Source organism: Marinobacter sp., assembly GCF_041687235.1.
Classification (GTDB): domain Bacteria; phylum Pseudomonadota; class Gammaproteobacteria; order Pseudomonadales; family Oleiphilaceae; genus Marinobacter.
Genome location: NZ_JAWLCH010000001.1, coordinates 1 through 57671, shown reverse-complemented (window position 1 = coordinate 57671; position 57671 = coordinate 1). Strand labels below are relative to the sequence as shown.

Here is a 57671-nt window from a genome sequence, read left to right as displayed (position 1 = left end):
ATGGCCGGGGATTTCGACCAGTTGCTGAGTGACCTGGAGTCGTCACTGGGCCAGAACTATGTGGACCACAGCGATTATTCCCTGGTGCCTGGCCAGTTCAAGTTCATCGAACCCTTCGAGATTGGCGAGGACACCCGATTTATCGGCGTGATCGCCTTTTACGCCTACCCCAACCTGTCCCAGTGGAAGAAGGTGGTAAAGGTGGATCCAATCGGCGGCCGCTACAACCTGCTGGTGAACCTGCGGGAGCGGGAAGTTCAACTCAAGCATTCGGATGACACCTGATGGCGGTAACCAATCGAGTCGTCTGGAGTGATGGCCTGTTCATCAAGCCCCAACACTTCCAGCAACAGCAGCGATATCTGGAACACCAGATCAATGAACGGGCGCTCGCGATTTCCGATTACCTCTATGGTTTCAGTGACCTGGAGCTGAATGCCGAATACCTGAGCTTCGGCCGGATAGGCCTGGTTCGGGCCTCCGGCCTGTTCCCCGACGGCACCCGTTTCAGCCTGCCCCAGGACGATGTGATGCCGGAGCCGATGGAAATCTCCGATGCTTCCGTGGCCAATCAGATTGTCTATCTTGCGCTGCCGCTCGGCAGTGACAGCCTGGCGGAAGTGGAATGGCCGGACGCCCCGGTGTCCGGCCGGTTTCGTGCCGATTCCCGGGAAATCCGGGATCTGCATTCGATCGACGGCGATGCCCATACCATTGATGTGGCGCGCGTTGCGCCCCGCCTGATGCTGGAGCGCGAAGATCGCAGCGCTTATGCTGCCCTGGCCATCGGCCGGATTATGGAAAAGCGCCCGGATGGCAGCCTGGTGATGGACCCGAATTTCATCCCTACCATGCTGAGTGTGCGGGCCGCGCCGAGACTGCAGCGATTTGTCGGGGAAATGGCGGGCCTGATGCGGGAGCGGGCACGCAATATCGCCGAACGTGTCGGTGCTCCCGGGCAAGGCGGCGTTGCGGATGTGGCGGACTTCATGTTGCTGCAGATGCTCAACCGGGCCCACCCCAGATTCATGCATCTGGCCCGCCTGCGGCAGTTGCATCCCGAACGACTGTTTGAAGCCCTGCTCGAGCTGTGTGGCGAGTTGGTGACCTTCACCGATGAAGGGCGCCTGCCGAGGGAGTACCCGCCCTACGATCATGATCTTCCGGAAGACTGTTTTACCCCGCTCATGCAGGTTCTGCGGCAGTCCCTGAGTACGGTACTGGAACCAAGAGCCCTGGCTATCCAGCTCCAGGAGCGCCAGTACGGACTGACCGTGGCCCCGGTTCAGGATGCCCAGTTGGTGAGGGATGCGGAATTCATTCTTGCGGTCAAGGCCGACATGCCGCTGGACGATCTGCGCAAGCAGTTCACCCAACAATGCAAGGTGGCCTCGGTGGAGAAAATACGGGATCTCATCAGCCTGCAACTGCCGGGAATTCCGCTCTCAGCGCTGCCGGTTGCACCCCGGCAGTTGCCGTACCACGCCGGCTTCGTGTACTTCCGCCTGGACGACCAGAGCCAGGCCTGGCAAATGCTCGACAACGCCAGCGGTTTCGCGTTCCACGTGGCCGGCAGTTTCCCGGGCATGGAAATGCAGTTCTGGGCAATCAGGAGTTAAATCATGACAGATGCACAGGTAATGGATTTACCCAATGGCAGCAGGAATTCCGGCAGCAGTGCATTCAGTGATCTGATGTTTGCCGACAGCGAGAAACCTTCCGAGGGCAACAGGGAAGGCTTGGTCGACGAGCAGTTCCAACTCAGAGGCTTGGAACATAACCGCCTGATTGATGCCGCCACACCCTTGCTTGGCCTGGTAATCCGCATACGCAGGCTGGCGCAGTATCGCGCGGTGGAAACCCTGTATCAGCAGGTCGTCGACGAGATCGCCGCGATTGACCGTGAATTGGTGGAGCAGGGGTACGACCGGCCGGTTGTTGTGGCCTACCGGTACGTACTTTGCGCCTTCATTGACGAAGCCGTGCTGGGGACCGATTGGGGCGCTCACAGTGTCTGGTCCCAGCATTCGCTGCTGTCCCGTTTCCACAATGAGACCTGGGGCGGGGAAAAGGTCTTTGCCATCCTCGCCCGGATGGAGCAGGAACCGGCCCGCTACCGCGACATGCTCTCGTTCATCTACCTGTGCCTCTGTCTCGGTTTTGAGGGCCGGTACAAGGTGATGGAAAACGGCCGGGATGAGTACGATCAGATCGTCCGGGGCCTCCACGATCAATTGAAAGCACTGCAGGGGGAGCAGGATCACGCGCCTCTGGCGGATGCCCGGATGAACGTGACACCAACCCGCAACCGGCTACGCAGCGGCTTGCCGGTCTGGGGGGTTGCGGGTCTGTTTGTGGCCGCGATGGCCGGGATCTATTCCCTGTACAACATGGCATTGAACGAGCGCATCACGGACGTATTGCGCGTATTGGATCAATTACCGAAATAAGGACATCACTGTGATTCGGGTAGAACTGCCGGCGCTGATCGGGCGCCTTAACGAAATATCACGTCAGGCTCTGGAGGCCTCTGCGGCCCTGTGTATCAGCCGCCAGGGCGCCGAGATTACACCAGCGCATCTGCTGTTCCAACTGCTGGAAACCCCGTTTTCCGATGTGCGCCAGATTCTGGAACACACCGGTATGGATCATCAGACGCTGCAGCCGGTGGTAGGCGATAGCCTGAGCGGCGAAGCGCAAAGCGCCGAGCCCTATCCGTCCTTCTCTCCGCTGTTGGTGGAGCTGATGCAGGATGCCTGGCTGCTGGCTTCCACCGAACTGGGGCACACCGAACTGCGCTCTGGCGCCGTCTTCCTGGCCTTGCTGATGAGTGCCGACCGTTACCTGATGCCCCGTGTCGCAAGGGAACTGGCGGGTATCAACCGCGAGCAGCTACGCAAGCAGTTTGAACGGTTCACCGACGGCTCGGTGGAGCGGCCGGAACTGAACGATCTGGACCCCGGACAACCGGTGGTGAGCGCGGATCTGGACCCACTTAAACGCTACGCCACCGATTTCACCAGACTGGCTCGGGAAGACAAGCTGGACCCGGTGGTGTGCCGGGATGCCGAAATCGACCAGATGATCGACATTCTTTGCCGCCGTCGCAAGAACAACCCCATTGTGGTGGGTGATGCCGGCGTGGGCAAAAGCGCAGTGGTGGAAGGCCTGGCCCTGCGCATCGTTAACGGTGATGTGCCGGATCGTCTTAAACAGGTGGAGCTCTGGACCCTGGATATGGGGGCCCTGCAGGCCGGTGCCTCGGTGAAAGGCGAGTTCGAAAAGCGCCTGAAAGGCGTGATCGAAGCGGTCAAAGGCTCCGCTACCCCTATCATCCTGTTCATCGACGAAGCCCACACCCTGATTGGCGCCGGCAACAGCGAAGGCGGCTCCGATGCCGCCAACCTGCTCAAACCGGCCCTGGCCCGGGGCGAGCTGCGCACCATCGCCGCGACCACCTGGCGCGAATACAAGAAATACTTCGAAAAAGACCCCGCCCTGAGCCGGCGTTTCCAGCCGGTGGCGCTGGATGAGCCCACACCCGGAGAAGCCGTCCACATCCTCCGTGGCCTGCGCACCGTCTATGAAAAAGCCCATCAGGTCCTGATCGCCGACAGTGCCCTGAAAGCCGCCGCCGACATGTCTGCCCGTTACCTTGCCGGCCGTCAGCTACCGGACAAAGCCATCGACGTACTGGACACCGCCTGTGCCCGGGTCAGCCTCAATCTCAGCACACCGCCACGCCGCCTGAGCCACGTCCGCAGCGAGCTGCATCAGCTCGCAATGGAGCAGCAACTGCTCAGCAGGGAACACACCCTTGGCCAGAGCGTGGATGCAGAACGTGAACAGGCCCTGGAGCAGCAGATTGCTGACCTGACCACCGAAGCCGAAGCCCTGGAACAGAGCTGGAACGAACAGCGCGAGCTGGTGGCCCGACTGGTGGAGATCCGGGAACAGTTGCTCACCGGCGAACCGCAGGCCGAAGCGGATATCTCTGAATTGACCGATGGGGATACAGAAGAACGCCCGGACCTGAAAAGCGAAGCCGCCGCCATTGAGCAGGAACTGGCCGGGCTCCAGGCCGATGAACCGCTGGTACACGCCCGCGTTGATGCCCGCCAGGTGGCTCAGGTTATCGCCGACTGGACCGGTATCCCGGTTAACCGCATGACCACCGACGAACTGGAAAAAATCACCCACCTGCCGGCGTATCTGCAGGAGCACATCAAGGGTCAGGACACCGCCATCGATTGCCTGCACCAGCACCTGCTCACCGCCCGAGCCGACCTTCGCCGGCCTGGCCGCCCCATGGGCGCGTTCCTACTGGTAGGTCCCAGCGGTGTTGGTAAAACTGAAACCGTGTTGCAACTGGCCGAGCTGCTCTACGGCGGTCGCCAGTTTCTCACCACCATCAACATGTCTGAATACCAGGAAAAACACACTGTTTCACGCCTGATCGGCTCACCGCCGGGTTATGTCGGCTTCGGGGAAGGCGGCATCCTGACCGAAGCCATCCGCCAGAAACCCTACTCTGTGGTGTTGCTCGACGAAGTCGAAAAAGCCCATCCGGAAGTTCTCAACCTGTTCTACCAGGCGTTCGACAAAGGCGAACTGGCTGACGGCGAAGGCCGACTCATTGACTGCAAAAATGTCGTCTTCTTCCTCACCTCCAACCTCGGATACCAGACCATCGTCAACCACGCCGAGTCCCCGGCCAGCCTGGACGAAGCCCTCTACCCGGAACTGGCCAGCTTCTTCAAGCCGGCCTTGCTGGCAAGAATGGAAGTGGTGCCCTACCTGCCCCTGGGCGAGGAAACCCTCAACCGCATCGTTGGCGACAAACTCCAGCGCCTGGCGGACCAGATCAAAACCCGTTATCACACCGAAGTGGAGCTTCAGGAAGGCCTGGTCGATGCCATCCGCAGCCGTGCGACAAGAAGCGAAAACGGCGCAAGGATGCTTGAGTCGATCATAGAGGGTGAGTTGTTGCCGCCGGTTTCATTGGCGTTGCTGGAGAAACTGGCTGCGAGGGAGCCGGTTACAAAGGTCACGTTGGGTGTTGAAGATGCCAAATTCAGGGGAATGGTGGTTTAGGGCCACTCTAAAGTAGCGCAGCGTGCGGTCGGCGCACACAAAAGCATAATAATCTTAGGGAAGAGAACCATGGGACGGATGCAGATGGAACTGCACACCGGCATCGACCTGGCGGTGGCCCTGATCCAGCAGGACAACCTGCCGGATCTGCTGAAAACCGCCACAACACAGTTGGAAAACGCCTTCGGCCTGACCCGCTGCTGGGCACTCGAACTCGACCTTAGTGGCCGGACCCTGCACTGCAACGGCCTGGCCGAACAGGGCGAATTCGACTGCGGCGACTTCAGCCACCCCTTTGCCCACGTGCTGCAAACCGGCAAAGCCCGCGAACTGAGCCGAGCCGCCAGCTACCGCCTGGACCATGCCGGTTTCCAGGCCCTGTTCGAAGCCAGCGACCGCCCCCGGTCCCTGTGGCTCGAGCCGCTCACCGGTGACGATGGCCGAACCCTCGGCATACTCGTTCTCTGCCGAGACGAATCTGACTGGGACGGCATCACCGGCCAGCCACTTTACTGTGGCCTACGGCAACTGCTGGTTCATCAATGGATTACCCAGCTTCAGAGCCGCGACCAGATCTGGCAACGCCGCCTGCTCAAGCGCTCCCTGGATCACCTGCACGACGCCGAAACTGTCCGTAACCACTGCGAACAGCTGGCCCGAACCCTCGTGGGCAACTCCGAGGCCATGATCAGGCTTCGGGCCCAGATCGTTCGGGCCGCCGGTAGTCAGCTATCCGTGCTGGTGCAGGGCGAAACCGGTTGTGGCAAGGATGTGGTCGCCCGCGGTATTCACGAAATGTCCGACCGGGCCGACGGGCCTATGGTCGTGGTCAACTGTGCCGCCATCCCGGATACCCTTCTGGAAAGCGAGCTTTTCGGCCATACCAGGGGCGCCTTTTCCGGTGCTGATCAGGATAAGCAAGGCCTTCTGGCCCAGGCCAATGGCGGAACCCTGTTCCTGGATGAAATCGGGGACATGCCCATGGCTTTGCAATCGAAGCTGCTCCGGGTGCTCGAAAGCCGCCAGTTCCGCCCATTGGGCGCCCGTGAGGAACAGCGTTCGGACTTTCGTCTGGTGGCGGCTACCCACCAGCCGCTGCAGGCAGGGATTGAAGATGGCCGTTTCCGGCGGGACCTGTTTTACCGACTGAGCCAGTTTCCGCTGCGGGTGACGCCCTTGCGAGAGCGCCCGGACGACCTTGAGGCCCTGAGTCGTCACTTTATCCGGCTATATACCGAACGTGAGGGTACTGGACCAATGGGTATTTCCAGCCACGCCCTGCATCTGTTGGCTGGATACGACTTCCCGGGCAACGTTCGGGAGTTGCGTAACATCATTGAACTGGCCTGCCTGCAAACCCCGGGCGGGGATGATATCCAGCCGGAAGTCCTCCGGCTCAATGATCTGTTTGAAGAGCCCCTTGGCTGGAACATGGCAACATTGGATGCCGGAGACCGCAACTCCATTGATTTGCCCGCTGTGGAAGAGATCCGGGATCTTAAAGCCGCGGCACAGGCCTTTGAAGCTGCGATTATTCGCGAGCGCTTGCGTCAATACGGTGGTAACCGTGCCCAGGCGGCGGAAAGCCTCGGGCTGCCAAAGCGGACCCTCGCCCATAAGTGTCTCAAGTACCAGGTGACAGATTGATGATTCCCCGAAAACTGCAATCTACCGGTCGCGTCCTTGTCGCACTGGCGCTGGTCTTCCTGATCTCCAACGCCTGCGCCGACCAACTTGAGGATGCCCGGCTCTGTACCGGTGAGCCCCAGCGACTTGAGCGGCTAGCCTGTTTTGATGAGGTTTTTGGCACGCCTGTGGCGGCGTCCGGGGACCAACCCACGGCCCCGGATGGCCGGCGATCCGAGCGGTGGCGACAGGCCTACGCCAGTGTTGACGATGCAGGCGCCGGCGTGTTTTTCCGGGATCCCGGAAGGGTCGCCGGTCAGCTGGTGACCATTCCGGCTTTGGGCGTTCAACCTCCCAGACCTCTGCTCGCGCTCCAGTGCCACAACAACATTACCGAACTCACCCTGATGCTGCCGGAGACGATGGACGAGGAGCGGGTTCGGTTGGGGTTTGGCAAGGGACAGACCATCTGGCGGGTACGGGACAGCGGTTTCGTGCTCAGCGGCGGCCGGGGCCTGCCGGCCATTCGTACCGTTAAGGCCATGATAGAGAGCAAAGAAGTGCGCATCGAATCGCCCAACAGTCGCATTGATGGCCTGCTGTTTGATCTCTCGGGTTACCGCCGGGCCATTGAACCGCTACGCGAGACCTGTGGCTGGTAGTCACAGGCGGAACACAGCAAGTCGGGACAGTACCATGCAGATCATTGAGCAACACCCTTACGTTGAACAGGTCGTCTCACCATTGCCCGGTGATTCGGGCGTGGGCGAGGCACTCGGCGACGATGCAACGCTGGAGTTCCTGGAAAACGAGATCATGAAGGTAGGCTCGCTGGCCCATACCGACATCGATTGGAGCAAGGTCGAAAGCGATGCCCTGACAGTTCTCTCGGACCGTAGCAAGGATCTGAAAGTACTGGGCTTTCTGCTGATAGCCCTGCAGCGTGGTGGCGACGGGGAACGGTTTGCACTGTCCCTGTACCTCTTGCATCGGGTTCTGGACGAGTGGTGGGAGCAGGCCTGGCCCTATCCCGGGGACAAAGGCGGGCGGGCCCGCAAAATGATGTTTACCCAGATGCTCCAGCGCGCCGGCAAGGGTGTCGATGCCCTGGCGTTCGATGGCAGTGTTGGCGACGGTCGAGCATTCTGCCTTGAACTTCTTTCCAGACTGATGGACCAGGCCGCTGGGCGGGAATTACCGGAGGAGCCACTGCAGGATCTCAAACGGGCGGTTGAAAAGCTGCCACGGGTCAATGATGCGACGGCAGCGCCCGAACCGCGTTCGCCGGCAGCGGCGGGCGGCCAGGATTCGGACGCCGAGACACCAGCGCAGAAGCCGACACAGGCAAAGCCATCCCTCGGCTCTCTCACGCTGGACCCGGGCGACGAACGGGCAACCCGGCAGAGTCTTCTGAAAGTCGCGGACATGCTCACCGAAACGGGTCCGGACCAGCCTCTGGGGTACCAGATTCGCCGCTACGCTATCTGGCAGAACATCACTGCGGTACCACCGACACGGGACGGAAAACGCACCGATCTTGCCGCAGTCAGTGCTGATCGTGTGGCCGATTATCGGGAAGCCCTGGAAAAATCCGCAGACCTCGGATTGTGGCAAAAAATCGAACAGAGCTTGTCGGTCAGTCCATTCTGGCTCGATGGACACTGGTTGAGTGCACGGGTAGCAGCAGTCCTGGGCCACCATGCCTGTGCAGAAGCCATCCGTGTATCCGTAAGGGAGTTTGTCGAGCGGCTTGCCCAGTTGTCGGAACTCACCTTCAACGATGGCACCCCGTTCCTCTCCCGGGACGCAGAAGAGTGGCTCTGGTCCGCGCCCGCGGCGGGTGGCTCCGCAGGCAGCGCCAATGCCTGGGAAGAGGTTTATGACAAGGCCCGGGAGCTGGTTGGACAAAAGGGGCTCTCTGTTGCGATGCAACTACTGGAGGACGGGCTGGCGGACGCCAGGGAGCCAAGAGACCGTTTCTATTGGCGCCTTGCCAGCGCCCGATTGATGAAAGACGCGGGCCTGAAATCACTGGCGGCGCAACAGGTTCAGGATCTTCAGGCACAGGTCCGTGGCCTGGCTCTCGAAGACTGGGAGCCCGGCCTGATCAGGCAGCTTGAGAAGCTGGGTTGAGCCCCGAATACACCAAGGAATCACAGCAGGAATGGACACCATGTGGAGAAAAGCTTTACTCATCGGTCGCTGGCTTCTGCCATATCTCAAAAATGCAGCCCCGGTCACCCTGGCCCTGGGGGTTATTGCCTTGCTGGTGGCCACCTGGTGGCTGGGGCCGCGGTGGGAAATGAACGGCGAGTTTCCTCTGGCGGCCTGGCAGATGCGGGCCCTGGTAACCCTGGGCGTTGTCCTTGTGGTCGCCATGGTGTGGGGCATGATACTGGCGCGCCGCCTGCGCAAGGTGAACGTCCGGCAGGCGGAAGAGCAGAAGGAACAGGAAGATCCGATTCTGCCCATGGAGCGCAAGCAGCAGCGACTGCTGGACCGTCAACTGGCGGCTCTGAAAAGCAATCTCCCGGGACGCAAAGGCATTTACCGGTTGCCATGGTATCTGGTGATGGGCCTTGAGGAGGCCGGCAAGACCAGTCTGATTCAGCGCTCCGGGCAGACCTACACGCTCACCAACGTAACCCGAAACAACCGGGTCGATCGCAACCCATTCGGCTTTGACTGGTGGATTGGCGATGAGGGTGTGCTGATCGATCCGGATGGTGAACTGCTGAGCCAAAGTCAAGGAGAGGGTGCCGGCGCTGAGATCCAGCAGCGCCTGTGGAATCATTTCATTGCCTGGCTTGAGCAACATCGCCCACAGCGGCCCCTGAACGGGGTGGTGCTCGCGGTTGATCTGGCCAGTCTCAGTGTGGCAGATCCCGGCCAGAGGCAGGATCAGGCCATCCTTTTGCGTACGCGTCTGCGGGAACTCATGGAACAGATAGGCTCTCGTTTGCCCGTGTATGTCACATTCACCAAGATGGATCTGCTCTACGGTTTTGGCCCGCTGGTGCGGACCCTGAGCAAGCAGGAGAAAGAACAGGCCCTTGGCTTTACCTTCAGTCTCGAAGGTCGACCGGATAACGACGACTGGTTGAACCAGTTTTCCGACCGATACACCGCCATGGTTGAGCGTCTCAGCGATCGCCTGCCAGAGGTTCTGGCCAACACCCGGGATGCCGAAGAACGGGCAGCAGCTTATTCCTTTACCCGCCAGCTTGCCGGCCTGAAGCCGGTGCTGGAGCATTTTCTGACCGACCTGCTGTCTGCGGATGTGTTCTCGACACCGGCGATGGTTCGCGGCGCCTACTTTACGTCGGTGTTGCAGGAGGGCGTACCTGAGGATGCGTTTGTCTCGGCAGCTGCCGCCAACTACCAGATCGCTGGGCCCATTCAGCCTGCCCAACGGGTGGGGCCGTCCGCCAACCTGTTCACCCGGGCTCTGTTTCCGGAGATCATCTACCCGGAGGCCGGTCTTGCCGGAGACAACCGACGTGTTGTTCAGTCCCGGAAACGCCGGCTGGCTGTGGCCGCAGCAATGGCAGTGTGTGCCGGTGCCGGCATGACCGCCGGCTGGCAGCATTACTTTATCAAGAATGCGGAAGCCGCTACCGCTGTCGAAGCACGTGTCCAGCAGTTCATTGATAACTGGCAACCGGTGGGTTTTGAACCGGACAACACTGGCCGGAACCTGCTCGGCCCACTGGATGAGCTTCGTGAGGCGACCCTGGCCTTTGGCGACCATCGACGGAAGTGGCCGCTGCTCAGCGATATGGGCCTTTACCGGGGGCATGAGGTGGGCCCGGAAGTGGAAGAGTCCTACCTGGATATGCTTGCCTATCAGTATCTGCCGGCACTGATGTTCGGAGTGATGGCCGAGATGGGACGGGCACCCGACAATAGCACCGAGCGCCTTGAGCATCTGCGGGTGTTGCGCATGCTTTATGACGCCAGTGGTCGTCGGGGCGATATCGTGAACCGCTACATGCGGGATTACTGGCAGCGGGCGTTCCCCGGCCAGAGTGAACTGCAGCAACGGTTACTCGGTCATCTGGACTATGCCATGGTGCATACCGACCTGGCACAACTCACCCGCCAGGGGGATGCAGTGGCTGATATGACGCTGGCGCCGTTCCGTAGCAGTGTTCAGTGGGCACAACATGAACTCGGTCGGATTGCTACGCCAGACCGGGTCTACCGGGATCTGGAAACTGAGGCAGAACAGGAATTCCGGGCGCCGCTGGAACTGGCCCGTGCATCCGGGCCGGCATTCAGCACGGTGTTTGTCCCGGTGGATGCGTACGGCGAGCCGGTCAGTTCCGGGGCTGCGTTGGAAGAAGATGCTCTGACGATTCCCTCGCTCCTGACCCGGGAGGGTCTGGAAAAGTGGTTCCTGCGAAAGTCCGGATCGGTGACGGATCTGGCTCTGGTCGACGCCTGGGTTCTGGGCCGCCGGGATAACGTTGATTTCAGCAAGGCGGACGAAGCCGAGCTGCTGGCCAGTTTGCAGACCCTCTATGCCGAGCACTATGCGGAGGCCTGGCGTACCGCCTTGAGTCGCATCGATATTCAGCGGTTCGAGGACCTGAACCACGGTGTACGTATTCTCGAGAGCCTGACCAGCGGCCACGAACCCCTGGCAAACCTGCTTGGGCAGATTCGTCACAACACGCGCCTTGTGCCCTCGGCAGACGGGGAGAATGCCGCGGCCCGGGAAGTTCTGGAGCGGTCTCCCCATTTCCGAATGCTGCAGGATATTGAGCGGCAGTTCGCCGACCTCAACCAGTTGACCCGAAAAAATGACGATCAGCCAACCGGGCTCGAACAGGTCATGATGGTGGTCAGTGAACTTCACGAATACATGCGCAACATCCAGGAAGCGCCAGACAAAGGCAAGGCTGCCCTGGCTGCAGCTCGGGCCAGGATGGGCCTGCAGGGCGCCGACCCGATCTTCACCCTGCAGCGCATGGCAAGCAACCAGCCCGAGCCGCTGAACCGGCTGCTGACTCGGCTGGCTACGGAAAGTTGGCGGGTGGTGCTGGATCAGGCCGTGGCGCAACTGGAGCGTGATTGGTACCGCGAGGTGTACCAGCCCTTCCAGCAGAACCTGGCCCGCCATTATCCGTTCAACCCCGATTCAGGGCGTGATGTCGCGTTGCAGGACTTCGAGCAGTTCTTTGCTCCGGGCGGCGCACTGGACACCTTTTATCAGGAAAACCTGAAACTGTTCCTTGAGGACCACCCCGAACAGGTAGGCGACGCCCGCCGCGCGGGACTGGTACGCCGTGATGTTCTGGCTTCCCTGGAGAACGCGACTCGAATCCGCAGGGCCTACTTCACCCGTGGCGGGTCCCTCGATGTGGAGTTTGCGCTGGAGCCGCTCAATCTCTCGTCCAACAAACGCCGCAGTGTGGTCAATGTGGATGGCCAGTTGGTGGAGTTCAGCCATGGCCCGCGCCAGAGTATTCCGCTGGTCTGGCCCAATACCCTGCGAGACTCCGTGGAGAGCCGTATCACCCTGGTGCCTGTCCAGGTCAATCGTTCGCCCCGCAGCCTCTCGGAGAACGGACCCTGGGCCCTGTTCCGCCTGCTCGATAAAGCCGACATTACCGGTGTAAGCAGCAGCGCGGTGGATGTCCGGTTCCGGGTCGACGACGGGGAGATGCGGTACCGCCTTCACGCTGGCAGCAACACCAACCCGTTCACACAGCAACTGCTGGCGGGGTACCGCATACCCCGCAGCTTGTATTAAACTAGGGCCGCCCTGGTGGGAACAGGAGGTTTTCACCGGGGCTGAGGCTTTGTACAGGATGGTGCGAAGACCCGGATTTTCTTTTTTCTTCAGGGATCGAAGACATGCCCCAGACAAGCGGACTGCAATTTACCGCCACCATTGGCGAATACTCCTCTGATCACTTCTCCGTTGTTGGCTTCGCGCTGACAGAACGGCTGTCCGAGTTGTTCCAGGGACGTCTTGACCTGGCCAGTACCGATCCGTCTGTTGGCGCCTCGAACGTGCTGGAGCAACCGGTGGATCTCGTGATCTGGCAGGACGGGGTGCCGCAGCGTCGCTTTACCGGCGTGGTCAGCGAATTTGCCCGTGGTGATTCCGGCCACCGGCGTACCCGTTACGAACTGGTTTTCCGGCCACCGCTCTGGCGCCTGGCGCTGATGCACAACAGCCGTATTTTCCAGAACCGACGCACGGATGAGATTGTTCGCACCCTGCTGGAGGAGCGGGGGATCGTCGATACCGTGTTTGATCTTAAACGCGGCCCCGAGGAGCGGGAATACTGCGTCCAGCACCGGGAAAGTGATCTGGCCTTTGTCGAACGTCTGGCGGCTGAGGAAGGCTGGCACTACCGCTACCAGCACGGCAGCCTCGATGGTCAGGAAACACCTGCCCTGATTTTTGCCGATCATCATCGCGATTCGCCACGGCTTGAGGCCGTCCCATACAACGGCACAGCGGGGGGTAGTACCCGAACGCCCTGTGTGTTCCGGTTCGCGTACCGAGAGCGGGTGCGCCCTGCTTCGGTCGCCATGAAGGATTACACCTTCACGAACCCGGCCTACGCCCTGATGCATGAACAGTCTGGCGATCAGCTCGTCCACCGGGAGGATTACCAGCACTACGACTACCCCGGCCGATTCAAACAGGACGTCAGTGGTCGGCCGTTCACTGAAGCCAGGCTTGCTGCCTTGCGCAGCGACGCCAGCACCGCCCTTGGTGAAAGCAATCGCCCGGATTTTGCACCGGGTGCCAGGGTGCCGCTGACCGACCACGACAACGAAGCCATGAATCGCGACTGGCTACTTACGGCGATCACCCACACCGGCTCACAACCCCAGGCCCTGGAAGAAGAGGGTGGCAGCGAACCGACACGCTACGCCAACCACTTTACCGCCATCCCTGCAGACCGAAGCTGGCGGCCACTGTGTGAACACAAACCCCTGATGGATGGGCCGCAGATGGCGATAGTTACCGGCCCGGAAGGCGAGGAAATTCATTGCGACCAATACGGCCGCGTGAAAGTGCGATTTCCCTGGGATCGCTATGCGGCAAATGATGAACACAGCAGTGCCTGGCTCCGGGTCAGCCAGGGTTGGGCCGGGGGGCAGTATGGTTTCACCGCATTGCCGAGGATCGGCCATGAAGTGATCGTCTCCTTCCTGGACGGCGACCCTGACCAGCCCATCATCACCGGGCGAACCTGGCACGCCACCAACACGCCGCCGTACGCTCTGCCGGAACACAAAACCCGCACCACCCTGAAAACCAAAACCCACAAGGGCGAGGGCAGTAACGAGCTGCGGTTTGAAGACGAGGCGGGCGAAGAACAGATCTACGTTCACGCTCAGAAAGACCTGGCACTGCGCACGGAAAACAACCGCACCGAAGTCATCGGCAATGACAGCCACCTGACGGTCAGCAAGCATCGCCTCAGCCACGTGAAAGGCAGCAGCCATCACACCGTGGCCGGCGAGAAACGCGAACAGACCGGGAAAGACCACAGCTTCAACGTTAGTGGCACCCTGCACCTGAAAGCTGGCACGGCCTGGCTCAGTGAGTCCGGCACCGAACTGCATATCAAGGCCGGTCAGAAAGCCGTGATTGAAGCGGGTGCGGAAATCACCCTCAAGGCGGGCGGCAGCTTTGTGAAAATCGACCCAAGCGGCGTTGCCCTCGGTGGCGCGGCGATCAAACTGAATGCCGGAGGTTCGCCGGGTAAGGGGAGTGGTCAGAAGGTGTTGGTGCCGGATATGCCCGCCTTGGTGGATAGCATCGGTGGGTGGGTGGCGCCGCCCGTGCTACCGGAAGTTGACCGGCGAACAGACGCCCAGGCGAAGGCAATTGTCGCTCATAGACTGAAACAGGCCCGTATGCACAGAACCGCCGTTGTTGAACAGTGCCAGCAGCAACCTGATGGCTCCTGTCCGCTCGGGAACTGCCCCTGTGGCAGAAAACAGTCGGTATAGTTCAAAGGGAGAGGATGGTGGCATTACCCAGACCTACATCTGGCAAAGTGCGTTATCTGGTGCTGGAGAGCCTAGCTGGAGAACCGCTGCTCAGGAAGCTCTACGAGCATGATGAGGCTCCAGTGTGGCAGCACCTTTTCAACGAAACGCTGTGGGCTGCCTACGTGGATGAGAGCCCCGTTGTCGTTCAGGCAGCCCAGGAAAGCGAACTGTACAAGTGGGCTCTGAACGAACTCAAGCTAAACAATGAGTTAAGCGGGATAGTCATCGAATCTGACGAGACTATTGACGCCGTAGTCACCTGGGTTCGGGAGCGCCTTACCGTGGCGTTTGGTGAGGGCAGAAAAGGCCTGCTGCGGTTCTATGACCCCCTGATCTGGCACCGGCTGAAGCCCCGAAACATCGGTGAGGATGGGCCGATCAAGCAAGTGATCTACTGGCACGGATGCTCTCATGAGGGGCGCTGGCTGGTTTCACGGAACCCGGAACCAGTGTCTATGGCGGGAACGCCTGTTCTGGAGCCAGAGCAACTTAAGCGATTGAGTATGGCGGTGGCTGATCCATTACAGTACCAGTTAACAACCTGAGGGATGACAGGGATGTCTGAAACCGAATCACCGCGAAATACAGAAAGTTGCGGGCCCGCCTGTGAGGGGGACGTGCTGATCGTTGAAATACTGGGGAAGGATCACCCCAGTGGACAGGAGCTTCGCCTCCTGCAGCATCAAGAATCCACACCCTACCAAACGATAGATGATCAGTTGGAGCATGAGGTGCTGGATAGCAGTGTGCTTCGTGTTTGGCCTTGGGATGAGTCACCGCAAGCCGATGTCGCTCTGGAAATTGCTGCCGAGCAGGGCGATTCGTTGCGAATACCGCTTTACACCCTGCCGGAAGTGACTCCCCGGCAAATCGTTCGGCAGAAACTTATTGTGGCGCCGTTGGTTCCATTGACACTGGTAGAGCGAGAGGAGCCCATCGCAGGTGTACCCGGGCAACAGATTGTTTCAGCCCGCTCTGGCTACCTTTACCTGTTCCGCAATAACCGGTTGTGGCGTGAAATCAGGCTATCTCGGAACGAAGACGGTCGACTGTGGTTCCGAGATATTCCGTTAAGTGCATACAGGAACGAGGGACAGCAACGTCTGAGTGCCAACAAACGTCTGCCCACCTCGGTTCCTCTGGACGAAATCTGGGTGCCAGTAAATTACTACACGACCAGTGCCACTTATGTAAGCGATGTCCGCGTTGCCTGGTCTGAAGTTCAGTGGTCGGCTGCTCGCATCGAGTTCTTGGAAAGCGATAGCGAGGCCTTTAAAGAGCGCACCCAAAGAATTGTTCAGCGACCAGATGCCCGTTGGCATCGTAGGTTTGCCGAAATGGTTGCGCTGGATGAGGTGGCGCCTCAGCGAGGCCGGCAACCCCTGCTTGAGGAGCAGGTGCCATCCACCTTCGACTTCCTTACAGATCTGGAGGGTTCCTATGGACTGGCATGTTATGAACAGGCAGCCGAGGAGCAAAAGAATTTTTTTGCAGGCGGAGCGGATGCAGAGAGCGCATGGCGTGAGAGTCAGTACCGAAACACCGACCTGGGGCCCACAGCGGCAATCAGGAATATGGTGTTGCAGGATCTTGCCAACGAGGCGAAAAAAGACACGGCTGCTGGGGAAAGTAGTCGTTTAGTGTGGGAAAACATAGGAGAGTCTGGCGATATTTTCGAGAGCGGCCGTAAACGAGGTTTGATGGGGATCGTTGTTTACGATGAGTTGTTCGAAATCCGAAAAGCCATGACTCGCACCAGCTCCGGGATCTTGTATCAGAAGAGTATTCGAGAATGGGCCAGCCGCCAACCACATTACCAAAGCGCTGAACTGGTTGAGCAAACGGTATTGCCAGAGAATCTGGGTGGGAAGCCCAATCCTCTGAACAAGCATGCCAGGCACCTCGACCTGTCTTTGAGCGGAAAGCTCGAGAAGGCGCTTCACCGAGCGTATCGGGCCCATGGCATCAATACGATAAAGTCAGCGCAGAAGCGCCTGTTGGCGCTGCTCAAGGATTGTGAGAATCAGGCCAGGCTGGCAGATTTGTTTTCACTTGAGGGCGGAGATTACCAGAGTGGATTCGTCCTTTCAGGCCAGCTGTTCAGCATTTTGCAATACGATGCTGAGTCTGCAGACAAGCCCTGGCTGGCCAGCACCAACCCTGATTGTTCAACCCGATGCACGGGAAGACTCACTGACCCGGACGATACTCCAGCTCGGCAAGGCTCGGAGCTGATCCTCGAGATTGCGAGGGAGGGCTCAGTCCATCCATTGCATGCCATGCTCTATCCGCAATCTGAAGCTGTGCCGCTGAGCGAGCCCTATGAGCGACCCGAGTCAGAGCCTAACCCGGGAGATGGTCGATTCAGGCCCTCAGCCTTTGCGCAGCTGGACCTGGAAGACTCGTTGCCGGCACAGGAAGATCTGCAAACCATCGAGGCGGCGTCGTTGGTGGCCTTGGCGGAGCAAGGGGCTTTTAACACAGTCGGTTTCTTGCGAATGACCACCAAGGCCTTGGATGGCATCAGTGGTCAGTTGATGGGGCAGTTCAATAAAGCGCTGCAAAGTGTTTATGGTGAGTTAATTCGCATTGATCTGGATATCCACGGCCCTATGGTCCGTTCGCTCAAGGCCATGAACCCGACTTTGCTGGGTGAACTTCTGTTTCTGCCGCAAGGCTCGCAGGGTATGAATATGGTCCTTCTGGGTGTGGAGGATCCCGAGATCGGGCTACGAAATGGACTGACAGATGCAGAGCGTGATTACTTTAATCGCAACAACCACAGTGGCCGTTTCCATGGAGAAATCCAGGACGCGGACGGGCGCACTATCGGAAGCACTAACCCTAACAGGGTGCCTGGCGGGGTGAATGGGGACGAGTCGGGTCGGTTCTATGCCTTTATGGCGCCCGCTAACTCGGATTTGGTGAAGAACTATCGCGAGGTGCGCGCCCAGATTAGCCAGCAGCGCAGTCTTGGCAAGGCGCTCGATCGGCTTGGTTTGCCTTATGTGGTGTTGGGGTTTGAACTTTGGAATTTGAGCTATACGCTCTCAGGTTTCTCTGAAATCCTGCGAACCCGGGGAGGAGTGCGAGCGGCGGCAGATATCGTGTCTGCGGTGCTGGATTTGTCTATGGCCTCCGTGGCTGTTGCCGAGCAGCTGTCTAAACGGTTGATGGATAGTTCAGCCATAGCACATCAGATGAATCGGGTGGTATTTGACGTTGAGAAAGCAGTGGCGACTGGTCGAATCTCCCAGGCTTTGGGTAGTCGGTTACCGCGAGCGATAACTCTCCGAATGGTGTCCGTTTCAATACTGGCTTTTTTGGACGCAGGCATTCGCGCTGCAGACTCCATTCACTACTTGAAAACAGGGCAAACAGCCTCTGCTGTAGCTATGGGCGGCGCCACGGCCGGCGCCCTGATGAGCGGCTGGGCGAGTATATCGTTGATGGGTGCTGCCAAAGGGGGTAGCGCCGGTGCAGTTCTGGGTCTGAGCACCCCTGTGGGCTGGATTGTGCTGGGTGTCGGTTTGACCTTGGTGATAGCTGGATCAGTGGTTGCGAGTTTACTGGAGGATGATGAGCTTGAGTCATGGCTCAAGAACGGACCTTTCGGGGAGTATCGAAACTCATCCTATGAGCATCTATGGGGAGATGCTCCGGCATTAGACGATTGGGCCAAAGAGGAAGATGCTCCGGATGAATCCTCAAGTAGCCTCTGGTCATGGTTGCCATGGGTTGATAACACGCCGGAAATCCCAGCGCCGAAGCCAGTGCCGGAAAGGGAAGCGTTCTACCGACTGGCCAATATTCTGGCCGGTGTGCAGATCCTCGAATCCCTGCACCATGTAGACCCCACAGAGGCTCGCCGTTTGGCGGAAGTCAAAATCGTTAGTGACGGTTCAATGCCTTCCCGCGGGGAAGTGGATGAACTTCACGATGAGCTGGTGAAGGCCAATTTCCGGATTGTCGTCCGAAGCAATCTGGTTAGTATTCTGGGTGAAGCTGCACTCAAGGTACACATTCGTAGAGTCAAGGAAGTTCACCGACCTAATCCTGGCTCCGGCGGTACCACGGTCGCCAAAACTGAGTTGCAGGAATCCGACGATGGCGATTGGTGGGTTCATCGGAGATACTTGCCTGACGGCGTAGAATACTGGCTGGAGACTCCCAGACCGTCAGGGCTGGTGTTTCACGAATGGGAGATAAGGGCGCGAATGGTTGCGGACCTTGGTACTGGCAGAGAGTACGTATTTCCTGCACCACCGGTTAGGGATCCTCTGGTTTACCAGGAGCTCAGGCACGGCAATCATGAGGCTCCGGATTTTACTAAAGATGATGCTCCGTTCTGGGCTAGCTTGACTACCAATCGGCGAGCTTTGAGTGTTCTTTCTCATCGAAAACTGAACACTGTGGAGGAAGCCTCCGATGTCTGAAACCTCGTATTACGGCCCTACCGCTTGGCAACCCGACCGAGACAGTAGTCCACGTCGTCGTGGGCAGTTGGATCAGCGTTCCCGGGGTTTTCGCTTTCAGTGGACGGCTGGGCAGAAACTGTCTAAAGAGTATGTTTCCAACGTGGTCCCGGGCGACTTTTTGGAAACCTGGCTGCCGGGACAGGATGAGGACACTAACTGGTACGTTGAAGAAGGCCGAGGTGAAGAGAGGAAGAGAGTTCCGATGGCCTGGATCAACCAGGAAAGCATTCGCTGGGCTACGCTACCAGGCTCTTCTTGGCGATGGTTATTGCTCAAAGTATTTGCGAAGTTTACGTTGATTTTAGGAGGAGTGGGAATTTTCCTCGCTTCCGTGGCTGTTACGCTCCTTCTTGATGTTAGCGCCGAAGAAAAGAGGCAGTTATTCCTAGAGGGCTTTTTGCCGATACTTGTCTATGGAGGGGGCGGCTGCGCTCTCATTTGGGGGTGTGTCAGCCTCATCGAACACCTCTTCCCCAGCTGGATCTACAAAGACCCCAAAGGCCCTCTTTGGGAATTCAACCGCCGAACCGGCCTCGTCACCGCCTTCCGCAATCCCAAGAAAAAACGGGACGCTGGCCAGATTGCCTGGCAGTCACCGTTTGCCGAATTTGATGGCTATGTCCACACTGGCCCGACCCACCAGGGCTTACCTCTTTATTACGGTGCGATGGTTCATCGTTTCCGGGAAGAGGCGCTGCCGCTGACCGACTTCCAGGCTGCGTCCAGTAACGATGAAGACCACAAGGCCCTATGGAATTTCTGGCTGCAATACATGGACAGCACCGCCCCGCTGCCAGATATTCCGCTGTTTGAGCCGCATCGTCACAAGGACCCGGTGACCGCCGAGCATGACAAACGCATCGGCCGAAATCCCCGTTACTGGCGGGATATGGACGAGGCCACCTACAAACAGAAAACAGACGAAATGTACAAGCGCTGTCTCAAAGTCTTCAGTTTCGCCAGCAGGTGAGCTTACCTGCTCCTAGCTGAGGTGCTAGGCTTCCAACGACGCAGAAGGCATATTCTCGCAGGTGAGCCATGGAATTAACGAAGTGAAAAGGAGTTCTTTGTGAAAGCATTTCTGGTTCTGATCTCTCTCTGTCTTATCCCCCTCTCCGCAAACGCCGGCGTCTACAAATGGGTCGACGCCAACGGTCAGACCCATTTCGGAGATCGTCCACCGGCTAAAGCGGCATCAAGTGAAGTCACGGTGAAGTCCGCTCCGGCCAGCGTGGATGCGGGTACCCGGGAGCGACACCAGAAGATGACGGAGTTTCTGGAGCAACAACAGGAGGAACGAAAGGCGCGGAAGGCCGCCGATGCCAAGGCTGAGGAGAAAGCGGAGAAGCAAGCTGAGCTGTGCAGGAAGCTTCGGGCGCGCCTCAAGTATCTGGCCAGCGTTTCTACCTTTTACAACGTCAACGATCAGGGCGAGAGGGTCTTCGTGAGCGAGGCCGAGAATACCCGTATTCGTGAGGATTTCCGGAAAAAGGTGAGGAGCACCTGCGGAAACGACTAATACGCTATTGATGACCAGGGGCGGAAAGGAAAGTCTGGCCTCTGCAGGAAAAACCAACTGAGAGCAAAGGAATTGCCATGCCTTTTCGATTGTTCAGCGCCGTGCTGCAGGCGCTGCTTTTCCTTCTGTTTTCCCCCGTAGCGGTAGCGAAACAGCCCGAGCTGACACTCGCCAATGTGTATCAAAAGGGCATGCCGCTGGACGACTACTGGGTCAGTGAAAAGCTCGACGGGGTGCGCGCATACTGGACCGGCGAGCGATTTCTTTCCCGTGGTGGTCACGAGTATCGGGTGCCCGCTTGGTTCACCAGAGGGTTTCCGGCGCACCCCCTGGACGGCGAGCTCTGGATGGGGCGGGGCCGGTTTGCGGAGTTGTCAGGGGCGGTGCGTCAGGTGGTGCCCGATGATGACGATTGGCGGCGGATTCGGTTCATGGTGTTTGATCTTCCGGATCAGAAGGCTACCTTCGATCAACGCCTGGCCCGGCTGAGGGTGTTGATCGAGAAGGTTGGGTCACCCTATATGGCGCTTGTTGATCAACAACGGGCGAGCAGCCATGAGAATTTGATGCTGCGTCTGGACAAGGTGGTGGCTGGTGGGGGAGAGGGCCTGATGCTGCGGCTGGGCGCCAGTGGTTACCGAAGTGGGCGCTCGAATGATTTGTTGAAGGTGAAACAGTACCAGGATGCCGAAGCGGTGGTGGTTCATCACCTGCCGGGCAAGGGCAAATACGAGGGGCTGATGGGGTCACTGCTGGTGGAGTTGGAAGGTGGCAGGAAATTCCGGATTGGTTCGGGGTTCAGCGAATCCGAACGAGCGTCACCTCCCAAACCCGGAACCACGATCACATTCAAGTACTATGGCCTCACAGCCACCGGCCTGCCTCGCTTTGCCAGCTTTCTGCGTATCCGGAACGATGAACCCGCATGGTAATTCGTTTGCAGCCTCACTGGCGCTTGACGGGGATCAAGACTGACAAGTGCAGCGAGCCCTACACTGAAATGAGTCAACTTCATCTCATCCCCACCAGTCATGGAGACTGCGCGAATGTCCCTGGAAAAACACGACCTGATTCACGAATTGCCGGAATCCAAAGAAGCCATTCATCTACTGAAAACCAACAGTAATCACTTTGCCAAGCTGTTTGATGAGTATCATGAAGTGGACCATGCGGTTCACCGCGTCGAAACGGGGGCAGAGAATACCTCCGATGAGTACCTGGAAAACCTCAAGAAACAGCGTCTGAATCTGAAGGACCAGTTGTTTGCCATGATTCGAGAGTATGAGGCGTCCGCGGCGAGCTGAAAGCAACCCGCCAGATAATCCTGCCTCAGCCGTCACCTGGCGGTAATCCTCCTTGGGAACACTGTTGATACGCTATCATCGGGTTCACAAGGAGGATGCTATGACGTTACGGATTTGTGTGGGCTTCGCCCTGTGCGTGGCGATGTCCCTGGGGCAAGCGGCCACGGTTAAGGATCGCTCCCCGCATGCAGCGCCTGCGACGGGCGGCCAGCCGGAACCGTCGGTCCATCTGGGGCCACGGCCTTTCTGGCTTGTTGATGACATGGACGACAGCCCACTCAAAGCGCGCCTGCAGGCCTGCAATACCGATTCTGTCAAAAAAACGGATTTCTCCATCGGCCACCGGGGCGCCCCTCTGCAGTTTCCCGAACATACCCGTGAATCCTACATCGCGGCGGCCCGCATGGGTGCCGGGATCCTGGAATGCGATGTCGCCTTTACCAGGGACCGAAAGCTGGTTTGCCGACATGCCCAGGACGACCTCCATACCACCACCAATATTGTTGCCGTGCCGGCACTGAACGCCAAGTGTACCCAGCCTTTCGTGCCCGCCGATCCCGCCACGGGTGCGCCGGCAGAGGCCGAGTGCCGGACCAGTGATATTACCCTCGCCGAGTTCAAGTCCCTGACGGGCAAGATGGATGCCTACAACCCGATGGCAACCACACCGGAGGAGTATCTGACCGGCACCGCAGACTGGCGCACCGATCTCTACGCCAGCCGGGGTACGCTGATGACCCATAAGGAAAGCATCGAGTTGTTCAAGGCACTGGGCGTAAAGTTCACCCCGGAGCTGAAATCACCGGTGGTGGATATGCCGTTTGAAGGCGACTACAGCCAGCAGGACTATGCCCGCCAGATGATCCAGGATTATATTGATGCTGGTGTGCAGCCGGGGGATGTGTGGCCCCAATCTTTCAATCTGGAGGACGTGCTGTATTGGGTGAACGAGACGCCCCGCTTTGGCCGGCAAGCAGTTTTTCTTGATCAGTCAGCGCCCACGCCGGAAAACACCTCATTGGCTTATATGGAGGTGCTGAAGGCACAGGGCGTGAATATTCTGGCGCCGGCGCTTTGGAAGCTGCTGGCTCTGGACAACCAGGGGCAAATCGTTCCGTCGCGGTACGCCGAGAATGCGCGCGAAGCAGGCCTGGACCTGATTGCCTGGACGGTTGAACGCAGTGGACCGCTGGAAAACGGTGGTGGCTGGTATTACCAGACCGTGACAGATGCCATCAACAACGACGGCGACATGCTTACCGTGATCGATGTTCTGGCCCGTGAGGTCGGTGTCATCGGTATCTTCTCGGACTGGCCGGCGACAACTACCTTCTATGCCAATTGTATGGGGTTGGCGAAGCATTGAGGTAAGAAGAAAGGTGCAGCGCCTGGCTGCGCCTTTCTATTTTTTGTGCTTAGCAGATCTTGCCAACATGTTCGTTCAGGCCGCTTCAGCCTCATTATGGTGGCCTAAGTCACCAGTTGTGGCCGGGAATTTTTATTATATATTGGCCCGCCACTGTTTAGGCTCTCGGTTTTAAACAAAAGCGAACATTCGAGTCAGCCCTTTTACGAGTTGCAGGGACGCAGGTTTGCCAGCAGCGGAGAACCGGTGGCTGGGTCCTGTATCAGGTCACAGTGAACACCGTACAACTCTTTGACCAGTTCTGGCGAGACAATGTCTGCCGGGGCGCCTTCCTCAATAATGCATCCGTTTTTCATGGCGACCATGTGGTCGGCATAGCGGCAGGCATTAACCAGATCGTGCACCACCATCGCTATGGTTTTGCCCTGGCGACTGAGAGCTTGAATAAGCTCAAATACCTCAATCTGGTGGCCCAGATCCAATGCCGAGGTGGGCTCATCCAACAGCAACAAGGGCGTTTGTTGGGCAACGGCCATGGCAATCCATGCCCGCTGCCTCTGGCCGCCGGACAGGGTGTCCAGAGCCCGCCCGGATAAATCGGCCACATCGGCTGCCAATACCGCCTGATCAAAGGCTTGTTGATCCTCTCTCGACCACTGCGTCATCCAACCCTGATGGGGCTGGCGGCCAAACCGCACCAGGTCTGCCACAGTCAGACCTTCGGGTGCGGTGTTATCCTGGGGCAGCAGCGCCAGCTTCCGCGCTACCTCTTTGGACGGCAGTCGATGGATGTCTTTGCCGTCCAGTAACACTGAGCCTTCGCGGGGGGCGTGAATCCGGGCCAGTCCGTTCAGCAAAGTCGACTTTCCGCAGCCGTTGGGCCCCACAATCGCAGTGACTTTGCCAGTAGGTAGCGAAAGACTCAGATTTTCCGCGACGATGAACTGGCGATGGGCAAGCGTAATGGATTCAGCCTTCAGGGTCGCGGTTTTGGTATGGCTCATGTCAGGCTCCGTGGAGAAGGTCTAAGCAGAATCCAGAGTAAATAGGGGCTGCCGACAATGGCGGTAATGATGCCGACCGGAATTTCCAGCGGTGCGAGCAGGATTCGCCCTAGCAGGTCAGCAAGAAGCATGAAGCTGGCACCGGCCAGGGCTGCAGCTGTCAGGGGGATCTTCCCCGGTCGACAGAGCGCCCGCGCTAACTCGGGCGCCAGCAGGGCTATCAGGCCGACAGGCCCACACACCGATACCGCTAGGCCGGTCAGCATCACTGACAAACCAAGGCCCGTAACACGGATGGCTCTCAGGCGGGTGCCGAGGGCAATGGCCACGGCATCTGAGAACTGTAAGGTATTGAGTGCCCGCGAGAGGCACATCAGAGTCACGTAACCCGCCGCAACCCCGATGCCCAGAACGAGCACACTTCGGCTGTCGCGTGCATTCAGACTGCCCACGGTCCAGGGGTACGCGGCATTGGCTGTGTCAATGGCCACCCGGCTGAGCATTACCTGAGTAACGGCGCCGGCGATTGCACCAATTCCGATACCGGCGACAATGAAACGATAGCCCCGGGTGACGTTGGCGCCAGCCAGGCCGAAAGCAATGGCGGTGGCGGCTGCTGCTCCGGCCAGTGCCATGGCCGAAGGTGCCAGCGATAATCCAACGCCAATCACAGACGCCACTGCGAAGGCGGTGGCGGCGTTATCAATGCCGATAATGCCGGGTGTGGCAAGGCGATTGCGGGCTAGGGTCTGCATCAGGCAGCCGGCCATGGCGAGTGCCGCGCCACTCAATAAACCCGCTACGACACGGCTCAAGCGCAGCTCGTTGACGACGAAATCGGTCATCGGGTCTGCATTGCCGACCAAGGCACTCATGGTGTCGAACAGCGATACTTGCACAGTGCCTGTCGAGAGGGAGGTAAACAGGATCAGAACCATCAGCACGGACAGTGCAATGTTGACCAGGGTGTTACGGGTACCGGGCATCGTAAACTGTGAACTCATAAAGAAGGCATCCGGCCTGCGCGTACAATGGCCAGCAACACCGGTGCGCCGATCAGGGCGGTGACGACACCCAGAGGCATCTCCGCGGGCGCCGCGATCAACCGGGAAACCACATCAGCCCCCAGTACCACTGCTGGGCCAATCGGCACGCACAGCCAAAGCGTCTTCCGTATGTCCGGGCCGGAAAAGGCCCGTGCAATAAACGGTACCACCAACCCAACAAAAATCAGCGGTCCGGCCAGGGCGGTGGCGGAACCGACCAGCAGGGCAACGGTTATGGTAATCAGAAACCGGATCTGCCCCGGGTGATGGCCCAGGCCGACTGCCGCTTTTTCACCCAGGGCCATGGCTGCCAGCGGTCGAGCCAGGATGGCGATCAACGCCAGCCCGACCAGGATGAACGGCAGGGTTGCCCAAAGCATGGATAGCGATTTGCCAGCTACGCTGCCAGTGATCCAGAAGCGGATTTCATCTGCGGCACGCTGGTCCATCAGCATCAGCATTGAGGTCAGAGCCATCAAAAGGCTCGTGAGGGTGGCACCGGCCAGCACCAGTCTTACCGGATCATTGCCCAGGCCCTGAACCCGGGTGGCGGCAATAACCAGCGCACAGCCTGCCAGCGCGCCAAGCTGGGCCACCATGGCGGTAATCGTAGTTGTGCTGGCGCCCCAAAGTATAGCCAAAGCAACAAAAAAGCCGCTGCCTGCGCTAACCCCCAGTAAGCCCGGCTCGGCCAAGGGGTTGCGGGTCATCGATTGCAGAATAGCCCCCGCCAACCCGAGTGCCATGCCGGTTATCAGTGCAATGATGGTTCGTGGCAACCGAAGTTCGGTAACGACAAACAACGCTTCCTCGGTGCCGGCTCCCATCAGTGCCGCCAAAACGTCGATGGCAGACACCGGGCCGGCGCCATTGAGCAGACTGGCCAGTATCACCAAGAGCAGGAAAAATCCCGCAGCCAGAAGCGGCGGGATAAAGGCGCGAGACGCAACCAGACGATGTTGGTGCTGACGCTCCACCATTAGCTTCTTCAGAGCTGTCTGGCGGTGATCGCCGTCTCGATCTGGTCGAGGATGGCCAGCACAGCCAAGGGGCCGGATGCGCTGGTCCAAAGCTGCCCATTTACGGTTATCAACCGGTCATTCTCGACTGCGTTGAGTCGGGAAAAAGCTGGGGACTGGCGGGCCGCCGTCAGCGCTTTATCGCCATCCTCATTAAGCGTCGCCAGGAATACCCAGGTCTGGTCCATGCGGGACAGGTTTTCCAGACTTAATGGTTCGCTATGAGGGCGCCCTTCCTTGACCAGATTGTTGTTGTCTATCTGGAAACCCACCGCCTGAAGAATTGATGCAGAGAACAGGCCGGCTGACATCACCAGGGGCCCCTGGGGCATCCAGCGAACGAGGCTGGCGTCACGCTGAGCTTCGGGAATGCGGGCCTGAACCAGGTCGGCAACCTCGGCTATACGGGATTCGACCCGCGCAATAACCTGTTCGGCAGCGTCCTCCCGGCCCAGAGCCTTGGCGAATAATCGGGTTTGCTGTTCCCAGCTATCCGGCTGGAACAAAGGCGCGTCCGATACGATGACCGGTGCAATTCGGGACAGCAGCTGATACTGCTGCTCACTGGTGCGCGGGGCAGCCAGAATCAGATCGGGTCGGGCGGCTATAACCGCTTCAATGTTGGTTTCGGCTGGCGCGCCGACAATGGGGATATCGCCCGCTCTGGCCTTGATGTAATCAGCAACGTCGCTGCCGCCACGGGTAATCACAGCGCCCACCGCATTGGCCTGAACCGCCAGGGTTGTGTCCAACGCGCCCTCATAGAGTGTCACCACCCGCTCTGGTTGGCTGTAGACGGGTACCGGCCCGTAAGCCGTATCAACCGAGCGGGGGTCTGCCTGGAGGGTGCCTGGCCCAATGACGCTCAGCACCAGTGCTGTAATTGAGTTTCGAAGGTTTTTTTTCGGGGCTTTGGCACAGCGCTTCATGTTCAAGGGGGCTCCGTCAGGCAGGCGTTAGGTAGCCAGCCAATATTCACGAAAAAGAATAATAATGGTTCTTGTTTAGTTTTTGAAGTGATAAATTAAAACGGTTAGTTGCAAATAATGGAACCTAATCATGTATGACTTTCAGGAACTGGAAGCCTTTGTAGCGGTGGTGCGAACGGGCAGCCTGACGGCTAGCACTCGCGATTTGGGATTGCCCAAGTCCACCCTTAGCCGGAAGATCCGGCAATTGGAGGAGAGAGTCGGGCAGCCTCTTCTGCTCCGACAATCCCGGAAGATTTTGCCTAATGATGCCGGGCGTGTGTTCTATCGTTATTGCAACGACATTCTTGAGTTGGTTGCGCAGGGCCGTGAGGCCCTGGACGAACTGAAAGCCGAGGTGACCGGAAAGTTGGAACTCCGCTGCCATGAATCCTTTGTGCGTGGCTGGTTCTCCCGTGTGGTTGAGTCCTTCATGAGCGACCATGAAGATATTCGTGTAACGATTCATACCCAGAGAAGCCTGCCGGAAACGGTTGAAGACGGTATTTGCATCTGGTTGGGCCAGACCGGTGAAACGGGGCTACGGCGGGAAGTCCTGGGCGTGCTCGAACAGGGGATTTACGGAAGTCCGGAGTATTTCCGTAAGCATGGAACGCCGGCAAGCCCCGGCGAGTTGGCTCACCACTCCTGGGCAGATCTTCTGGGGGAAGGAGATGCGGATATTAGCCTGCGTCATTCGCGGCAGGGAAGATACCCACTGTCATTGCCTGATCGTCGCTTCACGGTCGACCAGTTGACGGTTCAGGGCGACGCCATTGCAGCGGGCCGGGGCCTGGGCTTGATGCCGATCTGGCTGGCTGAGCGCAGGCTTCGGGCTCATCCCGATAGCTTCCAGCGCTGTTTGCCAGAATGGTATGGGCCGGCTTTGCCGGTCACTCTGCTCTACCCCCATGGGATTCTGCCGCGCAGGGTCAGAGCTTTCATTGCTCATTTGCGGACCTGTATTCCCGAGGGATGGGCCGGTAATGCCAGGACCTCGGCGAGCACTGTTCCGGAAATTGGAACATATCCTTCCAGGACCTAAGTCCTTACGCTGTGGTAATGTTTACGCGACTGATAATGATTCGCAAATGCGAAAATGACAGATTGTAAACGTTATCCAACATAAGGAATTATTCATGCGCCACCGTGCTTCCCTGGTGGCTTCGGCTATTGCGATAGCTGGCGCCAGTTCCGCAATCCAGGTACAGGCGACTCCGGTTGAACTGGACGAGATCGTGGTCTCTGCAACGGGCCATCAGCAGGAGATTCTCCAGGCTCCGGCTTCTATCGGGGTTATTAGCCGGTCGGACATTGAAAACCGCTCTTACCGCGATATTACGGATGTCATCGAGGACCTGCCGGGCGTCGTGGTATCCGGTGGAGGCTCGCGCAAAGACATCACCATTCGCGGTTTGCCCGCCCAATATACGCTACTGATGGTTGATGGCCGGAAAGTATCCGGTCGGGAATCCCAACCGAATGGAAGCAGTGGTCTTGAGCAGGGCTGGCTGCCCCCTCTGGAAACCATCGAACGTATCGAGGTTATCCGGGGCCCTATGTCGACTCTGTACGGCTCCGATGCCGTTGGTGGCGTGATCAACATCATTACCCGTAAGTCCGGTGACAGTTGGCGAGGAACCCTACGCGCTGAAACGGTTGTTCAGGAAAACTCCGATTCGGGTGATGAATACCGCACTGAGGTGAATGCGTCAGGTCCGCTTGTGGATGGGCTGCTGGGGCTTCAGATTTCGGCGGCGTATTTTGACCGAGATGAAGATGATATCGAGCGAGGCTTCAGTGGCAATGAACTCTCCAGCTATCAAGCCGCTCTGGACCTTACCCCGACAGCCAACGACACTTTCACTCTGACGTACAGCGGATACGAACAGGAAAGAACCTTCACCTCGGGTAAGTCCGTGCCTGCCAGAACCAATAGTGGCGAAACCATCAATAATCGCCAGGCAATGTCATTGGATCATTCGGGCTCGTATAGTTCGCTCACCACAGACTCGTTCTTCCAGAACGAGTCTGTTGAAAACGAAGGTCGAGACATTACGATCGAAAACCGCACCGCACGAAGCCAGATATCACTTCCAGTGGGGTTCCATATCCTCTCCCTGGGCGTCGGCTACGAGGACAACGAGCTTCAGGACGAAACCACGAACGCCGGCAGCCTTACCCGGATCAGCAATGAGCAATGGTCAGTCTTTGCCGAAGATGAATGGCTGGTCTCGGATAGCTTTACCTTGACTCTGGGAGCCCGCCTGGATGACAACGATCAGTACGCCAGTCATATAAGCCCCCGTGTCTATGGGGTATGGAATATCAACGAGGCGTGGACACTCAAGTCTGGCGTATCCACCGGATACCGAACGCCAGACCTCAGGGAGCTTTCACCGAACTGGATTCAGGAGAGTCGGGGTGGCGATATCTACGGCAACCCGGATCTGGAACCTGAAACCTCAGTTAATACAGAGCTGGGCTTCTATTACCGGCCTTCTCGCCGCTTTCAGGCCAATATGACCGTTTTTCACAACTCGTTCGAAGACAAACTGATGGTCGTTGCCTGCCCTCAAAGTGTCTGCGGGCCCGCGACCGCCCGTTACAATATCAACGTTGATACCGCGGAGACACGTGGTGTGGAGCTGGGCGTCAGCGCAGAGGTGCTGCCAAGCGTGACGTTGGATGCCAGCCTGACCAACACCCGATCCAAGCAGACTTCCGGGGAAAACGAAGGGCAGCCACTAACCCAGATCCCAGAGCATCTCCTCGTTCTGAATGCCCGTTGGCAGATCAACGAGGCCGCCAGCAGCTGGGTAAAAGTCAACCATCGTGGCAAAGAGAGTGAGCCGACAAATCTTCAAGCAAGGCGCACCAATCAAGCGCCGGCAACGACCGTGACGGATATTGGAGGCTCCTGGCAGGCGACGAAGAATGTCAAAGTACATGCGGGCATCTACAACGTATTCGACGAGCCGCAAACCTTCGATGAATTCGGTTACGTGGGCGATGGCAGGCGTTACTGGCTTGGCCTGAATATTGGTTTCGGAGCATTTTAAGGGATGACTATGACACGCACGTTTTTTGTTTTGTTCGTCCTGGCCTGTGCGACGGCCCTGCCAGTAGCCGTCTCGGCGGAGACCCTGACCGCCCGCGAAATGGCAGCGAGGGGGCTGGTGCATGCCGAGGATTTTCCCGGCCTTGCCAGTATCTGCAACATTGACGATCCGATACGCGACGCCGCTCAAAAACGATCGGGAGACGGAAAGAAGCAGAACCGCTCCAGGAGGCGCTCCGAGCCTCTGGCACCTACCCAGGTCTTCGACAATCTTTATTACGTAGGCACGGGCGGAGTGGCCAGTTGGGTGCTCGAAACATCAGAAGGTTTGATCATCATCGACGCGCTAAATAACAACGCTGAGGCGGAAAAATATATTGTCGGTGGTCTGAAGACACTCGGGCTTGATCCAAACGATTTGCGGTATTTGGTCATCACACACGGCCATGGTGACCACTACGGTGGCCAGGAACTGCTAGTGTCTAGATACCAGCCGAAAGTTGTGATGAGTGACATTGAATGGACCATTCTGGAGCGACCTGTTCTCGATTTCAGTAGTTCCCGCTGGGGCGAGCGCCCGGAGCGGGATATATCCATTAACGATGGCGACACTATCACACTAGGAGAGACGACTGTCCGGCTGCACGTAACCCCAGGCCATACGCCGGGTACGATGTCGCTCATTTTTCCAGTTTATGACAAAGGAGAGCGTCACATGGCTGCATTGTGGGGCGGCACGGGGCTTAACTATGGTCCCGTTGAGCGTCGCATCCAGTCCTATTCAGATGCAGCCGAGCGATTTCGCCTGGAAGCCAAAGCCGCCAATGTTGACGTGTTTGTCTCTAATCACCCCACGCGCGACGGGTCTGCAAAGCGCATTAAAGCACTGGCAGAACGGCAGGATGGGGAAGCGCATCCGTTCGTGATCGGCAAAGAGACCGCACTGGGCGCGTTCGAGATGTTGAGGGACTGCACTCAGGCGCAGGTTTTGCGAATAAGGGAAGGAAATCAATGAGAAGCTACACTGCCGTTCGTAATGGCAGCAAAGGCGCGATGCCTTCCATGCGAATTACATGGACGATATTCTGGTTCAGATAAGCGCAGCAGGCGCTGGTGCCAAGGGGAGGCTTGCAATTAGGGGAGCGTCCCAAGCTCATCTGCCAGATAATCAATCATGGCCCGCACTTTGAGAGGTAGGCGGTGGCCCGGAGGGAACATGACGTACACGCCTCCAATCTCCAGCGGTGGATGATCGAGTTCCAGTGCGACCAATTCACCGCTGGCCAAGGCTTCCGAAACGATGAAATGAGGCTGGTAGATAATACCTTGGCCATGCAAAGCCGCAGAAAGCAGGGCATCTCCGTTGTTTGCTTTGAGGTTACCTTTGACTGGCACCTGAATCTCGCCTTTCCGTCCAAAAGCCCAGGTGCCGTTAGCTTGCTGTGGTGACAGGGTGTAACTCAGGCAATTGTGACCGGACAGCTCTGAAATACGCCTCGGGGTGCCGTGGCGGGCCAGATAGGCCGGTGCTGCGCAAATGACCATTGGGCAGTCACCCATTCGCCGAGCTCTCAATTCACTGTTTTCCAGATGTCCAACGCGTATGAGCAGATCCCAGCCATCTTTCAGCAGGTCTTGGCGAGTATCGTTCAGGTCCAGTTCTACTTCGACCATTGGATACTGATGGGTAAAAGCAGGAATGAGTGGTGCAATGAAGCGCAGTCCGAACGATAGTGGAGCATTCATCCGTAATAGACCGGTGGCTTCGTGTCGTTGGGCTGAGACATCGGATTCTACCTCATCCAGCTCCCGCAAAATGCGCTGGCACGCATCCAGGTATTCGCGGCCGGTGTCCGTGAGCGTCAGCTGACGGGTGGTTCGATGCAGTAGCTTTACCCCCAGCCTCGCCTCCAGAGTATCTACGTGTTTGGTGGCCATGGCTGGTGACATATGTAGCGTTCGACCAGCGGCAGACAGACTGCCTTCAGCTGCGGCCCGAACAAATACGCGCATGCTTGTAAAACGATCCAGCATTTATTTCGCACTCTCGGTTAAAGCTCTTGGTGATAAAAAGCATGTTCTCACACTTTTTTGCGTTGGTTATAGTGCGTTCATGATCTATGAGAGTTTAAGGAAGGGGCCATGAGCACATCTTCGCCAGCCGCAGTCAGGCAGCCGGTTTATTTTATTCCGCACGGCGCCGGCCCCTGTTTTTTTATGGACTGGAACCCGGTGGACACCTGGGATGACATGGCAGTCTTCCTAAGGGCCATCGAGGATGAACTGCCGGAGCGGCCCAAAGCAATTCTGCTGGTTTCCGCGCACTGGTTGGTCCCGGAGTTTTCGGTCACCTCTGGCCAAGCCCCGGAGCTGATCTACGACTATTACGGCTTTCCCGAGCATACCTACAAGCTCAAGTACCCAGCGCCGGGTCATCCGGAACTTGCGAAGCAAGTGATCGGCCTGCTGGAAAATGCAGGGCTGGCGGCCCGGGAGGAAGCCGAGAGAGGATTTGACCACGGTGCGTTTATCCCGTTGAAGCTGATGTTTCCGGAGGCGAATATTCCGGTCGTGCAGCTATCACTGGATATGGACGTAGACCCCAAGGCCCATCTAGCTGCTGGTAAAGCGCTGACTCCGTTGCGTGACGAGGGGGTTCTGATCGTGGGCAGCGGTATGAGCTTCCATAACATGCGCGGCTACGGCGACTACCGTTACACGGCTCCGTCAGAAGAGTTTGATCGCTGGCTGAGCGATACAGTCGAATCAGGCGGTGAGGAGCGAACTCGAAGCTTAGGGAATTGGATGGACGCGCCGCACGCGTTGGACTGCCACCCGCGCGGGCATGAAGAACATTTGATCCCGCTGATGGTGGCGGCCGGCGCGGCCGGTGACGACGCCGGTCAACGTGTCTACACACAACAGGTGATGAAAACACAACTGTCTGGCTTCCGCTTCGGCTAAGCCCAATTTAGCAAGGAGAAAATGATGATCAATGATTCCAAACAACGCTATGGCTCGGTCAGTAAATTCCTGCATTGGGGGATGGCCTTGCTAGTGACCTGGCAACTGCTCAAATTCGGGGACCGCATTACCGAGGGCGAGCACTGGGTAGGCCAGACACTGGTGCCGTTTCATATTTCCATTGGCTCTCTGCTCCTAGTGCTGATCTTTGTGCGCCTGTTTTGGGCCGCCAGCCAGCGGGACCAGCGCCCGGAACAGGACCTGGCCATGGCTATGCTGGTAAAAGCCGGCCACGGCCTTTTGTATCTGGGCCTGTTGCTGATGCCGATTACCGGCATGCTGTTTATGGTGGGCAACGGCTACGGCGTTTCGGCCTTCGGTATCGATATTTTCGCCAAGGGTGATGAAATCGCTTGGGCTGCTACGCTGGGGCAACTGCACTCACCGCTGGCCTGGGCCCTTACAGCGCTGATCGCCGGTCATATTGGCATGGCGCTGATCCACCACTTTTTGAAGCAGGACGACACCCTTAAACGCATGCTTTAGGGGTAAGGCGGCTCGGAAATCGATCCGGTCAATCGGTTCAAACGATTCCGCAGAATGCGATGAAAGATCTTGCCATCAGCGACAGTTCTCGCACTACCTGAACGTTCGCTTTGCGACCCTAGCGGCCAATATACGGTGACAATATCCGGCAACAATATGGTGCCACCACCAAGCAGATCTTGACCCGTTGAGTGGACCGGGGTGAGTCCAGAGCCTAACTTCAGGTGTTCATATGCCCGGAGCAAGCTGAGGAAAGTAGAAAGGCTCGGCATGTTCCGGAACTTCCCATTTCAATGGAGAACGACTACTGGTTTCGCTAGCGCCTGTCATCTCAAGTGCCGTCGAGTGTTCAAGAGAGCCTTGGATAAACGCTTGAAATAGAATCTGGGCAGAAGCGGGCTAACTCGGTCTCGCTGAGCTTCCCGATTTTGTTCGGGGCACTCGTCGCTGGCTTATTTGGAGACTGTCCAGGAACACAGCGTGCATATTATGAAGCCGGCGTTTCAAAAGCCAACCGATGAGTTACCGGCCGGTAACTTGTACCTGAATTCCATGTGCTACGCTTAAGGAGCACTCGCCAGTATTAATGGCCGGTGGGTGCGCATTCATTTTATGGAAGCGCCAAATTAGCAGTAACTTTATTGTTTAAGGAGGCAGAACATGGAAGCTAAATCCACCCAGGACGACTATAACCAGGTCAAGCGGGATCTTCAGGAGTTGCGCGAAGATTTTGCCAAGCTGACCCGGACGATATCGGAAAGCCAGAAAAGCAACATCAGCAGTCTGCGGGATGAGATCCGTCGTGAGAGTCGGGAGGCCTTTGATCAGGTCAGACAGAAGGGCGATGACGCATTGAATCGTGCCAAGGATATCGGAGACAAGGCCTTTCACGATGTTGAACACAAGATTGAGGAACGACCCTTCCTGAGCATAATCATCATGTTTCTGGCGGGCATACTGGTAGGCAAGATGCTTGATCGCTGATCATGCTTGATTCCGCTCAGGTCCAGGGTGCGGTGCGCAAGGCTGCCGCTGCGATCATCGGTTTTTTGCTGGCGATGGTTTTGCTCACCGCCCTGCTGCTTTTCGGATTTTATCTGCTGGTTCAGGCAGCCGTGCTTGGGCTGTCACCCTGGCTCGGCGAGGCCGGCGCCATGGCGTTGGCAGGGTTTGTATGTATGCTTGTGCTTGCGCTCGTATTTCATCGCCTGACGCGCCCGGTTTCTTCCAGCAAGCGTCATAATGGCTCTGATAACCAGTCGGGCTCTGGCATCGACGCGATTCGCAACGTGATCAAGGAGAATCCCCTTGAAGCGGCCCTGATGGCTTTCGCTGTGGGTATTGCCGAACAGAAAGATCCCCGGCTCAAGTCATTGCTTATGGAGGGGGGCATGATGCTGATGAAACAGGCGGAATCCGCAAAACCTGATGAGCCCAACGCCGGCCAGGATCCAGAGAAAGAGGGTAATCCCTCTTCTGGCTCCGGATCCGCCCTGTGATCGTTTTACTGAACGTTTTCCTGCTCGCCAAACTGGCCGGCGAATAATGCAGTGGAAAGATACCTCTCGGCGGTATCCGGCAGCACCACCACAATGTTTTTGCCCTGGTACTCCGGCTGCTTGCTGATTCGTACCGCAGCCACCACTGCCGCGCCGCAGGAAATGCCGCAGAGAATACCCTCTTCCTGCATCAGCCGGTGAGCCATATCCATGGCTTCTTCATTGGATACCGCTTCCACCTGATCGACCAGGTCCAGATCCAGGTTCTTGGGCACGAATCCGGCGCCGATGCCCTGGATCTTGTGCGGAGAGGGCTTGGGATCTTCGCCGTTCATCACCTGGGTGATCACCGGAGAATCCGAGGGTTCAACGGCAACGGTGACAATCTGTTTGCCTCTGGTGCCCTTGATGTAGCGGGACACGCCCGTCAGTGTGCCCCCGGTTCCAACGCCGGCCACGAAAATGTCGATTTCGCCGTCGGTATCATTCCAGATTTCCGGCCCGGTGGTGTCCTCGTGGATACGGGGATTGGCCGGGTTCTGGAACTGCTGGGGCAGGAAATGGTTGTCCGGATCGGAGGCAAAGATCTCTTCGGCCTTGGCGATGGCGCCCGGCATGCCTTTGGCCGGTTCCGTCAGTACCAGCTCCGCGCCCAGGGCTTTCAGCACTTTCCGTCGCTCCAGACTCATGGAGGCGGGCATGGTCAATACCAGTTTGTAGCCACGGGCCGCTGCGACAAATGCCAGCGCAATACCGGTATTGCCGCTGGTGGGCTCCACAATCGTCATGCCGGGTTTCAGGGTGCCGCGTTTTTCCGCGTCCCAGATCATCGCCGAACCAATCCGGCATTTCACCGAATAAGCCGGGTTGCGGCCCTCAATCTTGGCCCAGATGGTGGCGCCGTCATTCACCCGGTTTAGCTTTACCAGTGGCGTGTTGCCAATGGAAAGTGAGTTGTCCTCGTAGATACGTGCCATGGCGTTCTCCTTGTCCTTGTGTTTTCCGCATCTTAGCACCACTCCCGATCAGACCGCTCGCACCTCAAGACGGTTCCGGCCATTTTGCTTGGCCTGGTACAGGGCCTGGTCTGCCTGCCTGAGAAATTCTGCCGGAGTGTCCTCCGGGCCCGGGATTCCTGTCGCCAGACCAATGCTGATGGTCAGACGGATATCATTACCACCGCATATGTTGCAGGCGCTGGCAACGGCTTCCCTGAAGCTTTCCAGCCGGTTTCGGATTTCATCACTGTCTTCGTAACTGGCAAAGACCACGAATTCTTCGCCGCCGAATCGCGACAGCCGGTCGGTTTCACGACGGAAGTGCTTGCGCATGGTATCGGCCAGCGCTTTCAGGCAAAGGTCACCGGCCTCATGACCGAAGGTGTCGTTGATCTTTTTGAAGTGGTCGGCGTCGACCATGGCAACGGCAAAACCGGAATTGTGTCGCTGGCACCACTGGAAGCTTTTGCGGAATTCCTGGTCGAAGTAGCTGCGGTTGCCCAGTTGCGTAAGGTCGTCGGTCACACTCAGCCGGGCCAGCGTCTCATTGGCAACCGCCAGTTCGCGGTTCAGGCGGCCCAGCTTCCGGTTCCAGTAAACCAGCAGGGCAGTCACCAGAGCACCGGCGAACAGAAGCTGCCAGATCAGGGTATAGTCCACCGTCTGCTTCAACTGAATGTTCCGCCAGTGGCTCTCCAGGCTCCGTCGCTCTTCGGTGGTCAGGCTGGACACCAGCTTCTGCATGATGCCCAGAAGAACCGGTTCGTCGTCCCGGATGGCGACGGCCAGTGACCAGTCCGCCGGTATCCTGCCAATGACTTTCAGGTCCGCAAGACCCAGTTCCTGCATGTAGAAGCTGGCGGTCGCGAGGGTTGTAATGTAGCCATCCAGTTCGTGGTTCTGAAGGCGCCGGAGCCCATCCTGTTCGTTGCGGACCTCCACAAGTTCCATGGATGGATAGCGGTCTTGCAGGAGCTCGGCAAAGGCATAGCCTTCCACGACCCCCACCTTCTGGCCGCGGAGGTCCCCGACCCTTTCAATGAAGGGTGCTTCTATGCGTCCAAGGACAACATTGGGAACTTCCAGATAGGGCTCGGTAAAATTCATGAACTCGGAGCGTTCCGGTGTTTTCATGGCCATGGCCAGCAGATCGCATTGCCGATCCCTTGCGGCTCTCATGGACTGCTGCCAGTTGTCGGTGGGTATTACCTCAAAACGAATGGGGGTGCGCTCGGCAAACAGGCGGAAAACCTCTGCGGACAGACCCGCGTGATGGCCGTTGGCGTCTCTTCCCTCAAGAGGTAACCAGTCAGGATCAATGCACATGGATACCCGGTTGCCGCGTTTCTCCAGCCAGGTGAGTTCTGTTTCAGTCAGGTTTGCCCTGCCGGTGCCGGGCTGTCGGGTTGGACCGCTGGCCCCAAGCCAGCGGTTCTCGATCGCGCGGATTTCTTCGGCACTGATGGTGGCCAGAGCCTGATCAAGAATGCCGGCCAGTGGTGCGAGGCCCGGGCGCACGCCAAATCGCAGATCTTCGCCGGGCAGGTCCTCCAGAACCAGTTCACCGGCGATCCTGACGCCTGGAATGCCGAGTTCGCGAATCCAGAAATTGCCGTTGGGCAGTGCCGCCAAAACCACATCCACCTGGCCCCTGGCGAGGGCCTCAAACATGGCATCCTGGGTGGTAAAGATGCGGGCGTCGTCTCCCAGTGCTTCCTGCAACGGTTGTTCGTAATAGATGCCGGAGCCCAGCGCCACTCGCATCCCCTTGAGGTCATCAACGGTGTTCATGGATAGGCCCTGATCCCTCGTAAAGGCCACGTTGGGTATGGTGTGGTATGGCTCGGTGAAGCGGGTGAAAGCTGTGCGTTCGGGGCTGAACGACATATTGGCCAGCAGGTCGATTTCGCCGTTCCTGAACAGCGGCAGCAGTTCAATCCATTGACCACCCACTGGAATGATCTGTAACCCGGTCAGGTCCGACAGCCGGTTGAGCACATCCACGGTAAGACCCTGGATACGCGTGCCACTCTCAAAACTGTAGGGAGCATAGTCCCGCATCAGTCCAACCCGCACCGGCCCGGTCTCTGCAATAAACCGGCGCTGCTCGGGGCTGAGTACAAAGTTTCCGGCGTCGGAGAGGCTGGCGCCGCCGAACTCCTGCCAGCGCTCCAGCAATTCCTGTTTGCGGTGGTCGGCAATCTGCTGCAGGCCATGACTGATCCGCTCGAACAGTGTCCCGTTGGTTTTCAGAACACCGATGCGGAAGTCTTCCCGGGCGAGATCGCCCAGCGGTGCTTCGCCGGCAATGGCAAGAAAGCGGAAACCCGCTTCGTTGGCGTAGTACTGCAAGGTAAGCTCGGGCCCGATAATCACATCTACCCATCCGAACGCCAGGGCCCGGATGAGACTGTGCAGAGAATCATAGGTGTTAAGGCTGATGCCTTTGTCGGTTAGTGACTCTCGGTAATAGATGTCCCTTACGACACCCACCCTCAGACCCTGTAGGTCTTCGATGCTACTGATGCTCCCGACAGGATTCTGGGTGTCATGCATCAGGTAGGTCTGTCGGATATGGTAAGGCTCGGTGAACAGGATCTGCTCGGCGCGATCCTGCCGGAAGGAGATGCCGTCAATCACGTCGAGTTCACCGCGCATGAAGGCGCCATAGATCTCCGGCCAGCTGCCGGCCCTGAAAGTGAACGTCAGATCGGACTGTTCCGCCACTTCCCGCAGAATGTCGACGGAAAAACCGGAGGCGCCCCGTCCCTCATTGAACGAATAGGGTTTGTTGTCAGCCACGATGCCAACCGTAACAGGATCTGATCCCGGTTCTGCTTCGACTGTCGGGGCGACGAGCAGGAAGGCCAGTACCAGAAGAACGGCGGCAGCCACGCTCGTGAACGGGGGTTGGCAGGGGGTGGCGAGGGTGTTCATCAGGGTGCCGGCGGTCCTCTACAGCTACGTTCTCAGTGTAGTCATAACCACCGGCCTTGCCTACTGTCTCAGGCGCTGACCGAACGGCCGGTGTAATCGGAGAAGTCGGGCTTTCTCGGCTGATGCTGATCGTCGGTCATGTAGGCCGAGGTCAGGATGAACTCCGCGGTAGCCCGGTTGCAGGCCACGGGGATGTTCCAGAGTGCGGCAATACGCAGCAATGCCTTGATGTCCGGATCATGGGGCTGGGGCTCCAGGGGATCCCAGAAAAACACCAACAGGTCGATTTCGCCCTCAGCAATCTTGGCACCGATCTGCTGATCACCCCCTAATGGGCCGCTGAGCAGGCAATGGATATCATCCCGCTCCAGGTTATCCCGGAGCAGCCGGCCGGTGGTGCCGGTGGCGTAGAGTTTCAGCGGGGCAAAACGGGTGCGGTTTTCGGCCACCCAGTCCACCAGTTCCTTTTTCTTGTTGTCGTGTGCCACCAAAGCGACGGATTTTACGGCCATTTGGGGTAAAGTCTCCTGTTATCACGGTTTTTACAGGGTCAGTGTTTCACAGGCTGGCCCGGGACGGAATAGGAAAGAGGTTTATGTCCGGAACGGCATCGTTTGATTGGCAATCCACCGCGGCTGCAGTCTGGCGCCGCCATCGCTCGGGGCTTCGCGCCATCCGCCGGCTTGATCCGGTGCAATGGCAGGATCTGACCGGTATCGACCGACAACAGCAGGCCCTGGCCCGCAATACCGAGCGCTTTCTTGCCGGTGAACCCTCCAACAACGCGTTGCTCTGGGGCTCCCGGGGCACGGGCAAGTCGTCGCTGATCAAGGCGCTGCTGAATCGCTACCAGGAGCGCGGGCTGCGGATGATCGAGGTGGACAAGGATGATCTGGTCAACCTCCCGGAAATTGTCGACGACATTTGCGACCTGCCGTTCCGGTTCGTGATTTTCTGCGACGACCTGTCGTTTGATGTCGGTGAGTCCAGCTACAAGGCCCTGAAAAGCGTGCTTGAGGGTTCCCTGGAGCTGCCACCGGAGAACGTGCGGGTCTATGCCACCTCCAACCGGCGCCACCTGATGCCGGAGTTCATGTCCGATAACCTCAAGAGCGAGATGCGGGACGGTGAACTGCACCCGGCGGAGGCCATTGAGGAGCAGGTTTCCCTGGCGGACCGGTTCGGCCTGCAGTTGTCGTTTTATGCGTTCTCACAGGAAGTGTATCTGCAGGCCGTGGACGCGCTGTTCCCCGACTTTGATGACCGGGAAGGCCTGCACCGGGAGGCGATTCGCTTCGCTACCGCCAAGGGCGTGCGCAACGGTCGCACGGCCCAGCAGTTCTACCGGCAGTTTGCCGGTGAACGGGATCTGGGCAGACTGAAGTAGCTACTGCCGTTTTGCCATCTTGATGAAGTGATGGTGAACCACCCGAACCCCCAGGAAGACCAGGGCCATCACCACCGGAATGGCGATGCCCAGAACCAGAGTTTTGTTGAAGGCGACACCGGCCTCGTACACCGAATCCAGACCGAACTTGAGCAGGCCGATCAGGTAATAGGTGATGGCCACCACGGAGAAACCTTCCACGGTGTGCTGCATCATCAGCTGAATTTTGGATCGCCGGTCCATGGAACTGAGCAGTTGCTGGTTCTGGCTCTGGATAGCCAGCTCCACCCGAGTGCGCATCATGTCTGAGGCCCGGTCTACCCGGCGGGACAGGTCTTCGAGGCGCTCGCTGACTGCTTCGCAGGTTTTCACCGCCGGAGTCAGCCGCCGGGTCATGAACTCGGTCAGGGTCAGGTGGCCGGAAAGTTCGTCCTCCCGCAGTTCCTCCAGGCGAGTCAGGACCAGCCGGTGATAGGCGCGGGTGGCGGAGAAACGGAAGGTGGAGTGGGCCCGGAAGGCCTCGATACGGGCTGCAATGTTGGTCAGCTGGGCCAACAGTTTCTCTTCGTCCACATCTTCGTTTTCCGCCAGTGAACGGGTGATCACCGCCAGCTTTTCGTCCATGTCGTTCAGGGACGGCGTGATTTCCCGGGCAACCGGCAGTGCCAGCAGCGACATCAGGCGGTAGGTTTCAATCTCCATCAACCGCTGGGTCAGACGGCCCAGCTGGCTGTCCGACATGTGGTGGTTCATCACCATGAACCGGCCAAAACCATCGCTGTGCAGCCGGAAGGTGCCCCATACCCGTGCGGCACCCTCCTGGGGACTGCTGCCAATCAGTCGCATGCCTTCGAAGTGCTTGCGAACATAGTCCAGATCGCCTTCGGTTCCGTCAGCGGCGGGCCGGACTTCCAGGTGGAATGCCGCGATCACGGTACCGGTCAGTTGCTCCAGCCAACCTTCGGGCAGCGGCGTAATGCCGGTCTCGGTAAAGGGTGTTTCATCGCCCGCGTCCAGATTGATGAAGGTGTAGGACGCGAATTCCATGTGCATCTCGCGCCGGACCCGGAGAGAACCAAACGTGTGTTCAAAGCAGCCTACCTCGCTCTCCGGCACCGGACGCCCCATCAGCCGGTGGAGTTCCTGAAGATGCCGGAATTGCTGCTCACGCTGCTCCGGTGTGGTCAGCACCGCCATCTGGGTAACCCGCGCCGGCGTCGGTAGTACCTGAAACGGCCGGGAATGCAGCTCGTTGTAGAGATCGTTTCGAAGCGGATGAATGTCGAGGGAGTCCAGGCGTGCGCTCACGGCGGGAAGGTCCTGTTTCAAGAATGGATGGCTGGGATAATAACCCGGAAGCTTACGCCGTCAATGCCACCTTGGGTGCGGTTCCGGCCTTCCACCCGTGCCCCATGGTAGTCGGCAATCAGGCTGACGATCAGCAAACCCTGCCCCAGATGCCCCTCTTCCTGCCCGTCCCGCATTGAGACAAACGGGCTGAAGATGTCGGTTGCGGCGTCTTCCGGCAGTGTTGAGCCCTGGTTGAAAACCGACAGGCACAGCTCCCCTGCCGTGGTTTCCAGCCCCACTTCAATCAGGCCCTGCCGGGGTGTGAAATCCCGGGCGTTGTCCACCAGTTTGTCGAGCAGTTGCACCATCAGCTCCGGAGAGCCGGCCATCACACAGCCGGCTTCCGGACCTGCGTAGCGGATCTCATGGCTGCTATCCAGAGCCTGGTAGGCAGCCGTGGCCTCGGCTGCCACTTCCGCCAGATCAAACGGTTCCTTGTCCGCATGGTCCAGGCTTTGTTCCAGTCGTGCCGCTTCGCTCATGCCATGCAGTATCTGCCGAAGTCGTTCGGTGGCAGAGGCAGCACGGTCAATGTACTGCCTGCGTTCGTCTTCCGAGTCGCAGTGGTTGAGGTTTTCCAGCGAGGACCGGACCACGGCAACGGGCGTTTTCAGTTCGTGGGAGAGGCGCCGGGAGAAACTCTCAAGGTAGCGGTTGTAGCCATGGAGGCGATCCACCATGAGGCTGAAGTGCCTTTGCAACTGGCCCAGTTCATCCTTGGCACGAGACTCCGGCACCGTACCGGTAATCCGCCCATCCTCATCAATGCTCCCACTGACGGCCTTCTGTAACCGGGTAATCCGCCAGGACAGCCAGCTGGCGTAACCGAGCAGGACCAGGGTCATTGCGACGATGATCAGGGTACTGCGGGCGATGACCGACCCGAGTGTCGAGCCAGACAGTGTCAGTAGTTGATCAAGGGATTGCTCGAGGATCAGCGTACGTCCACCAAATACCGGCCGTGTTGTCAGCAGCCAGACACTGTCATCCTCGTGGCGAACCAGCCCCTCCTCGGGGAGGGAGTCTGTTGCTATGCGGTTGGTGTCGGTTTCGATAGCGACAGGTTCTGGCTGGTAGAAGCGTACCAGGCCCCGGAGCGCATTGAGACTGATTTGCTCAACCACCTGCAGGGGGCTGAGGCTGTCAAATTCCGGGGCTGAGGTGCCCGGGTCAGAGTGCTGCCGTGCGATGACCCAGCCGGCCGGCTCCACCAGTCGCGCGCGTTGCCCGGGGTTAAGCCGTGGTTCCAGTTGCCGCTCAAGTGCCAGGTTGCGGCTCACCAGAACCGGCAGCGGGTCGAACGGGGTGGAGACTCCGATGGACTGGTCGGTCCCCCACAAGGCCGCAAAGCCCAGCCGGCTTCGGTCTGCGGGCAACGGAAGCTTCAGCTCAATCTGCCAGCCCTCTCCGGTGTCCTGCATGAAACCGGAAATGCGGTAGTCCGGCTGCCGGGTTGTTTCTTCCAGCCCGTAAAGCTGGCCCGGGGCCGGCGTTCGCAGTAGCCAGGATTGCTGTATGGACTCTCGGGCGAGGTTTCCGGGCGCGGGCTTCAGCCAGAGTCTGAGTCGGTCGTGGGCCTGATCCGGGTTCCCGGGGTTGAAGAAAACCGGTTGCCGCTGGCTGATACGAATCAGCAGATACAGGTTTCGCTGGTCGGTCGTTGCCTGCCACTGAAGAGATGGCCCTTCAACGTCTGGGCGCGCGCTGCCCTGCCAGCTGCCTGCCTCATTCTCCTCATCGTAGCCCGGCCAGTCCCCGCCATAACCGTCGAGGTTCAGGTTGCCGGCCAGGGGTTCGACGTAAATCACCGGTTCATCAGGAGAGATAACGGGGGTGCCGATGATCCGGTCACCGGCGGTCTCGGCCAGCCTCGCCGCCTGGGCCTGAAGTTGTTGCCGGGCCTGTTGCCGCAGGGCGTCATCCAGTTCCAGAACAAATTGCAGGCCCGCCCAGGGAATCAGCAGCATCAGCAGGCTGGCAACAAAAAGCTGGCGTTTCAGGTTCAAGGTTCAGACCTCACGGGCATTCCACCGATAGCCCATGCCGTAGGCGGTCTGGATGCCATCAAAGGTCTCATCCAGCTGCAGGAACTTGCGCCGGATGCGTTTGATGTGGGAGGTGACGGTGTTGTCGTCCAGTACCGTGCTGGCGGCCTCCATCAACTGTTCCCGGCTGCGAACGTGTCCCGGATGCTGGACCAGTGAATACAGCATCCAGAATTCGGTAACGGTGAGGTCGATGGGTGTTTCGCTCCAGGCGACGGTCATTCGATCCACATTGAGGGTAAGTTTGCCCCGCTGCAGAACCTCGTCCGGCTTCTGCAGTGCTTCGGCCCAGGCATCGGCCCGCCTGAGCAGGGCGGTAACCCGGGCCAGCAGGTGGTCCAGGCTCATGTCTTTGGTGACGTAATCGTCGGCACCCAGACGCAGGCCGTGGACGGAATCAATATCGCTGTCACGGGCGGTCAGGAAGATGATGGGCAGGGTCTGGGACAGTGCTCTCAGGTCCTGGCACAGGGCAAAACCGCCCTCCGGTTCGTCGCCGAGGCCGACATCAATGATAGCGAGATCCGGTAACGATTGGCGCAACACCTGCCAGGCGGACGCCCGATCACCATGGGCGGTTACCCGATAACCACGGCGTTCGAACGCAGCGCGGTAGTTGTCGCGGATGGCGGGTTCGTCCTCAATCAATACAACGTGTTTCTTCATGGTGGCGGCTGCTTCCCCTGGCCGGTGTGTGTCTATTTAACCACGGCAGGTGTTGAGAACAAGGGCGGAGGCGGCTGTTGCCATAATTCATCATTTTTTGGGAGCGGTTTGTCGTTTTCTGCCATGGGAGTTCCTTTCCGGATTGCTGAAATGGCGGTGTTTCGCACAGTCATGCAGTCAAAAGGACCCTCTCATGATTATTTCCAGTTCTCCCCTGAGGCTTTATACCCCAATCCCAGGTACCAGGCGCCAGCGTTTCCGGTTCAGGCGCTTTCTTGAGGGCGTCAGCCTCTGGCTAGCGGTCCTGTTGATGCTGTTTGTTCACCCACTGTATGCCGAAGCCAGAGAGGCAGACAATGCTGGCCAATTGCACTTTGTCGACGGCCAGGACCAGTGGCAGGAACCGGCGATGGTATTGGGCAGTGAGTTCGACATACGGGTCAGTGGGTTGATTGCCGACAGTCGGCTGTTGCGCCGTTTTCGGAATACCGGAGACCAGTGGCGGGAAGGCGTTTTCGTGTTCCCGTTGCCGGAGAAGGCCAGTGTCTATGGTCTGACCATGAAGGTGGGGGAGCGAACCATTGAGGGGAAGGTGCAGCCCAGGGAGACGGCGCGGAAGAGCTATGAAGAAGCGAAACAGGCCGGGCAGCATGCAGCGAATGTGGAGCAGCAGCGGCCGAATCTGTTCACCGCCCGGGTTGCCAATATTCCGCCCGGGGAGGCGGTGTCGGTGGAGTTGAAGTACCAGCAGCCGGTGGCATATCAGGCCGGAGTGTTCGAGCTCACGCTTCCGACCACGCTGACACCGCGTTATATGCCCGGCTCGCCGGTCAATCCGGCACCGGATCAGTGGCAGGGCGGTTGGGCTTTGCCGACGACCGAGGTCCCGGATGCGGGTGCCATCAGCCCGTTTACAGTCAATCCGGGTGATGTGGCGGCAGACAGCCACCGGGCTTCGGTTGAGCTGGTGATTGACTCCGGGCTGCCGCTGGAAAGTGTTTCCAGTCCGTCGCATCGCCTGGCCACGCGTCAGGATGGCCAGACATATACGGTAAGTCCCGAGGGTGGCGACATTCTGATGAATCGGGATTTTGTGGTGCGATGGCGACCGGTTGCGGGGCTGGAGCCATCCGCCGCGGTCTTTCATCAGGCCTGGGAGGGGGAGGACTATCTGTTGGCGATGCTGGTGCCGGGTGATAACGGCGCCCTGGTTCTGCCCCGCGACCTTGTGTTTGTAATCGACACCTCCGGTTCCATGGCGGGAGAATCGATCCGCCAGGCCCGCAGCGCGCTTCAGGCCGGTCTTGACACGCTCACGCCGCGGGACCGGTTCAACGTGATTCAGTTCAATAGCCAGACCCATTCTCTCTTCATGCAGCCGGAACTGGCGACCGGGAATAACCTGGCCCGGGCCCGCCAGTACGTTGATCGTCTCCGGGCCGATGGCGGCACGGAAATGGCACCGGCCTTGTCCAGAGCGCTTGAAGGTGAATCCGAAACCGAACATGGGGCACGGGTACGTCAGGTGATTTTTATCACGGATGGCGCGGTCGGCAATGAAGCGGCGCTGTTCCGCCAGATCCGTCAGCAGTTGGGCAACCAGCGGTTGTTCACGGTGGGTATCGGGTCTGCGCCGAACCGGCACTTCATGCGTGAGGCTGCCCGCTGGGGGCGGGGTACCTATACCGCCATTCAGTCGTCTTCCGATGTGGACGGGCCTTTGCAGGCATTATTCTCGGCCATGGAGTCGCCGGTTCTGACGGATATCCGGGTCGACTGGCCAGGCCAGGAGACAGGCAAGGAGTCCTTTCCGAGGCGCCCGGGCGATCTGTTCCAGGGCGAGCCGCTGGTTCATGTGGTGCGCGGTGTTCCGGCCATGGGAGAGCTGAAGGTGTCGGGTCGCCTGCCGGGTGGCAAGGACTGGACCAGAACACTGGACCTGCAGCAGGCCGCCTCAGCAACCGGGATTCATCGGCATTGGGCGAGAGAGAAGATGGACAGCCTGGAGGATGAGGCCAGGGTGACGGGCCGGGAGCCGGACAAGGCCGGCATTACCGAACTGGCGGTCAGCCACGGCTTGATGTCGGCCTACACCAGTTTTGTGGCCGTGGATTCCACACCGGCCCGGAGCCCGGAAACGCCGATGGCATCGGATAGCGTCCCAACCCTGCTGCCGGCGGGAAGTCAGGCTGGCATGCTGCGCTATCCGCAGACGGCAACGTCGGCGCCGCTTCTGATCGCCCTCGGCCTGGTGGGGCTGATGTTCTCCCTGGCCATTGTGTTGCTGCAGAGGAGGGCATTCTCATGACAAGGCTGTTGCTTCTGTTGTTCACCAGCTCTGCTACCTTGTTGGTATTCGGGTTATGGATTCCGCTCAAGGCGATTGTCGCCCAGGAATTACTGGAAATCGCCTGGGCTGAAAGCCAGGCGCGGCAAACAGAGTCAAGGCCCTGGCCGTGGGCGGATACCTGGCCGGTGGGGCGTCTGGCCATCCCGGAGCTGAACGATTCGATGATTGTTCTGGCCGATACCCACGGCGAGAGCCTGGCTTTCGGTCCGGGCCAATTGACGGGTACCGGCGATCATGGCGGGGCCGTGATCATTGCCGGGCACCGGGATACGCATTTCCGCAGTTTGAAAGCGCTGGAAACCGGTACCGAGGTTCGCCTGCAACGTCGGGATGGCCGGTGGCAGAGTTACCATGTTGAGGGTGCGCGGGTGGTCGACAGTCGGTCGGAGCTGATCGATACCCAGCGATTGCCGGAGGGGACCCTGTTACTGGTGACCTGCTACCCGTTCGACAGCGTTGATGCCAGTGGGCCCCTCCGGTATGTGGTGAGAGCCTCGGCAACGGGTAACCAGAGGGAACAAATTGACACTGTTGCCGGAATATAAGTTTGGCGTACACTTGTGCGCCTGAATTTGGCTACAGAGTTTGGTTGCATGGGTGTTATCAGAAAACTGCTGGCGTGGCTGAGTGTGCCGGTGATCTGTCTCTTTGCGCTGGCGTTCTACGCCGCCCGGCCCTTTAATCCGGATAACAACCGTTTCCTGGGGCGCACCGTGGCGCGTTTCGGCCGGGCTGTCCTTGGCATGGAGCGCCCCCTGGAAGGCTGGGAAAACATGCCGCAGGACCGGCCTACTGTGGTCATTGCCAATCACCAGCACAATGACGACCTGTTTGTAATGGGCGACCTGTTGCCGCCGCGTACCGTAACCGTTGGCAAATCGTCACTGATCTGGGTGCCTTTCTTTGGCCAGGTGTTCTGGCTTGGTGGCAATGTCATCCTCAATCGAGGTCGCTCCCACAAGGCCATTGCGGTCATGCAGGCCACCAGCAGGGCCATCGCCCGGGACCGGAAAAGTCTCTGGGTCTTCCCCGAAGGCACCCGTAGCAAGGGTAGGGGCCTTCAGAAGTTCAAGAAAGGCGCGTTTCACGCAGCGGTGGCATCCGGAGCGCCGATCACGATGGTCTGTGTTCAGGAATATGCCGATCAGGCCAAAGGCTGGAGCGGCCGGCGTGAATCGGTCGCCATCCGTGTATTGCCGCCCATCGAAACCGAAGGCCTGACCGCCGAGGATATACCGGAGTTGATGGCCCGTTGTCATAAGACAATGTCCGAGACTATCGCTGCCTTGTAATCCACGCCCGTGGAAGTGCTTGAAGCACCACGTCAAACAGGGCAGTCTTGCGGGACTGATCGTTTCGTTCAACGACCCTCAGGGAGAGGCAAAAGATGAACCTGATTCTGTTTCTGATTATCGGCGGTGTGGCCGGCTGGTTGGCTGGTCTGATCATGAAAGGCCGTGGCTTTGGTGTTCTGGCCAACATCGGTATTGGTATTGTCGGCTCTTTTCTCGGCGGCTTTGTATTCCGGCTATTAGGGCTGGCGGCCCAGGGCGCTGTCGGTGAGCTGGTGACTGCAACGGTGGGTGCGGTGCTGCTTCTGGCGATCGTCAGTGCAATCAAGAAGGCCTGAGCATGATTGTACCCGTAACCGGAGTGTTTGCTGCCGTCATCGGCATTCTTTTGCTGGTGTTGTCGGCTCAGGTGGTCAAATATCGTCTGAAGTATAAAAAGGGCCTGGGCATCAACGATGACCAGGATTTCGAGGCGGCCGTCCGCGCTCACGCCAACCTGGTGGAGTACGCCCCTCTTGGTCTGATCATGCTTGCCATCGCTGAGCTTAATGGCGTTGCCAGCGCTCTGATCTACTGGACCGGAATGGCACTCGTGGTGGGCCGCATTCTCCACGCTTTCGGCATGATCAATGGCCGTGGTGGCCCTCACAAGGCCCGGATGATCGGCATTCTGCTGACCTGGCTGGCAATTCTGGTAGCTGCGCTATTGCTGCTCTGGAATGTCTGGCAGGTCTACGGCTAGAACAGGCCTCACGGCGAAGGAGTGGGCAATATCAAGAAGAGGGGGCCTGGCCCCCTCTTTTGTCTGCCAAGTGCTTATTCAGAGTGCCCTTGCCACATCCATGGTCAGGTATTCCAGCTCTACGCGTCGATTGGCGGCACGGTCTTCCGGTCTCGCCAGAGGGCGGGCTGAGCCCCAGTGAGCCATGAGAATCCGGGATTCCTGAACGCCTTCCTGCATGAGAATCCGCGCTACGGCGTTGGCCCGCAATCGGGAGAGAAACCGGTTGTAGTCTTCCGAGCCGAAGTTATCGGAATGACCATGAATTCTGACGGTGACCGAAGGATGGTCCTTCAGGTAGGCGGCATGCTGTTTCAGGAACGCAATGTCGTCGCTGTCCAGCGAGTGCTTATTGAAGCCGTAATGGAACTTCATACGGTGCGGGCGCCTGGCTCCGGCCCCGAAGGTGGCAGTGGTGAAGCCTGCAGCTATCGCGGCATTGGCAATCAGTTCCGGGTTATCCAATACAAGTACGGTCATCTGAAAAATCCCTGGTTCGGTATCCGGTTTTTCTTGTTATTCCTGGTCACTATTGGCCTGCGCAGGAATAACGGCAATTGGCGAAAGGTCGATATCTGGCCCGGTACAGTCCTTCGATGGAAGAGATTAAATGTCATTTGTGTGACGTCCCAATGACAGTCGGGCTTGATGTTCAGGCTGTTCCGACTCTGTGGGGTGTGCCACATTTCCGGTATTGACCCGCATCGACCTTTGCGCTGGATTCCATTTGAACGCGAAAAGAAGGCGCCGCTGTGGTAAAAAACAGACTTTCAGGGACAGATTATGATGAATTGTGACCGCCCATGCTGATTATCCCCGCCGAAAACGCCATTAACTGGAAACGCCCGCCCTGGGTCACGTTTGGCCTGATCATGGCCTGTCTGCTGGTTTTTCTGTTTTATCAGGGGGGCGATAGCCGCAAACTCGAGCAAGCGGTTGAGCAATACCTGACCGCCGACCTTCACGAGCTGGAGGCACCGGCCTACGAGGATTACCTGCAGCGGCAAATCCAGTTCCAGGGCGAAGAGAGCCGTGTCTACGAGCTCCAGCAGTTCCAGCAACTTCGGGAAGAGAACGAAAATTTCTGGCTGGCCATCAACCTGATGATGGATCGTGAGTTCTACCAGTACCTGCTGCAGAACCGGGATGTCATCTGGACGCCGGCGGAACGCGCCCACTGGCAGGAACAACGCAGTGTGGTCGAGCAGCAGTACCTCCAGAAACTCAGTGCCAACCAGCTTGGTCTGGTGCCGGCGGATCTGTCCCTGTATACCCTGATTACCTACCAGTTTCTGCACGGCGGCTGGGGCCACATCATCGGAAACCTGATCTTCCTGTTCCTGCTCGGATTTACCGTTGAGAAAGCGTTGGGGCCGGGCCGGTACCTGATTGCCTACCTGGTATGCGGGGCCCTGTCAGGTCTGATGTTTACCGCGTTTTCGGCGGGCAGCTACGTACCCCTGGTCGGTGCGTCCGGCTCAATCTCCGGCCTGATGGGCATGTATGTGGCCATTTACGGACTGCAGAAAATCCGTTTCTTCTACTTTCTGGGCGTCTATTTCAATTACTTCCGGGCACCCGCCATCGCTCTGCTCCCGGTGTGGGTGGGCAAGGAAATCTACGATTACTGGTACGCCGGTGCCACCGGCATCGCCTACATGGCCCACGCGGGAGGCCTGATCGCCGGCGCCGGCCTGGTCTGGCTGCTGGGCAAGAGCTGGCTGCAGGTGCGCGAGGAATTCTTCGAGCCGGAAGAGGAAGCGCAGGATGCCCGGTTCACCACCGGCTATGCCCAGGCCATGGCCAGCCTGGGCCGTATGGAGTTTGATCTGGCCCAGAGGCAATTCGAGGCCTTGCGGGAGCATTATCCGGACCGGCACATTCTGCTCGAACATCTCTACCAACTGGCCAAACTCCGCCCGGATCTGCCCGCCTACCGTGATCGCGCCAAAGAGCTGATGAACGATGCCCTCAGCCGTCGCCAGCCAGAGAAGATGATTGCCATCTGGCAGGAATACCTGGGCAAAGGGGAGAGCTATCAGCCGCTAGCCGCGGAAGACCATAACCGGGTCCTGTTCACCAGCCTCAAACAACATGACCTGAAAGCTGCCGAGAAAGCCTTCGAACGGCTGAAAAGCACGGGGGACGAAATGCTGACAACGGAGGCCTGTCGGTTGCTGATGGAGGAGTTTGAAAAGCGCCAGATGGCGCCCAAGGCTCGTCACTATCGCCAGCTATTGCAGGCCAACTGACCCTGCCTTACTCCTGAACCGAAAAAGACGCCTTGGGTCCCTTCAAAGGCTCTTTATTCTGCGCCTGCTCCAGATAAACCGTAATCTGCTCATGCAGCGGATGGTTCACGCACTTTTTCTGGATAAACGTCAGGAAGGCCGTCGCCTTTTCCCACTGGGAGAGGCCGTTCGCCAGGGTCTGGGCCACCAGCAGATAGGCCGGGGCCAGCTGCTCGCTGTCCGGAAAGCGCTTGTGAAAATCCTGCAGCACCCGTAATGCTGGTTTGAACTGGCCCCGGTGGTACAGGGCCCGGGCGCAGCGCACCGACAAGTCCGGATCATCCAGCTTGAAGCCGGGCTCTGCTTTCTGAATTGTATTCAACACACTGGCGATGCCCTCACCGTCGTTGCGATCAGCCAGCCAACCCAGAATACGAGGGTGATACCGGTAGAGTTCGTCGGTGTCCTGGCGGGCTGTCAGTAACTGGTAAAGCTGGCCGATTCTCAGGGCGTTGTCACGGTCCCGCTTCAGCGCTTCCTTCAACATGCTCTGCACCCGGTCGTAATTGCCGTCTTTCAGGTTCATGTCGATATCGGCATCGAAGCGGGCGCTACGGTCGCGCTGATGGGTGTCCTGCCCGACGGTTTCATCCTGGATATCCGAGGCAAATCCCAGCTCTTCCTGGTACTGGAACAACAGGTAGCCCAGCATGTGGAACAGGATCAGGGTGAAGGTACTGTTCAGGAAGCCGGCCAGGGGCTGGGCCACCCAGAACGGGAAGTGATTCACGGCGAAGTCCTGGGCCGCGCCCGAGGCGAGGGTGAGCAGGATCAGGTAGCCGTAGAGCAGGAAATAGGGGGTGCCTATTCGCGAGATCAGCACCGCCAGATTCATCGGGTTCACCGCCGCACCGACCGAGCGCTCCATGGCCAGCACCATGATGCTCGCTGGCAGCGCCAGAATGACAAACGCCAGCGCCAGCAGCATCAGGATTGGCCCTCCGAGCATGGCGGCAGAGCCAACCAGCCCCCCCATCAGAACGAACACCAGCAGTTGCAGGACAACAATATCGAACCCGCTGCCGGTGAAGGCGACGGAGACCGCAGGTGGTTTCAGATGGCCTTCAGCGGTGTGATTGATCACCGCGTAGGTGTACTTGAACAGGGCAAGGGCCAGCACCAGCCAGATCAGGATGCCGATCAGGTTGGCCGGTGCGATTATCGGCACCAGCGTACAGATGGCGATGACGATCAGCGGATCGGTATGAAAGGGGTAGCGGAAGAACGCGCCGAGTCGCTGCCAGAACGGAACCACTTCGGTGGCGGCGCCCAGGTATCGCATGGCCTTGCTGCAGTGCGGGCAAAGAGCCCGGCGCTGGCGGGTGTCGGCATCGGGCATGCAGCGGCTGCAGTAGTGAATCTGGCACTCTCCGCAGTGCCATTTGGCGGGGTCGCCGGGATGGTAGTGGCAATCGTGTTTCACAGGTGCTTGTGTCCTGGTCCATCAGAAAATCGTTGGCTCATGATGACAGATGTCGGTTTTGAGCGCAGCAAACCAGTTAACAGGTAGACTATTGTGAATTCCCGGGCGTATCCAACCGGGCACATTTCATTATCCGGAGGTTGCTTGGAACACCCCCAGAACAGCGTAACCGGTATCGACACCCGTGAAACCCGGCAGCAATACACCTGGCGGGGTATCTTTAGCCTTGCGCTCAAGCACAAGCCAAGACTGGTGCGTGCCAATCTTCTGGCCATCATGGCCACCGTCATGAGTGTGCCGGTGCCCCTGCTGCTTCCGGTTCTGGTAGATGAAGTGCTGCTGGACGAGCCTGGCCCGGTGTTGCCGGTTATGGATTCGTTACTGCCGGGGAGCTGGGAAACGCCGGTGGTTTATATCGGTTTGATGGTGGTGGCCGCATTTCTGCTCCGGGTGGCGGCACTGTCGTTCAACGTCTTGCAGTCCCGGGAGTTTTCCAAGGTCTCCAAGGATGTGGTGTTCCGAATCCGTTCCCGGCTGCTCGGGCGTTTGCAGCGGGTTGCCATGTCGGAGTATGAGACCCGCGGCTCTGGCGGGATCAGCAGCCACTTTATTACCGATCTGGATACCGTTGACCAGTTTCTGGGTACCACCATCAGCCGGTTTCTGGTGGCAAGTCTGACGGTATTTGGTACCGCCCTGGTGCTGCTCTGGGTGCACTGGCAGCTGGCCCTTTTGATCCTGCTGTTCAATCCGCTGGTGATCTTCGCCACAATTCTGATCGGCAAGCGGGTCAAGGAACTGAAGCGCCGGGAGAACAGCGCTTACGAGGAGTTCCAGGGGGACCTTACCGAAACCCTGGACGCCATTCACCAATTGCGGGCGGCCAACCGGGAAAAGCATTACCTGCGTCAGCTGATCGACCGCGCCCGGAACGTACGTGACCACGCCATACAGTTCGAGTGGCGCAGCGATGCCGCCAGCCGTGCCAGTTTCGCCCTGTTCCAGTTTGGTGTCGATGCCTTCCGGGCCGCGGCCATGGTGACCGTGCTGTTCAGCGACCTGAGTATCGGCATGATGTTCGCCATTTTCGGCTATCTCTGGTTCATGCTGACCCCGGTTCAGGAAATGCTGAACATGCAGTACGCCTGGTTCGCCGCCAATGCCGCCCTGGCGCGGATCAACCGATTGCTGGACCTGAAAGAGGAACCCCGCTATCCGGCGCTTGAGAACCCGTTTCGCGACCGCCACACCGTGGGACTCACCCTCCGAAATATTCACTTTGCCTATGGCGAAGAGAAGGTCCTTCGGGGCATCAACCTGGAGTTGGCGCCAGGTGAGAAAGTGGCCCTGGTGGGTGCCAGTGGTGGCGGCAAGTCCACGCTGATCCAGGTCATCCTGGGCATGTACACGCCCCAGCAGGGTGAGGTGCTGATTGATGGAGTGCCGGTTCAGCGTATCGGCTTGCCCTGCCTTCGTGAGCATGTGGCGACGGTGCTCCAGCATCCGGCGCTGTTCAACGATACCGTTCGCCAGAACCTGACTCTCGGGCGGGACAAGCCCGATACCGCACTCTGGGACGCGCTGCGAATTGCCCAGCTTGATACCACGGTTGCGGCCATGCATGACCAGCTTGATACGGTGATCGGCCGCCAGGGCGTCCGGCTCTCTGGCGGCCAGCGTCAACGGCTGGCCATCGCCCGGATGATCCTGTCTGACCCCTCGGTGGTGATCCTGGACGAAGCCACCTCCGCGCTGGATGCGGAAACCGAGTTCCAGCTCCATCGGGACCTCGAAGCATTCCTGAAACAGCGCACCACCCTGATCATTGCCCATCGCCTCAGTGCCGTTAAGCAGGCAGACCGCGCCTGTGTTTTCGAGGACGGCCGAATTATCGAGGAGGGACGCCACGAGGAACTGATTGCCAGAGAGGGCCTTTACGCCCAGCTTTATGGCGAGCGCCAGATGTAACAAGCCCCTAAACCTTACTTTTTATTACAACAAAAACTGATCTGTCGCTTTCCGAGTCCGTAAAAGATTGCAATTGCAAGTACTTCGGGGTAAAGGTTGCGCAATGCACCTATAGCCCGGTTTCAAATTTCTCTGCAAACTTGCGGCGATTTTTAGCGGATAGGAAAAGTGAACAGGAAAACGACCAGTATTCTGCTTTTTGCCGCAGCTTTCCTGCTGGCACTCGCGCTCCCGGTGATGCCGTCGCTGCTCAACAACAGCGGGTTTTACGGGATGGCGATTGATGAGCCGGGAGAGAACTTGATTGGCTACCAGCCTCCGCAGAACGGCCTTGCCGTTGTTTTCTTCGGTTATCGCCAATGTGGAACCGTTTGCCCGGTTCAATTGGTCAACCTGTTGGACCTGAGCCAGCGCTTGAAGGACTCGCCCGTGGAGTTCCTGTTTGTCACCCTCGATCCGGAAAACGATACGCCCGAAGCGCTGCAACAGACAACAGAAAGCCTCGGGGAAGCATTCAGGTCCTACAGGCCTGAAACTCACCAGTCTGCTCAAAAACTGGCTTCAGCTTACAACGATTTTGCCGTTAAACAGGGTGGTGCACCGAATGACTCGATTGCCCACAGTGCAAGGCTGCATGTGGTGACACCAGACTTCCGGAGAAGACTGGTTTACGCCTCACCGGATCTGAATCTTGACTTGGTTGAACAGGATCTTCGCCGCTTACTGAAAGAAAACAAGAGTGAGAGTGCTATATGACTACAGCGGTAACCAGTCAGTCTTATGAAGTTGAAATACGGGAGCGCACTGATCGCCAGATGTTGCTCATCCTCCTGGCTCATGTCCCGGTGGTCGGCCTGTTGGTTCCTATGGGTTACGGGACAACCACTTTCGCTCTGGTTGCTTCCTTACTGGTGGGCGGCATTGCGGCGGCCGGTTATTTCACCCTGCGGGGAACCCGGGCCCTGTCCTCGTTGTTTGCGGTCTGCCTGATGCTGTTCTCGGCCATCATGATCCAGGCCCAGATGGGACGCATTGAAATGCATTTCCACATCTTTGCCGCCCTGGCTCTGGTGATCATTTATCGGGACTGGCTGCCGGTAGTGGTTGCGGCAGGTACCATTGCCGTTCATCACCTGGCGCTGACGGGCCTGCAGCTGAGTGGTGCATCCTTTGGCAACATGCCGTTGATGATCTTCAACTATGACTGCAGCTGGTCGATCGCGTTTCTGCACGCAGCGTTCGTGGTTTTCGAGGCGGCGATCCTGGTGTTCTTCGCGATTCGAATGGGCGCGGAGCAAAAGCAGTCTATCAGGATTATCGAGATTATCCGGGGCTTCGACAGCAACAATGATCTGACGGCCCGTCTTGATGAAGCAGACAAGAGCGTCACGGCCAGTTCGTTCAATAATATGCTTGAGCGGTTCGTTGAGTTGATTGCCAGGCTCAGAGAGCTGTCGGAGCAACTCCGCTCAAACGCCGATGAAATGGCCAGCGTCAGTGATACCACGACACAGATCGCCAATGAGCAGCAGGTCCAGACAGATCAGGCCGCCACGGCCACCAACGAAATGTCTGCCAGTATCCAGGAAGTGGCCAGTAACGCGCAGCAGGCGTCCGATGCGGCCAGTAATGCTTCTGGCGCCGCCAGCCGGGGCGGAGAAGCCATGGCCAACGCCTCCAAACTGACTGAGGCAACCGATGAGGCACTTGAGAGCAGTGCCAAAAGGGTCGATGAGCTGGGCGAAAAAATCGAATCCATTTCCTCTGTCGTTGGCTCGATCAATGCGATCTCCGAGCAGACCAATCTGCTGGCCCTGAACGCCGCCATCGAAGCCGCGAGGGCCGGAGAACATGGCCGTGGATTTTCAGTGGTAGCGGATGAAGTAAGGGCGCTTTCCCTTCGCACCCAGGAGTTTACCGACCAGATTCGGACGACAGTCGGCGAATTGAGTGAAATCTCCGAAGCCACCAGGGCATCCATGGAAATGGGGCGTACCCGCTCTTCCGAATCCACACGGGCCATGCGGGAAACCGGCGAGGCGATCCGCGAGGTGGAAGCCGCCATCAGCGAGGTGTCCAGAATGAACTATCAGATCGCCTCGGCTTCGGAGGAGCAGGCGGCTACGTCTCTCCAGATCAACGAGAATATTCATTCCATCGCCAACCGCAACAACGATGTGGTGTCCGAGGCAGAGCGGGTCAGAACCATGGCAACGGGGCTTGAGTCGGTTACCGAAAAACTGAATGAACTGGTAAAGCTTTATCGCATCTAATCCTTCCAGGGTGTGACGTTGGAGAGCCGCCCGGCTCTCCAACGTTGGTCTGATATTCACCGCACTGATGTCGAACATTCATCGGCCCGCGGTTGAACTCTCGTTAATTGCTGCAATAGTTAAAGGTGACTTCACGCTGTGGAGTCCTTTCATCAGGCTATGGCCCAGGATGGGAATGCTTTCCCGGTCGATGCGTTGCTGAAAGGGCTTCGAAAGAGCCTTCCGGAACACGCGGATAACGACGAAAAGGAGGCACCACATGTCGAACGAAAGTCTCAGCAAAGATAGTCTGAATACCCTTTCCAGCCTGGAGGCTGGCGGTAAAACCTTCCACTACTACAGTCTGCCCAAGGCCGCAGATACTCTCGGCGACCTTAACCGCTTGCCG

Annotated in this window: 47 protein-coding genes (1 of these 47 running past the window's edge); 34 read left to right on the top strand and 13 right to left on the bottom strand. The window is 58.5% G+C overall.

Translation table 11 applies throughout. The annotated features are described in order from the left end of the window. The 16 genes from tssJ to ACESMK_RS00160 all read left to right on the top strand — a co-directional run. On the top strand, nucleotides 1-285 hold the 3' portion of the coding sequence (gene tssJ, locus ACESMK_RS00235; protein ID WP_153634063.1) for a type VI secretion system lipoprotein TssJ. The gene continues 249 nt to the left of window position 1, outside the view; only the last 285 of its 534 coding nucleotides appear in the window; the start codon falls outside the window, past its left edge; the stop codon is at nucleotides 283-285. Further along, nucleotides 285-1619 carry a type VI secretion system baseplate subunit TssK gene (gene tssK, locus ACESMK_RS00230; RefSeq protein WP_372994095.1) on the top strand — a complete coding sequence of 445 codons (1335 nt, stop codon included), beginning with the start codon at nucleotides 285-287 and terminating at the stop codon, nucleotides 1617-1619. The genes tssJ and tssK overlap by 1 nt, the downstream gene beginning before the upstream one ends. Before the next feature lie 3 nt (nucleotides 1620-1622). Continuing rightward, nucleotides 1623-2450 carry a type IVB secretion system protein IcmH/DotU gene (gene icmH, locus ACESMK_RS00225; protein ID WP_372994093.1) on the top strand — a complete coding sequence of 276 codons (828 nt, stop codon included), beginning with the start codon at nucleotides 1623-1625 and terminating at the stop codon, nucleotides 2448-2450. 10 nt (nucleotides 2451-2460) lie between these two features. Next, nucleotides 2461-5094, top strand: coding sequence for a type VI secretion system ATPase TssH (gene tssH, locus ACESMK_RS00220; protein ID WP_372994091.1), 2634 nt, complete (start codon nucleotides 2461-2463; stop codon nucleotides 5092-5094). Nucleotides 5095-5172: 78 nt separating this feature from the next. After that, nucleotides 5173-6741 (top strand): sigma-54 interaction domain-containing protein, encoded by a 1569-nt coding sequence (locus ACESMK_RS00215; protein ID WP_372995403.1) that lies wholly within the window; start codon nucleotides 5173-5175, stop codon nucleotides 6739-6741. Further along, nucleotides 6741-7382, top strand: a complete 642-nt coding sequence (gene vasI, locus ACESMK_RS00210) for a type VI secretion system-associated protein VasI (protein ID WP_372994089.1) — start codon at nucleotides 6741-6743, stop codon at nucleotides 7380-7382. Before ACESMK_RS00215 ends, vasI begins: the two co-directional genes overlap by 1 nt. A gap of 34 nt (nucleotides 7383-7416) precedes the next feature. Beyond that, a complete protein-coding gene (gene tssA, locus ACESMK_RS00205; RefSeq protein WP_372994087.1) occupies nucleotides 7417-8853 on the top strand; it encodes a type VI secretion system protein TssA in 1437 nt (478 codons plus the stop codon). Nucleotides 8854-8884: 31 nt separating this feature from the next. Then, nucleotides 8885-12478 carry a type VI secretion system membrane subunit TssM gene (gene tssM, locus ACESMK_RS00200; RefSeq protein ID WP_372994085.1) on the top strand — a complete coding sequence of 1198 codons (3594 nt, stop codon included), beginning with the start codon at nucleotides 8885-8887 and terminating at the stop codon, nucleotides 12476-12478. 104 nt (nucleotides 12479-12582) lie between these two features. Then, the gene (locus ACESMK_RS00195; protein WP_372994083.1) at nucleotides 12583-14706 is read left to right on the top strand and encodes a type VI secretion system Vgr family protein; all 2124 of its coding nucleotides are present in this window, start codon (nucleotides 12583-12585) and stop codon (nucleotides 14704-14706) included. Between the two features lie 17 nt (nucleotides 14707-14723). Beyond that, a complete protein-coding gene (locus ACESMK_RS00190; protein ID WP_372994081.1) occupies nucleotides 14724-15293 on the top strand; it encodes a DUF4123 domain-containing protein in 570 nt (189 codons plus the stop codon). A 12-nt stretch (nucleotides 15294-15305) separates the two neighbouring features. Continuing rightward, a complete protein-coding gene (locus tag ACESMK_RS00185; protein ID WP_372994079.1) occupies nucleotides 15306-19184 on the top strand; it encodes a hypothetical protein in 3879 nt (1292 codons plus the stop codon). Continuing rightward, entirely contained in the window at nucleotides 19177-20196 is a 1020-nt protein-coding gene (locus ACESMK_RS00180) for a hypothetical protein (protein ID WP_372994077.1), read from the top strand. The genes ACESMK_RS00185 and ACESMK_RS00180 overlap by 8 nt, the downstream gene beginning before the upstream one ends. Nucleotides 20197-20295: 99 nt before the next feature. Beyond that, the gene (locus ACESMK_RS00175; protein ID WP_372994075.1) at nucleotides 20296-20745 is read left to right on the top strand and encodes a DUF4124 domain-containing protein; all 450 of its coding nucleotides are present in this window, start codon (nucleotides 20296-20298) and stop codon (nucleotides 20743-20745) included. 77 nt (nucleotides 20746-20822) lie between these two features. Further along, complete coding sequence (locus ACESMK_RS00170; protein ID WP_372994073.1) at nucleotides 20823-21677, top strand: DNA ligase; 855 nt, start codon at nucleotides 20823-20825, stop codon at nucleotides 21675-21677. A gap of 114 nt (nucleotides 21678-21791) precedes the next feature. After that, nucleotides 21792-22049 carry a YdcH family protein gene (locus ACESMK_RS00165; protein WP_372994071.1) on the top strand — a complete coding sequence of 86 codons (258 nt, stop codon included), beginning with the start codon at nucleotides 21792-21794 and terminating at the stop codon, nucleotides 22047-22049. Nucleotides 22050-22149: 100 nt separating this feature from the next. Then, a complete protein-coding gene (locus ACESMK_RS00160; RefSeq protein WP_372994069.1) occupies nucleotides 22150-23415 on the top strand; it encodes a glycerophosphodiester phosphodiesterase family protein in 1266 nt (421 codons plus the stop codon). Between the two features lie 203 nt (nucleotides 23416-23618). Here the strand turns inward: ACESMK_RS00160 and ACESMK_RS00155 are convergent, their stop codons facing one another. Genes ACESMK_RS00155 through ACESMK_RS00140 form a run of 4 tightly spaced genes read right to left on the bottom strand, consistent with a single transcriptional unit; the run spans nucleotide 23619 to nucleotide 27413 of the window. Further along, nucleotides 23619-24419, bottom strand: a complete 801-nt coding sequence (locus ACESMK_RS00155; RefSeq protein WP_372994067.1) for an ABC transporter ATP-binding protein — start codon at nucleotides 24417-24419, stop codon at nucleotides 23619-23621. After that, on the bottom strand, nucleotides 24416-25423 hold the full coding sequence (locus tag ACESMK_RS00150; protein ID WP_372994065.1) for a FecCD family ABC transporter permease: 1008 nt from the start codon (nucleotides 25421-25423) through the stop codon (nucleotides 24416-24418). The genes ACESMK_RS00155 and ACESMK_RS00150 overlap by 4 nt, the downstream gene beginning before the upstream one ends. Further along, entirely contained in the window at nucleotides 25420-26445 is a 1026-nt protein-coding gene (locus ACESMK_RS00145) for a FecCD family ABC transporter permease (RefSeq protein ID WP_372994063.1), read from the bottom strand. Before ACESMK_RS00145 ends, ACESMK_RS00150 begins: the two co-directional genes overlap by 4 nt. Before the next feature lie 8 nt (nucleotides 26446-26453). Continuing rightward, the gene (locus tag ACESMK_RS00140; RefSeq protein WP_372995401.1) at nucleotides 26454-27413 is read right to left on the bottom strand and encodes an ABC transporter substrate-binding protein; all 960 of its coding nucleotides are present in this window, start codon (nucleotides 27411-27413) and stop codon (nucleotides 26454-26456) included. Between the two features lie 130 nt (nucleotides 27414-27543). Here ACESMK_RS00140 and ACESMK_RS00135 point away from each other — a divergent pair, with 130 nt between their 5' ends. From ACESMK_RS00135 to ACESMK_RS00125, 3 genes are all read left to right on the top strand, one after another. Then, entirely contained in the window at nucleotides 27544-28497 is a 954-nt protein-coding gene (locus tag ACESMK_RS00135; protein WP_372994061.1) for a LysR family transcriptional regulator, read from the top strand. Nucleotides 28498-28591: 94 nt separating this feature from the next. Further along, nucleotides 28592-30514 (top strand): TonB-dependent receptor domain-containing protein, encoded by a 1923-nt coding sequence (locus ACESMK_RS00130; protein WP_372994059.1) that lies wholly within the window; start codon nucleotides 28592-28594, stop codon nucleotides 30512-30514. Between the two features lie 9 nt (nucleotides 30515-30523). Continuing rightward, the gene (locus tag ACESMK_RS00125) at nucleotides 30524-31528 is read left to right on the top strand and encodes an MBL fold metallo-hydrolase (protein ID WP_372994057.1); all 1005 of its coding nucleotides are present in this window, start codon (nucleotides 30524-30526) and stop codon (nucleotides 31526-31528) included. 119 nt (nucleotides 31529-31647) lie between these two features. Here ACESMK_RS00125 and ACESMK_RS00120 read toward each other — a convergent pair whose 3' ends face one another. After that, entirely contained in the window at nucleotides 31648-32547 is a 900-nt protein-coding gene (locus ACESMK_RS00120; protein WP_372994055.1) for a LysR family transcriptional regulator, read from the bottom strand. 108 nt (nucleotides 32548-32655) lie between these two features. Between ACESMK_RS00120 and ACESMK_RS00115 the strand changes: the two genes are divergently transcribed. The 4 genes from ACESMK_RS00115 (at nucleotide 32656) to ACESMK_RS00100 (ending at nucleotide 35522) form a co-directional block, all read left to right on the top strand. Further along, nucleotides 32656-33477, top strand: coding sequence for a DODA-type extradiol aromatic ring-opening family dioxygenase (locus ACESMK_RS00115; protein ID WP_372994053.1), 822 nt, complete (start codon nucleotides 32656-32658; stop codon nucleotides 33475-33477). A 24-nt stretch (nucleotides 33478-33501) separates the two neighbouring features. Next, nucleotides 33502-34023: a cytochrome b gene (locus ACESMK_RS00110; RefSeq protein WP_372994051.1), complete on the top strand. Its 522-nt coding sequence runs from the start codon at nucleotides 33502-33504 to the stop codon at nucleotides 34021-34023. A gap of 660 nt (nucleotides 34024-34683) precedes the next feature. Beyond that, on the top strand, nucleotides 34684-35007 hold the full coding sequence (locus ACESMK_RS00105; protein WP_372994049.1) for a YqjD family protein: 324 nt from the start codon (nucleotides 34684-34686) through the stop codon (nucleotides 35005-35007). A 2-nt stretch (nucleotides 35008-35009) separates the two neighbouring features. Beyond that, entirely contained in the window at nucleotides 35010-35522 is a 513-nt protein-coding gene (locus ACESMK_RS00100) for a hypothetical protein (protein ID WP_372994047.1), read from the top strand. 5 nt (nucleotides 35523-35527) lie between these two features. Here ACESMK_RS00100 and cysK read toward each other — a convergent pair whose 3' ends face one another. The 3 genes from cysK to ACESMK_RS00085 all read right to left on the bottom strand — a co-directional run bounded on the left by cysK (nucleotide 35528) and on the right by ACESMK_RS00085 (nucleotide 39969). Further along, a complete protein-coding gene (gene cysK / locus ACESMK_RS00095) occupies nucleotides 35528-36499 on the bottom strand; it encodes a cysteine synthase A (RefSeq protein WP_372994045.1) in 972 nt (323 codons plus the stop codon). A gap of 48 nt (nucleotides 36500-36547) precedes the next feature. Next, nucleotides 36548-39457 carry a transporter substrate-binding domain-containing protein gene (locus ACESMK_RS00090; protein WP_372994043.1) on the bottom strand — a complete coding sequence of 970 codons (2910 nt, stop codon included), beginning with the start codon at nucleotides 39455-39457 and terminating at the stop codon, nucleotides 36548-36550. Nucleotides 39458-39525: 68 nt separating this feature from the next. Then, on the bottom strand, nucleotides 39526-39969 hold the full coding sequence (locus tag ACESMK_RS00085; protein ID WP_296935554.1) for a methylglyoxal synthase: 444 nt from the start codon (nucleotides 39967-39969) through the stop codon (nucleotides 39526-39528). Nucleotides 39970-40052: 83 nt separating this feature from the next. Here ACESMK_RS00085 and ACESMK_RS00080 point away from each other — a divergent pair, with 83 nt between their 5' ends. After that, nucleotides 40053-40844, top strand: a complete 792-nt coding sequence (locus ACESMK_RS00080; protein WP_372994041.1) for an ATP-binding protein — start codon at nucleotides 40053-40055, stop codon at nucleotides 40842-40844. Here the strand turns inward: ACESMK_RS00080 and ACESMK_RS00075 are convergent, their stop codons facing one another. From ACESMK_RS00075 to pdsR, 3 genes are read right to left on the bottom strand one after another with little or no spacing between them, the layout of a single operon-like run. After that, nucleotides 40845-42152 (bottom strand): DUF3422 family protein, encoded by a 1308-nt coding sequence (locus ACESMK_RS00075; RefSeq protein ID WP_372994038.1) that lies wholly within the window; start codon nucleotides 42150-42152, stop codon nucleotides 40845-40847. A gap of 17 nt (nucleotides 42153-42169) precedes the next feature. Then, nucleotides 42170-44200, bottom strand: a complete 2031-nt coding sequence (locus ACESMK_RS00070) for an ATP-binding protein (RefSeq protein ID WP_372994036.1) — start codon at nucleotides 44198-44200, stop codon at nucleotides 42170-42172. Between the two features lie 3 nt (nucleotides 44201-44203). Beyond that, the gene (gene pdsR / locus ACESMK_RS00065; protein WP_372994034.1) at nucleotides 44204-44905 is read right to left on the bottom strand and encodes a proteobacterial dedicated sortase system response regulator; all 702 of its coding nucleotides are present in this window, start codon (nucleotides 44903-44905) and stop codon (nucleotides 44204-44206) included. Nucleotides 44906-45098: 193 nt separating this feature from the next. Here pdsR and ACESMK_RS00060 point away from each other — a divergent pair, with 193 nt between their 5' ends. The 5 genes from ACESMK_RS00060 to ACESMK_RS00040 all read left to right on the top strand — a co-directional run bounded on the left by ACESMK_RS00060 (nucleotide 45099) and on the right by ACESMK_RS00040 (nucleotide 49289). Continuing rightward, nucleotides 45099-47213 carry a marine proteobacterial sortase target protein gene (locus ACESMK_RS00060; protein ID WP_372994032.1) on the top strand — a complete coding sequence of 705 codons (2115 nt, stop codon included), beginning with the start codon at nucleotides 45099-45101 and terminating at the stop codon, nucleotides 47211-47213. Continuing rightward, nucleotides 47210-47800, top strand: a complete 591-nt coding sequence (locus tag ACESMK_RS00055) for a class GN sortase (protein ID WP_372994030.1) — start codon at nucleotides 47210-47212, stop codon at nucleotides 47798-47800. The genes ACESMK_RS00060 and ACESMK_RS00055 overlap by 4 nt, the downstream gene beginning before the upstream one ends. A 48-nt stretch (nucleotides 47801-47848) precedes the next feature. Further along, nucleotides 47849-48547, top strand: coding sequence for a lysophospholipid acyltransferase family protein (locus ACESMK_RS00050; protein WP_372994028.1), 699 nt, complete (start codon nucleotides 47849-47851; stop codon nucleotides 48545-48547). A 95-nt stretch (nucleotides 48548-48642) separates the two neighbouring features. Beyond that, nucleotides 48643-48885, top strand: coding sequence for a GlsB/YeaQ/YmgE family stress response membrane protein (locus ACESMK_RS00045; protein WP_213477575.1), 243 nt, complete (start codon nucleotides 48643-48645; stop codon nucleotides 48883-48885). Between the two features lie 2 nt (nucleotides 48886-48887). Next, complete coding sequence (locus tag ACESMK_RS00040; RefSeq protein ID WP_372994025.1) at nucleotides 48888-49289, top strand: MAPEG family protein; 402 nt, start codon at nucleotides 48888-48890, stop codon at nucleotides 49287-49289. 78 nt (nucleotides 49290-49367) lie between these two features. Here the strand turns inward: ACESMK_RS00040 and ACESMK_RS00035 are convergent, their stop codons facing one another. Further along, complete coding sequence (locus ACESMK_RS00035; RefSeq protein WP_372994022.1) at nucleotides 49368-49808, bottom strand: OmpA family protein; 441 nt, start codon at nucleotides 49806-49808, stop codon at nucleotides 49368-49370. A gap of 323 nt (nucleotides 49809-50131) precedes the next feature. On the opposite strand from ACESMK_RS00035, the gene ACESMK_RS00030 reads away from it, so the two are divergent. Continuing rightward, complete coding sequence (locus ACESMK_RS00030; protein ID WP_372994019.1) at nucleotides 50132-51580, top strand: rhomboid family intramembrane serine protease; 1449 nt, start codon at nucleotides 50132-50134, stop codon at nucleotides 51578-51580. 7 nt (nucleotides 51581-51587) lie between these two features. Here ACESMK_RS00030 and ACESMK_RS00025 read toward each other — a convergent pair whose 3' ends face one another. Then, entirely contained in the window at nucleotides 51588-53042 is a 1455-nt protein-coding gene (locus ACESMK_RS00025; RefSeq protein ID WP_372994016.1) for a hypothetical protein, read from the bottom strand. A gap of 144 nt (nucleotides 53043-53186) precedes the next feature. Here ACESMK_RS00025 and ACESMK_RS00020 point away from each other — a divergent pair, with 144 nt between their 5' ends. The 4 genes from ACESMK_RS00020 to ACESMK_RS00005 all read left to right on the top strand — a co-directional run. Next, entirely contained in the window at nucleotides 53187-55010 is a 1824-nt protein-coding gene (locus tag ACESMK_RS00020) for an ABC transporter ATP-binding protein (protein WP_372994013.1), read from the top strand. 168 nt (nucleotides 55011-55178) lie between these two features. Next, on the top strand, nucleotides 55179-55766 hold the full coding sequence (locus ACESMK_RS00015; protein ID WP_372994010.1) for an SCO family protein: 588 nt from the start codon (nucleotides 55179-55181) through the stop codon (nucleotides 55764-55766). Continuing rightward, on the top strand, nucleotides 55763-57283 hold the full coding sequence (locus ACESMK_RS00010; protein ID WP_372994008.1) for a methyl-accepting chemotaxis protein: 1521 nt from the start codon (nucleotides 55763-55765) through the stop codon (nucleotides 57281-57283). The genes ACESMK_RS00015 and ACESMK_RS00010 overlap by 4 nt, the downstream gene beginning before the upstream one ends. 259 nt (nucleotides 57284-57542) lie before the next feature. After that, on the top strand, nucleotides 57543-57671 hold a 129-nt coding region (locus ACESMK_RS00005; RefSeq protein ID WP_372995399.1), incomplete at its 3' end, for a hypothetical protein.

Coding starts and splice junctions, on each gene's coding strand:
- tssK (WP_372994095.1), top strand. CDS start 285: ATGGCGGTAACCAATCGAGTCGTCTGGAGTGATGGCCTGTTCATCAAG.
- icmH (WP_372994093.1), top strand. CDS start 1,623: ATGACAGATGCACAGGTAATGGATTTACCCAATGGCAGCAGGAATTCC.
- ACESMK_RS00215 (WP_372995403.1), top strand. CDS start 5,173: ATGCAGATGGAACTGCACACCGGCATCGACCTGGCGGTGGCCCTGATC.
- vasI (WP_372994089.1), top strand. CDS start 6,741: ATGATTCCCCGAAAACTGCAATCTACCGGTCGCGTCCTTGTCGCACTG.
- tssA (WP_372994087.1), top strand. CDS start 7,417: ATGCAGATCATTGAGCAACACCCTTACGTTGAACAGGTCGTCTCACCA.
- tssM (WP_372994085.1), top strand. CDS start 8,885: ATGGACACCATGTGGAGAAAAGCTTTACTCATCGGTCGCTGGCTTCTG.
- ACESMK_RS00195 (WP_372994083.1), top strand. CDS start 12,583: ATGCCCCAGACAAGCGGACTGCAATTTACCGCCACCATTGGCGAATAC.
- ACESMK_RS00185 (WP_372994079.1), top strand. CDS start 15,306: ATGTCTGAAACCGAATCACCGCGAAATACAGAAAGTTGCGGGCCCGCC.
- ACESMK_RS00180 (WP_372994077.1), top strand. CDS start 19,177: ATGTCTGAAACCTCGTATTACGGCCCTACCGCTTGGCAACCCGACCGA.
- ACESMK_RS00170 (WP_372994073.1), top strand. CDS start 20,823: ATGCCTTTTCGATTGTTCAGCGCCGTGCTGCAGGCGCTGCTTTTCCTT.
- ACESMK_RS00165 (WP_372994071.1), top strand. CDS start 21,792: ATGTCCCTGGAAAAACACGACCTGATTCACGAATTGCCGGAATCCAAA.
- ACESMK_RS00160 (WP_372994069.1), top strand. CDS start 22,150: ATGACGTTACGGATTTGTGTGGGCTTCGCCCTGTGCGTGGCGATGTCC.
- ACESMK_RS00155 (WP_372994067.1), bottom strand. CDS start 24,419: ATGAGCCATACCAAAACCGCGACCCTGAAGGCTGAATCCATTACGCTT.
- ACESMK_RS00150 (WP_372994065.1), bottom strand. CDS start 25,423: ATGAGTTCACAGTTTACGATGCCCGGTACCCGTAACACCCTGGTCAAC.
- ACESMK_RS00145 (WP_372994063.1), bottom strand. CDS start 26,445: ATGGTGGAGCGTCAGCACCAACATCGTCTGGTTGCGTCTCGCGCCTTT.
- ACESMK_RS00140 (WP_372995401.1), bottom strand. CDS start 27,413: ATGAAGCGCTGTGCCAAAGCCCCGAAAAAAAACCTTCGAAACTCAATT.
- ACESMK_RS00135 (WP_372994061.1), top strand. CDS start 27,544: ATGTATGACTTTCAGGAACTGGAAGCCTTTGTAGCGGTGGTGCGAACG.
- ACESMK_RS00130 (WP_372994059.1), top strand. CDS start 28,592: ATGCGCCACCGTGCTTCCCTGGTGGCTTCGGCTATTGCGATAGCTGGC.
- ACESMK_RS00125 (WP_372994057.1), top strand. CDS start 30,524: ATGACACGCACGTTTTTTGTTTTGTTCGTCCTGGCCTGTGCGACGGCC.
- ACESMK_RS00120 (WP_372994055.1), bottom strand. CDS start 32,547: ATGCTGGATCGTTTTACAAGCATGCGCGTATTTGTTCGGGCCGCAGCT.
- ACESMK_RS00115 (WP_372994053.1), top strand. CDS start 32,656: ATGAGCACATCTTCGCCAGCCGCAGTCAGGCAGCCGGTTTATTTTATT.
- ACESMK_RS00110 (WP_372994051.1), top strand. CDS start 33,502: ATGATCAATGATTCCAAACAACGCTATGGCTCGGTCAGTAAATTCCTG.
- ACESMK_RS00105 (WP_372994049.1), top strand. CDS start 34,684: ATGGAAGCTAAATCCACCCAGGACGACTATAACCAGGTCAAGCGGGAT.
- ACESMK_RS00100 (WP_372994047.1), top strand. CDS start 35,010: ATGCTTGATTCCGCTCAGGTCCAGGGTGCGGTGCGCAAGGCTGCCGCT.
- cysK (WP_372994045.1), bottom strand. CDS start 36,499: ATGGCACGTATCTACGAGGACAACTCACTTTCCATTGGCAACACGCCA.
- ACESMK_RS00090 (WP_372994043.1), bottom strand. CDS start 39,457: ATGAACACCCTCGCCACCCCCTGCCAACCCCCGTTCACGAGCGTGGCT.
- ACESMK_RS00085 (WP_296935554.1), bottom strand. CDS start 39,969: ATGGCCGTAAAATCCGTCGCTTTGGTGGCACACGACAACAAGAAAAAG.
- ACESMK_RS00080 (WP_372994041.1), top strand. CDS start 40,053: ATGTCCGGAACGGCATCGTTTGATTGGCAATCCACCGCGGCTGCAGTC.
- pdsR (WP_372994034.1), bottom strand. CDS start 44,905: ATGAAGAAACACGTTGTATTGATTGAGGACGAACCCGCCATCCGCGAC.
- ACESMK_RS00060 (WP_372994032.1), top strand. CDS start 45,099: ATGATTATTTCCAGTTCTCCCCTGAGGCTTTATACCCCAATCCCAGGT.
- ACESMK_RS00055 (WP_372994030.1), top strand. CDS start 47,210: ATGACAAGGCTGTTGCTTCTGTTGTTCACCAGCTCTGCTACCTTGTTG.
- ACESMK_RS00050 (WP_372994028.1), top strand. CDS start 47,849: ATGGGTGTTATCAGAAAACTGCTGGCGTGGCTGAGTGTGCCGGTGATC.
- ACESMK_RS00045 (WP_213477575.1), top strand. CDS start 48,643: ATGAACCTGATTCTGTTTCTGATTATCGGCGGTGTGGCCGGCTGGTTG.
- ACESMK_RS00040 (WP_372994025.1), top strand. CDS start 48,888: ATGATTGTACCCGTAACCGGAGTGTTTGCTGCCGTCATCGGCATTCTT.
- ACESMK_RS00035 (WP_372994022.1), bottom strand. CDS start 49,808: ATGACCGTACTTGTATTGGATAACCCGGAACTGATTGCCAATGCCGCG.
- ACESMK_RS00030 (WP_372994019.1), top strand. CDS start 50,132: ATGCTGATTATCCCCGCCGAAAACGCCATTAACTGGAAACGCCCGCCC.
- ACESMK_RS00010 (WP_372994008.1), top strand. CDS start 55,763: ATGACTACAGCGGTAACCAGTCAGTCTTATGAAGTTGAAATACGGGAG.